42 protein-coding genes and 3 pseudogenes (1 of these 45 only partly in view) are annotated in these 57671 nt (G+C 72.8%); 20 read left to right on the top strand and 25 right to left on the bottom strand.

Annotated elements, in window-relative coordinates:
• Nucleotides 1–198 precede the first annotated feature (198 nt).
• The 6 genes from QSK45_RS13050 to QSK45_RS13025 form a co-directional block, all read right to left on the bottom strand.
• Nucleotides 199–699, bottom strand: a complete 501-nt coding sequence (locus QSK45_RS13050; RefSeq protein WP_285556302.1) for a hypothetical protein — start codon at nucleotides 697–699, stop codon at nucleotides 199–201.
• Between the two features lie 436 nt (nucleotides 700–1135).
• Nucleotides 1136–1390, bottom strand: coding sequence for a transposase family protein (locus tag QSK45_RS13045; protein ID WP_285556343.1), 255 nt, complete (start codon nucleotides 1388–1390; stop codon nucleotides 1136–1138).
• 384 nt (nucleotides 1391–1774) lie between these two features.
• Nucleotides 1775–6445 (bottom strand): aKG-HExxH-type peptide beta-hydroxylase, encoded by a 4671-nt coding sequence (locus QSK45_RS13040; RefSeq protein WP_285556300.1) that lies wholly within the window; start codon nucleotides 6443–6445, stop codon nucleotides 1775–1777.
• Between the two features lie 41 nt (nucleotides 6446–6486).
• On the bottom strand, nucleotides 6487–6957 hold the full coding sequence (locus tag QSK45_RS13035; protein ID WP_285556297.1) for a hypothetical protein: 471 nt from the start codon (nucleotides 6955–6957) through the stop codon (nucleotides 6487–6489).
• A gap of 11 nt (nucleotides 6958–6968) precedes the next feature.
• Nucleotides 6969–7838: a replication-relaxation family protein gene (locus QSK45_RS13030; protein ID WP_285556295.1), complete on the bottom strand. Its 870-nt coding sequence runs from the start codon at nucleotides 7836–7838 to the stop codon at nucleotides 6969–6971.
• Nucleotides 7839–8167: 329 nt separating this feature from the next.
• The gene (locus QSK45_RS13025; RefSeq protein WP_285556294.1) at nucleotides 8168–8530 is read right to left on the bottom strand and encodes a hypothetical protein; all 363 of its coding nucleotides are present in this window, start codon (nucleotides 8528–8530) and stop codon (nucleotides 8168–8170) included.
• A gap of 337 nt (nucleotides 8531–8867) precedes the next feature.
• Here QSK45_RS13025 and QSK45_RS13020 point away from each other — a divergent pair, with 337 nt between their 5' ends.
• Entirely contained in the window at nucleotides 8868–9005 is a 138-nt protein-coding gene (locus QSK45_RS13020; protein ID WP_285556293.1) for a hypothetical protein, read from the top strand.
• Between the two features lie 346 nt (nucleotides 9006–9351).
• Here the strand turns inward: QSK45_RS13020 and QSK45_RS13015 are convergent, their stop codons facing one another.
• From QSK45_RS13015 to QSK45_RS12990, 6 genes and pseudogenes are all read right to left on the bottom strand, one after another.
• Nucleotides 9352–9672, bottom strand: coding sequence for a hypothetical protein (locus QSK45_RS13015; protein WP_285556291.1), 321 nt, complete (start codon nucleotides 9670–9672; stop codon nucleotides 9352–9354).
• Between the two features lie 281 nt (nucleotides 9673–9953).
• Nucleotides 9954–10352: a hypothetical protein gene (locus QSK45_RS13010; protein WP_285556289.1), complete on the bottom strand. Its 399-nt coding sequence runs from the start codon at nucleotides 10350–10352 to the stop codon at nucleotides 9954–9956.
• A gap of 314 nt (nucleotides 10353–10666) precedes the next feature.
• Nucleotides 10667–10771: pseudogene (locus QSK45_RS13005) on the bottom strand (IS5/IS1182 family transposase); the annotation flags it as partial.
• Between the two features lie 903 nt (nucleotides 10772–11674).
• Nucleotides 11675–12694 carry a polyprenyl synthetase family protein gene (locus tag QSK45_RS13000; RefSeq protein ID WP_285556288.1) on the bottom strand — a complete coding sequence of 340 codons (1020 nt, stop codon included), beginning with the start codon at nucleotides 12692–12694 and terminating at the stop codon, nucleotides 11675–11677.
• Complete coding sequence (locus QSK45_RS12995) at nucleotides 12691–13731, bottom strand: tetratricopeptide repeat protein (RefSeq protein WP_285556285.1); 1041 nt, start codon at nucleotides 13729–13731, stop codon at nucleotides 12691–12693. The genes QSK45_RS13000 and QSK45_RS12995 overlap by 4 nt, the downstream gene beginning before the upstream one ends.
• 1001 nt (nucleotides 13732–14732) lie before the next feature.
• Entirely contained in the window at nucleotides 14733–15644 is a 912-nt protein-coding gene (locus QSK45_RS12990; RefSeq protein ID WP_285556341.1) for a DMT family transporter, read from the bottom strand.
• Nucleotides 15645–16424: 780 nt separating this feature from the next.
• Here QSK45_RS12990 and QSK45_RS12985 point away from each other — a divergent pair.
• The 4 genes from QSK45_RS12985 to QSK45_RS12970 all read left to right on the top strand — a co-directional run bounded on the left by QSK45_RS12985 (nucleotide 16425) and on the right by QSK45_RS12970 (nucleotide 24314).
• Entirely contained in the window at nucleotides 16425–18695 is a 2271-nt protein-coding gene (locus QSK45_RS12985) for a bifunctional serine/threonine protein kinase/MFS transporter (RefSeq protein WP_285556283.1), read from the top strand.
• Between the two features lie 726 nt (nucleotides 18696–19421).
• Entirely contained in the window at nucleotides 19422–22304 is a 2883-nt protein-coding gene (locus QSK45_RS12980; protein WP_285556282.1) for an AfsR/SARP family transcriptional regulator, read from the top strand.
• 444 nt (nucleotides 22305–22748) lie between these two features.
• Nucleotides 22749–23231, top strand: a complete 483-nt coding sequence (locus QSK45_RS12975; RefSeq protein WP_285556279.1) for a hypothetical protein — start codon at nucleotides 22749–22751, stop codon at nucleotides 23229–23231.
• 261 nt (nucleotides 23232–23492) lie between these two features.
• A complete protein-coding gene (locus tag QSK45_RS12970) occupies nucleotides 23493–24314 on the top strand; it encodes a hypothetical protein (protein WP_285556277.1) in 822 nt (273 codons plus the stop codon).
• Between the two features lie 110 nt (nucleotides 24315–24424).
• On the opposite strand, the gene QSK45_RS12965 is transcribed toward QSK45_RS12970, so the two are convergent.
• The 10 genes and pseudogenes from QSK45_RS12965 to QSK45_RS12920 all read right to left on the bottom strand — a co-directional run bounded on the left by QSK45_RS12965 (nucleotide 24425) and on the right by QSK45_RS12920 (nucleotide 37823).
• Entirely contained in the window at nucleotides 24425–24958 is a 534-nt protein-coding gene (locus QSK45_RS12965) for a DUF488 domain-containing protein (protein WP_285556275.1), read from the bottom strand.
• A gap of 161 nt (nucleotides 24959–25119) precedes the next feature.
• Nucleotides 25120–25531 (bottom strand): annotated as a pseudogene (locus QSK45_RS12960) (hypothetical protein); the annotation flags it as partial.
• Between the two features lie 421 nt (nucleotides 25532–25952).
• A complete protein-coding gene (locus QSK45_RS12955; RefSeq protein WP_490993555.1) occupies nucleotides 25953–27518 on the bottom strand; it encodes an alpha-L-arabinofuranosidase B in 1566 nt (521 codons plus the stop codon).
• A 204-nt stretch (nucleotides 27519–27722) separates the two neighbouring features.
• Complete coding sequence (locus QSK45_RS12950) at nucleotides 27723–28739, bottom strand: ABC transporter permease (RefSeq protein WP_285556273.1); 1017 nt, start codon at nucleotides 28737–28739, stop codon at nucleotides 27723–27725.
• Nucleotides 28736–30289, bottom strand: a complete 1554-nt coding sequence (locus QSK45_RS12945) for a sugar ABC transporter ATP-binding protein (RefSeq protein WP_285556271.1) — start codon at nucleotides 30287–30289, stop codon at nucleotides 28736–28738. Before QSK45_RS12945 ends, QSK45_RS12950 begins: the two co-directional genes overlap by 4 nt.
• Nucleotides 30289–31488, bottom strand: coding sequence for a substrate-binding domain-containing protein (locus QSK45_RS12940; RefSeq protein ID WP_285556267.1), 1200 nt, complete (start codon nucleotides 31486–31488; stop codon nucleotides 30289–30291). The genes QSK45_RS12945 and QSK45_RS12940 overlap by 1 nt, the downstream gene beginning before the upstream one ends.
• Before the next feature lie 1161 nt (nucleotides 31489–32649).
• The gene (gene araA, locus QSK45_RS12935; RefSeq protein WP_285556266.1) at nucleotides 32650–34155 is read right to left on the bottom strand and encodes an L-arabinose isomerase; all 1506 of its coding nucleotides are present in this window, start codon (nucleotides 34153–34155) and stop codon (nucleotides 32650–32652) included.
• Between the two features lie 14 nt (nucleotides 34156–34169).
• Complete coding sequence (locus QSK45_RS12930; protein WP_285556264.1) at nucleotides 34170–34874, bottom strand: L-ribulose-5-phosphate 4-epimerase; 705 nt, start codon at nucleotides 34872–34874, stop codon at nucleotides 34170–34172.
• Between the two features lie 87 nt (nucleotides 34875–34961).
• Nucleotides 34962–36635 (bottom strand): ribulokinase, encoded by a 1674-nt coding sequence (gene araB, locus QSK45_RS12925; RefSeq protein WP_285556262.1) that lies wholly within the window; start codon nucleotides 36633–36635, stop codon nucleotides 34962–34964.
• 126 nt (nucleotides 36636–36761) lie between these two features.
• Nucleotides 36762–37823 carry a LacI family DNA-binding transcriptional regulator gene (locus tag QSK45_RS12920; RefSeq protein WP_285556261.1) on the bottom strand — a complete coding sequence of 354 codons (1062 nt, stop codon included), beginning with the start codon at nucleotides 37821–37823 and terminating at the stop codon, nucleotides 36762–36764.
• A gap of 488 nt (nucleotides 37824–38311) precedes the next feature.
• Between QSK45_RS12920 and QSK45_RS38490 the strand changes: the two genes are divergently transcribed.
• Nucleotides 38312–40342 (top strand): eCIS core domain-containing protein, encoded by a 2031-nt coding sequence (locus tag QSK45_RS38490; RefSeq protein ID WP_490993554.1) that lies wholly within the window; start codon nucleotides 38312–38314, stop codon nucleotides 40340–40342.
• A 198-nt stretch (nucleotides 40343–40540) separates the two neighbouring features.
• Here QSK45_RS38490 and QSK45_RS38485 read toward each other — a convergent pair.
• Both QSK45_RS38485 and QSK45_RS12910 read right to left on the bottom strand, forming a co-directional pair.
• Nucleotides 40541–40663 (bottom strand): annotated as a pseudogene (locus tag QSK45_RS38485) (DUF4097 family beta strand repeat-containing protein); the annotation flags it as partial.
• Nucleotides 40664–41033: 370 nt separating this feature from the next.
• Nucleotides 41034–41996, bottom strand: coding sequence for a LysR family transcriptional regulator (locus QSK45_RS12910; RefSeq protein WP_285556260.1), 963 nt, complete (start codon nucleotides 41994–41996; stop codon nucleotides 41034–41036).
• 72 nt (nucleotides 41997–42068) lie between these two features.
• On the opposite strand from QSK45_RS12910, the gene QSK45_RS12905 reads away from it, so the two are divergent.
• The 14 genes from QSK45_RS12905 to QSK45_RS12840 all read left to right on the top strand — a co-directional run bounded on the left by QSK45_RS12905 (nucleotide 42069) and on the right by QSK45_RS12840 (nucleotide 56931).
• Nucleotides 42069–42458: a RidA family protein gene (locus QSK45_RS12905; RefSeq protein ID WP_285556259.1), complete on the top strand. Its 390-nt coding sequence runs from the start codon at nucleotides 42069–42071 to the stop codon at nucleotides 42456–42458.
• A 201-nt stretch (nucleotides 42459–42659) separates the two neighbouring features.
• The gene (locus QSK45_RS12900; protein ID WP_285556258.1) at nucleotides 42660–43076 is read left to right on the top strand and encodes a glycosyl hydrolase; all 417 of its coding nucleotides are present in this window, start codon (nucleotides 42660–42662) and stop codon (nucleotides 43074–43076) included.
• Between the two features lie 662 nt (nucleotides 43077–43738).
• Nucleotides 43739–44884: an MGDG synthase family glycosyltransferase gene (locus QSK45_RS12895; protein ID WP_285556257.1), complete on the top strand. Its 1146-nt coding sequence runs from the start codon at nucleotides 43739–43741 to the stop codon at nucleotides 44882–44884.
• Nucleotides 44885–45412: 528 nt separating this feature from the next.
• The gene (locus QSK45_RS12890; RefSeq protein WP_285556255.1) at nucleotides 45413–46852 is read left to right on the top strand and encodes a DHA2 family efflux MFS transporter permease subunit; all 1440 of its coding nucleotides are present in this window, start codon (nucleotides 45413–45415) and stop codon (nucleotides 46850–46852) included.
• Nucleotides 46853–47554: 702 nt separating this feature from the next.
• Complete coding sequence (locus QSK45_RS12885; protein ID WP_285556254.1) at nucleotides 47555–48787, top strand: cytochrome P450; 1233 nt, start codon at nucleotides 47555–47557, stop codon at nucleotides 48785–48787.
• 73 nt (nucleotides 48788–48860) lie between these two features.
• Complete coding sequence (locus QSK45_RS12880; protein ID WP_285556253.1) at nucleotides 48861–49751, top strand: alpha/beta fold hydrolase; 891 nt, start codon at nucleotides 48861–48863, stop codon at nucleotides 49749–49751.
• Between the two features lie 125 nt (nucleotides 49752–49876).
• Nucleotides 49877–50671: a thioesterase family protein gene (locus tag QSK45_RS12875; RefSeq protein WP_285556251.1), complete on the top strand. Its 795-nt coding sequence runs from the start codon at nucleotides 49877–49879 to the stop codon at nucleotides 50669–50671.
• Nucleotides 50672–50741: 70 nt separating this feature from the next.
• Nucleotides 50742–52505 carry a fatty acyl-AMP ligase gene (locus tag QSK45_RS12870; RefSeq protein ID WP_285556249.1) on the top strand — a complete coding sequence of 588 codons (1764 nt, stop codon included), beginning with the start codon at nucleotides 50742–50744 and terminating at the stop codon, nucleotides 52503–52505.
• Complete coding sequence (locus tag QSK45_RS12865) at nucleotides 52502–53473, top strand: acyl-CoA desaturase (protein ID WP_285556247.1); 972 nt, start codon at nucleotides 52502–52504, stop codon at nucleotides 53471–53473. The genes QSK45_RS12870 and QSK45_RS12865 overlap by 4 nt, the downstream gene beginning before the upstream one ends.
• 3 nt (nucleotides 53474–53476) lie before the next feature.
• Nucleotides 53477–54418 carry an acyl-CoA desaturase gene (locus QSK45_RS12860; RefSeq protein ID WP_285556245.1) on the top strand — a complete coding sequence of 314 codons (942 nt, stop codon included), beginning with the start codon at nucleotides 53477–53479 and terminating at the stop codon, nucleotides 54416–54418.
• Nucleotides 54419–54460: 42 nt separating this feature from the next.
• Complete coding sequence (locus QSK45_RS12855) at nucleotides 54461–54742, top strand: acyl carrier protein (protein ID WP_285556244.1); 282 nt, start codon at nucleotides 54461–54463, stop codon at nucleotides 54740–54742.
• Between the two features lie 22 nt (nucleotides 54743–54764).
• Nucleotides 54765–55868 (top strand): fatty acid desaturase, encoded by a 1104-nt coding sequence (locus tag QSK45_RS12850; RefSeq protein ID WP_285556242.1) that lies wholly within the window; start codon nucleotides 54765–54767, stop codon nucleotides 55866–55868.
• On the top strand, nucleotides 55865–56752 hold the full coding sequence (locus QSK45_RS12845; protein ID WP_285556241.1) for an alpha/beta fold hydrolase: 888 nt from the start codon (nucleotides 55865–55867) through the stop codon (nucleotides 56750–56752). Before QSK45_RS12850 ends, QSK45_RS12845 begins: the two co-directional genes overlap by 4 nt.
• Nucleotides 56749–56931, top strand: coding sequence for a rubredoxin (locus QSK45_RS12840; RefSeq protein ID WP_285556240.1), 183 nt, complete (start codon nucleotides 56749–56751; stop codon nucleotides 56929–56931). Before QSK45_RS12845 ends, QSK45_RS12840 begins: the two co-directional genes overlap by 4 nt.
• A 27-nt stretch (nucleotides 56932–56958) precedes the next feature.
• Here QSK45_RS12840 and dmpG read toward each other — a convergent pair whose 3' ends face one another.
• A protein-coding gene (gene dmpG / locus QSK45_RS12835) for a 4-hydroxy-2-oxovalerate aldolase (protein ID WP_285556239.1) crosses the window boundary here: on the bottom strand, nucleotides 56959–57671 show its 3' portion. Its footprint extends 301 nt past the window's final position; only the last 713 of its 1014 coding nucleotides appear in the window; its start codon lies off the right edge, out of view; its stop codon occupies nucleotides 56959–56961.

Genomic DNA, 57671 nt, shown 5'->3' with positions numbered 1-57671 from the left:
GGCCCAGCTGCCGGCGCCCCCCGCTCCCCCAGCCATCCACCCGACGCGGGCCCGGCCGGTGCGTTCCAGCCCGAACCCGTGGGCTTGATGCCGGGGCCATCCCCACGGGAGCCTTGAGCCGGAACCCGAAGTCCGCAACCGGAGCCCGGCAAGGCGGGGCCGCCCACCGGTGGCGGCCCCGTCCGTCCCGCCCGGTGGTCAGTACAGGCGGATGTAGCCGTGGCAGGAGTCGAAGACCGTGTGGATCGTGACCTTCACGTACGGGTGCCGGCGCTTGGCGATGGCCACGTCCTTGGTCTGCGAGTCGTAGACCCGCGGGAAGCTGCGCGCCTCCATGCTGAGCTTCTGGATCGTGGTCCTGCCGCCGTCCGCGCGCCAGATCGCCGAGGCCGTCATGAACTTCAGGCCCTCCTTGTCGCGCAGGTACGTCTCGCGCAGCATCGTGCGGTTGTTGTCGTAGTCGCGGTACCACACCTTGGCCTGGCCGCCGCCGCAGCTGAAGTACTTGTAGTGGTCGACGGCCCTGACGGCCGCGGTGGCGGGGGTGCGGGCCGCGTCGGGCCGCACGGACGAGTGGGACGCGGCGGCGCCGGAGTGGTGCGCGGGCGCTTCGACGGCCTGCGCGGCCGTTCCGGAGACGACCGCGGCACCGCACACGGCGGCGGTCAGGGCGAGCGCGGCGCGCTTGGTGGTCTTCATGGCGAGTGTTCCCCTTCTTCGTGTCCTCGTGTCCTCGTGTCCTCGTGCCGGACGTCGGGCGTGGCCCCCGAGGCGGGGGCCAGCGCCTCGCAACCGAGTCCACCGCGGCCGGAATTGAATGGCAGGCCCCTTTGACCAGGCGGATCAATGGGCGGGCGGCGGGAACCGGCGAGGCGGTCCATGTCGTCGCTGACCGGCGCGGGCCGTACGGGTGGGCGGCGGACCGTCCGGCCGCGCCGTGCGGCGGCGCGCGGCCCGACCGGCGGGGCGCCGCCGCACGGCGCGGTGCAGGAAGTGAAGGGGAGGTGGGGACGGTGGCGGGGACGGCCCGAGCGACCGCTGGACCCGGGTGAGGGGCCGTTACAGCGCCTGGCGTACGAACTGCGCAAGCTCCGCGGGGAGGCGGGCAATCCGACCTACCGGCGGATGGCCGCCCTCACCGGAGCCGGGGCCAGCACCCTGTCACAAGCGGCAGCCGGCTGTGCCGCCGGGTCAGTCCCGGCATCTGCTCAACGAACGTCCGCCGAGCACACGAAGACTCCGGACAGAAAAACCGCCGAACTCGCAGCTGTAGGACCACCAGACGTCCCCCACTCGGCACGTCCGCAGGAAACCACAGGTAAGAACTATGCACCCGGGTCGACTCGCTCCCACAGTCCGGGCATGCCGCCCCGGCCGCCGTACTGCACACGTCGATGCGTATCACCTCGTGGCTCACGTCCAGCGACAGCACCGACACGTCCGCGATGGACGGTAACAGCAGGCCCTCCAGACAGTGCGACGTCTCTTCCACGACGCCGCACTGTCGACCACACCAAGGTCGGCCCTGCCATTTTCAGGCAACTTCCCGAAGCCTGATCGGAGCACCAACCGTCACTCAGCGTGCGGGCATCACGGAAAGCCAGCCAGAACCCGTTCTCGTGGACAAAGCCACTGGTCTCCATGGAGGAGCGAGCTACCCAGTACGCCTGCCCCGCACCGGCGCGGCAAGACGCCCTCAGTGCGACGCGAAGATCACACGCAGTGGGGTCATCGCCTCCAGGAGCCCTGAACTAGGGGTCGCGCTGATCGGCGTTCAGGCAGAGATCCGCCGGCCCATCTGCGGCAAGGTCGGCAGCCGGGCCATTCCCTCCATGGTCCCGAGCCATGCGGCCAAGGCGACCGGGTCCGGGGGTATGGCGGTCACCGCGGCGAGCCGTGCGCGGACTGCCTCCACCGTCTCCGGCCGATGGGTGAGTGCCCGAGCCGCGGCGGGTGTGTCCGGCTGTTCTGCGGCCGCGGTGGCCGCCGCCCGGCGCAGGGCGAGAGCGAGCCCGACCCAGTGTTCCTTCCGCTCCGGACGGCGGACGACCTGGTCGGAGAGCTGAAGCACACTGGGGCGGTCCGGCTCGGACAAGGTGGCCGCCGCTCGGCAGAGCAGCGCGGTGTACGCGGTGGAGGAGTCGATGCCGGGGTCCGGGCACAACGCGGTGGTGACGCTCTGTCTGGGCGGGTGCGGTGCGCCGGAAAGCCACGCGTCGGCGAGTGCCGTGATCGCGGCCGGTTCCGGACGCAAATGATGCAGCCTCCAGCGAACGCGGTGGGCCACCACCGCCTCCATGGCAAGCATCGCAATGCTCTCGGGGACGGCCGCCGCGTTCTCGCTCCAGGTCGCGACCGTGTCCCCCATGAGGGCCGCGAAATTCCGTCCCGCCTCCGTCAGCCGCGGAGACGACCGAAGTTCGGTGAATGCGTCTGTGGTCTGCGCGCTCCAGTACAGCAGTTGGAACTGGGCGCGCCGCAGTTCCTCACCTTCGGCGACGAAGGTGAGTTTCCGCCAGAACTCCACGACGCCGACGAAGGCGAAGACCCCCTGGAAGAGGCCGGACAGCGGGCGAGGGTCGTCACGCCAGGGAGCGTAATAGGCGGCGTCGGCGGCTTCGTCGAGCTCCTCGTGCAGTTCGAGTCGGTCCAGTACGGCATTCAGTTTCATGTGCCGGAATTCGTGGACCAGGGTCACTGCGAGTTCGGTGCCATCGGGGGGGGTGCTGGCCATGAGGCCGCCGAACGAGTCCCCGGACGACGCCGAGTGCACCACACCGCCGGGCTCCGCGGGCCGTGGGGTCAGCGCCGTGAGTGCCTCGGCGAGTGCCTCGGCCTGCCGTAGGTCGGCGCGGGCCAGGAGGCTCGCCGCGTCACGGGTGAGCCGAGCCCAGTTTGCCACCTCTGCGGGAGTCAGTAGGGACGGCTCCAGAGGGCCACTCGGGTCCCGGTCGGGATCCATGTCGTCCAGGACGAAGTCGAATCGGCCGGTCCCCACTGGCGTCCGCAGACGATGGGCCGGGTGCCAGGCGGGATGGGCGGCCTCCTCCGACACCGGCACCGTGAGCGCTCCGCACGAGAGAGTGAACGAGTCGTCCCTCCCGTAGATGAAGGCGGTAGTGTCTCCGGCCGGGCGCAGGTCGGCGGCTCCGAGGGTCGGCAGGAAGACAAAGCCGTCGCGCGGTACGAGCAGGAGGTGGAAGGGGATTCCAGCCCTGATGGCCATCGCGGCCACGACAGAGTGCAGATGAAGGAGTTCGGCGGGCAACGGGCGGACAGATGGCGCATCGGGGCGACTGCGCAGGGCACGGAGCATCCGGCTCATCCACCGGCCCACCGGCGGGTGGAGGAGGACCGTGGTGACGGCCTCGAGATCGGCGCGGGCGGCCTGGGTCATTATTCCCCGTACCTGATGGTTCGACAGCGACTTGTCTGTACGCCCGGCCTGGCCGGCTGTCGTGCGGTCCAGGATTTCCCGCAGAGCCAGCAGACGGATGCCCCGCTGTTGGGCTCGCAGTCGTTTCACCACGTGGCGGTCGTCCTCGCCCCGCGCCAGGGCCTGTATGTCGGCGTCGGCGGAGGTGGGCGCGTTCGGTTCGGCTCCGCGAAAGGGATCTGCCTCAGCGTCGGGGGCGGTGGATGGCCGGTAGGTCGGTGCCGGACGGCGGGGGACGGCTGATGGGGGGGTGCGCGGGGTGGATGAGCCCGACGAGTAGGCCGGCCCTCCTCCCTCGCCAACGTAGCTGGCAGTGGTGCGGTCCGCTCGCGCGAAGCGGTCCAGGAGCCTTTCCAGGGCGGGGGAAGAGGCGGAGTCGTCCCGCTCAGGGGCGAGTGCGTCTTCGAGTGAGAGCTGCGTCAGGTCGGGAAGGTCCGACAGCGGCGGAAACTTGTTACGCCTCGATTCGCGCACCGGGGAAGCTCCTTGGGGTGAGGGGGCGTCGGTTGGTTGGTTGTGGCCGTCCCTTGGAGCGGGTGTAACGGCGGCTTCGTCGGGTCCCGAATCGGGTCCCGAATCGGGTGCGAGGTCGAGTTCGGTGTCGAGTTCGGTGCGAACGATGGCGAGGTTGCGGGCACAGACGGCGACATTGGGATGGTCTTCGCCGAGCCTGCGCCTGCCTGCTTCCAGCGCGGCCAGGAAGTGTTCGGCGGCACGATCGGGGTGCCCCAGGAGGTGCCAGACGGTGGCGAGTTCGTGCTGGGTGGCGATGGTGTCGGGATGATCCGGACCGAGCCGGTGGCTGGCCGCCTTCCAGATGTCCGCGAAGTCGTCCCTCGCCTGTTCGAGGAATCTGCGGTCCCACTCGTGATCCCGTAGGAGGCGGGCGCGTTCGTAGCGGGCGATCAGCACGGCACGGTGGTCGGGTGGCAGCACCGCCCGGTGTTCTTCCAGGACTTCCTCGGCCACCGCCTCGGCTTCCTCGGCATGACCCGCCTCGCGGAGGGCACGCACGAGACTCGGCCCGACTTCCAGGGAGTCCAGCTCTCCCTGTCTGGCCAGGGCCCGGGTGAGCCGGCGTACTTCGCGCAGCTCAGTGACTGCCTCTTCGAGGCGCCCTTGGTTGTATGCCATTCGGCCCAGGTCGGACCGGATGCGCAGGATGCTTCGCGATCCGGCCTTCGGATCGCGCTGCCGAAGGACGAGCGCGGCACGCAGTTCCGCCTCGGCGTCTTCGTACCTTCCCAGTTGCCCCAAAGTGCGCGCCCGGCCCGTGCGGACCGACTGGAGATACGGGTGATCGGCGGGCAGACTGCGCTCGCACACGGTGGCCAGTTGCCGGTACAGCTTGTCCGACTCCACGAGGTCGCCGGCAGAACGGAGAGCCCAGGCCAGGGCCAGTCCAGCACCGATGGTGGCAGGGTCCTCCGCACCGAGCAGCCGGGCCCTGGCATCGCGGGCGGCTCTGAGCTGGGAAACGGATTCTCCGAACATGCCTACGTGTAGGCGATAGAGGGCCGTGCGCACTGCGGTCTCGGTCGCCGTGACCACCAGATCCGCGGTGGCGGCCCCGTCGCCGCGTTCCAGGGCATGAAGCAGCAGGAGAGCGGCCGAACCGTGGGCCGCGATCGCCCGCCACTTCGGCCATTGCGCGGGGTCGGCCACGTCCCAGGGGCTGGTGAACTCGTGGAGGAGCCCCGAGACGAGACGCAGCATCGACGACGTCTGTTCCGTGAACGCGGGGTGGGCGCGGCTGGCCGCACGGACCATCGGATGGATGGTGATCCACCTCAGTGGATCGCCGCCGCCCCCGTCTCTCGTGTCGCTCGTGGTCTCGACGTTGACCAGTTTCAGCCCGGTCAGGCTGCGCAGTGCTTCCTGGAGCCGGGAGAACGTCAGGTCGGGAAAGAGGCTACTCCCGGCGAGCAAGTCCAGGTCGAGGAGTTCCTGGTAGGGGATGGGAGCGGGGCCGAAGGCCGAGAGCAGCCGCAGGAGCGGGCGCGCCAGATCGGCGCCCTGCCGGTCCAGCAGGTCAAGAGAGAGTTCCCAGGTGCTGACGATCGCTCGACGGCTCCGCTCGGCCGGCGCCAGGTCCGTATCCGGATCGGAGGCCATGTCCTCCAGGCGCCCGCCGAGGCTGTGCTGGTAGGCGACGAAGGTGCTGGGCGCCGACGGTGACGGCCAGGGGTCGTGCGCGATCCGCGCAAGGTAGGTACCGGCCAGGTCGAGGGCGAGCGGGAGACCACCGAGATACTCAGCGAGTTCCTGGGCGTCCCGCTCGCTGCCGGCATCGGGCGCCAGGTCCCGCAGTACCTGCGCACCGTCACCGCTGGAGAGAGGCTCGATGTCGAAACTGGTCACCCACGATCCCCACCGTTCGGTGCGCGCCTCACGGCTGGTGACGAGCACCGCCCCGTTCAGGTGTGGCGGTGGACGTAACCAGCCCCTTCCCTCGCGCGTGCGGGAAGGGGCTGCCGCGAGGACAGCAGGATCGTCGACATTGTCGAGAACCAGGAGCCAAGGAGTGGTGAGTGCTTCGAGACGCCGCCACAGCACATCCGCCGGATGCATGCCGACGAAGTCACTGGGTACGGCGCCCGCGGCGTACGCGACGGAACGCAGCGCCGCGGACAAGCCCTCGCTCTCCGCCCCCGGCACCCACCACACCTGTCTTCGGACGCCGATCAGACGATGGGCCACCTCCAGGGCAACGGTCGTCTTGCCGCATCCGCCCATCCCCGCGAGCAGCCAGACGCCGTCCGCCCCACTTGTTCGCTGTGACAGGACGCGCGTCAACTCGTCGACCAGAGCCTCCCGTCCCCTCAACCGATCCTGCGGGACTCTGCGCTGCGGTACGGCCAACGGCATGCTCACGGCGGACAGTGCCAGCCCCGGGTAACCGTGGTCGGGCGGCATGCCCTCGTAGGTGAAGTGCACGTCACCGGCGACGGACCCCACCGACACACCGCCCTGAACGGCCCGCGCGGCGATGCTCGTGCTGCCGACCACGGCCGGAGACACAGGTGAGGGGCTTGGAGTAGCCGGTCCGTTCAGCCCTGGGTCGGATCCGGCCTCGAAGGGCGGCCGACATGGACGCCCCCCTGGATGAGTCCGGCCGCGATCGCTCCTTCCCCCTCGGCACGCACGCCTATGTCCCGGCCCGCGGCCAGACCGCCCTGTCCGGCCGACACGTTTTTCTGCGGGGCGTACTGACTCAGCAGGGCGCGCAGTTCCTCGGCGGCGTGGGCTCGCGCGCGCTCGTCCAGATTCTCCAGAAGGGTCTCGAAACGAGTTCCCCAAGCGGCCTCGTGACGAGTTGTCCGCTGATCGGCCGCCGACGTCACCAGTTCCTCTGCAGTCCGATCCAACCGCTCCAGCTCCGCGCGCTCCCGCGAGCCGTCCCCCCGGCCGAACCAGCGTCCCAGCGCCTGCCGCAGCCCCGCCCATGCGTCCGTCCCGACGGCCTGCACCACCGCGGTCCCGCCGGCCTCGGCCAGTGCCGTCAACGCCTGTTCCAGCATCTCCGTCCCCCCTAAAGACCGAGCGTTCCACCACCACAGTAAGGCCGGAGCGAGGGCCCGCGCTGGTGCGCGGTGCAAAACGTGCCGTCTTCGTCTTCGGCACCGGGGCCTCGGGGCACGGCCCGCAGACATCGTGGTCCGCCGCGGTGTGCCAGGAAGCCATTCGAGTGCCCGCGGCACAGAGCGGGGCATGGAGTGGTGTCGTAGGCCATGAAGCGCAGTTCGGAGGTGTGGGCCGAGCCCTTGGCCAGCTCGGCCCCGGCGGGTCGGCGGTGATCCGCTCCAGCTCGGTGACGACCACAGGCACCGCCTGGTGGTAGTCGACGGCCGTGACCTGAGCCCACGGGTGCGGGGTGCTGGCGAAGTAGGCGCGGGCGGCCTGCTCCAGGCGCTCGATCCGGCTGGCGCGCTGGGCGGCCGTCCGGCCGGTGAACACGAACGCCACCGGCACGTACCCCTCGCGGCCCGTCACCGGATAGACCCGCGACCACAGGCGGAATTCGTGCACCGCCGCACCTTGCCGCCGAGGCCGCCTTCTCCTTGTTCGCGTAGGCATTGGGCGCCAGAAGCTTGAACCAGTCGTGGTAGCGGCGCAGCTTGGCCACCAGTTCGTCGACGGGCTCGGTGACGCGGTCGACCTCCAGGAGCATCGCGGGCACCCCGGTGTCCGGGGCGCGCATCGTCAGGTCGGCGTACTGGGTGTAGCCGTAGGGGAGCTTGTGGGCGATCTCGGTCTGCCAGGACAGCGGGATGCCGTACCCGGCCCCGGTGAGTACGGCGGCGGTCGAGGTAACGGCGGCGGCGTGTTCGTCGTAGCCGTCGTCCTTCACCGGCCGGCCCTTGGCGTCGAGGCGGAGTTTGCGCAGCGCGGAGATCCGCACCGTCTTCGGCAGCAGCAGCTTGGCTTACTTGTGGCCCTTCTCGGTGAGCACCCATAGCTGGTGTCCCGACTCCAGTCGCGTCTCCACCCGGACCAGGCCCGTCTCCTTCAACGCGTTCAGGGTGTCTCTGGTGATCCGGTCGTGCCGGTCGGTGGGGCGCAGCTCCCGCCAACCCGTACGCGGATGTGCGCACGGGCCGGGGCCACCGTGAGGAAGCGCCCCTTGGCCGTCGTCTAACGGTCAGCGACAGCCGGTGTCCGATTCCTCCTTGACCATCCGCATGTCGTGTGGGTTTGTCCGTGGCCGACACCACACCTTCCGGCTGGAGTTCAGCGGGCGGGCCGGGTGCTGGACGGCGAGGCTCCGCGCCGCCAGTCCGAGGGCTTCCGGCCGCGGAACGTCTCGCCGCTCTCGATCCGGGCCTTGTTCCGGGCGAACTCGCGCTCGGCTGCCGACATCTGCCGGGGCGCGCAGCCGGGATGTCCCCAGCCGTCGGCCACCTTCGTGATGGCCTCGCCCTTGGCGTAATCCTTGAAGCAGGCCGGGCAGGCGCCCGGGTACGCGGCCCGCACCGATCCGCGCGGCAGCGGCACCGCCTTCTTCGCCGCCGTCTTCTTCGCGGCCTGCGCCCGCTTGATCGCCTCGCGCTGCGCCTTGCCGGGCCGCTTCTTCGGCTGCTGCCCGCGTGCCACTTGGCGGCCTTCTGTGCCGGGGTCTGTCCCACGCGCGGATCGTAGAGCCGACTCCTGGCGGCCGTCGCGCCACGCGCACAGCACTGCGGGCCGGCCTCGTGAAGGAACCAGCCCGCAGATGCTCAGGTCACGGGGTGTTGGGAATGGTGCCCGCGAACGCCGCGGTGGATGCTGCGATGATGGCCAGCACCGTGGCTGCGGCGATAGTGGCATAGCGACGGATCATCAAAAGTCCCCCTCGGTGGTTGACGGCCAAGCAGGCCACGGCGTCCGGTCCTGCCGGGCACCGGCCTGCCGGCGCCCCCGATACTACAGCGCCAGTCGATGAGTCCGGGAAATGGAGCAGGAGAACCGGCGAGCGACCGACCGGCTCGCCGCGGCCCGTGACAACGTCCGCTTCGCCGACAAACGCACCGCCAACCTCGAAGCCCAGCTACTCGAAGACGGACAACCGTCTCCCAGGGAGACACTCTGATCGAGTGAGCCACAGCGAGTCCGCAACCACGTCCCGGACATGTTCGCTGTGTTCCTGCCCAGGTCACAGGAACGCGCCAGCCGGAAATCACCTGAGACACCGACCCGCCGCGCCGCGCGCCCAGCTCGCCGCAGAATGCCTTCCCGGCGCCGCCGCACCGCACCGTGCGCCGAGACCACCCCGGTCCCGGCGCACTGTGCTGTCCGGCCCGGGTGGGGGATCGCCGAGGTAAGCCCGGAAGCCGCCAGTAGTTGATCTTGGAACAAACCAAAGGCCCGGTACTCATACGCTCCCCCCAACAGACACAGCAGCAGCCACACGAACACCGGGCCCAGGAACAGCAGCCTCAGCCCTCTTCCCAGTCCACGCTGCCCACACCCGTGCCGATCGGACCGTTGCACCAGGCGCCGGACCAGCCCTCCTGACCGGGATTCAACGTCACCCAGTCACCGTTATGGTCGGCCTCCCAGCCGCAGACCACCTTGGCGCGGAAGGCGATAGCTCGGTTGGTGTGGTTCACGCAGTGAGCGAAGCCATACGTTCCCTCATTGGTGACCCCGGTGTTACAGGTGAGTTCCCTGCCCTGCGCGCCGGCGGTCGACGGCCCAGCAAAGGACAAGAGCAGTGCCATGCCGACGAGCGTGGCAGCAGCAGCCTTACGGATCACGCGTATTCCTCCTTGCAGTAGCGCTGAACCTGAACCTAGAAGCGGTTGGCGTAACCCGCGAGGGCATACAGGAGTACGACGGGGCGCGCGGGATCACGACGGTGGCGCGAGGAAGAACGGACGCCGCCCGTACACGCCGGACTGCTCATCGGCGCCGTCGGCCCGGCGCCGTTTCGGGCGGACCCGCCCGAAACGGCGGGCGGCTCCGGTCAGCGCGCCGACCCGGGCCCGAAGGCCGGGGATATCCGGGGGTGACGGCCGATGACACAACTCAAGATCAACTACTGGCGGCTTCCGGGCTTACCTCGGCGATCCCCCGGGTGGGAGAGGGCGCCCAGAGTCCGTAATCCTCCGTGGCCTGCAGCGCGGTACGTGAGACGTCCGTGATGGTCATCGCTCTCGGGGTGCTCGTTGACGACGGCGGCGCTCTGGGCCGCGTCGGCGGCCTTCGCCACGGCCGCAACAGCGTCCGCACCGTTCGGGTTGTGCCTGTACCAGCGGCGCCCCTGCCCGGTCTTGTACGCCCGCCGCTCCTCCGCCTCAGCTTCCTCGGTCCGCCCGAGCCGTCCGAGGGCGCTGCTGCGGTACTCCGGCAGGGCCTGCCCCACGGCCTGGAGCGCGGTGAAGGCGACCGCGGACGCCGCCAGGACCGGCTCCGCCTCCAGCGCGCCCGGCTCCATGAGCCCCAGGAACTCACGCCGCGCCCGCTCGATGTCGGCCTCCAGCGATGCCCCGAGCGGGCAGCGCCGGCAGCAACGTCGGTTGTGGCGGCCGGTGAAGTGCTACCAGCCCACCCGCTGGACGCACACGGCGAAAGCGACATCGGCGGAACACCTGCTCGCGGCGGGGAGACAGGCACCATACGGTGCGTCGGAGGTCGTGCGCTACGTGCGGGAGCTGATGCAGCGGATCCGCCTGGTTGTCGGAACACCATGCGGGATGCCGGGTTCCTGCCCCCCTTCTGGCAGGTTGCTGCCACACTGGCGTCGGTGCGCCGCTCGTGGTCACGGACCAGGCGCCGGCTGCGCAGGCACCAGGCGAAAGACCGTTCCACGACCCAGCGACGGGGCAGCACCTGGAAGCCTCGGTTCCCGGCCGGCCGGCCATCCGGGAACGGGCAGCAGGTCCCGCACCGGAGCCCACTCGGCATCGCTCATGTCCGAGCCGTACCGGGGCCGGCGCCGCGGCCTGTCGGCCGCGTTCCCGGGCCTGGGGGCGAGACAGCCACACCCCGGAGTGGACGGACTGGACCCGGCCAGCCGTGACCACGCGACACTTCGACGACAGGGCCTCTTGCTCCTCGCTGGACTCGACATCCGCGAGCTGCCAAGAGGCCCTTCTTCCATGCGTCGGCACCGGCCGACTCACCCGGACCAGGCCCCTGTTCGAAATCCACCGGTCACCCGAGGGGATAGAGAACAGCCAGTCAGCGGGCCGGATCGGCGGGGCCGGGTCGTGCGCGGGTCGGCCGCCAGCGGGGAACTGATCCGGCTCGGCGGGGCGCGGCGCCGGTGTCGAGTTCGTGCTGCGGCCGTCCGGCGGGCCGTCGGTCTGTTCGGCGTAGCGCCGGTCCGGTCGCGGGCCCGGTTGGTCGTGGTCGGTGCCGTGGGGCCGGTGGTGCAGCGGCTGTTCGTCGTCGTGGTCCATCCGTTCGGTCCGGCGGCCGGCGCCGGCGGGCGGATGCGGCCGGGTCGGCTGCGGAAGCGGGGTGCGGGCGGCCTGCTGCTCGGGCATGGCCTGGTCGTGTTTCTGGTGGTGCCTCGGGGCGGGTGGTGCTCGGCCTGCGGTGCAGAACCGTGGTGGCTTGCGACAGCTGTCATGGGCGTGTCCGTTCAGCGGGGCCGGTCAGGCCGCGCACGCCGGAAACGGTCATGTCCGGTTCGGCGGGAGGCCGTTGCGGAGCAGGAGTCGTCCTCGGGGCGGGCACCTCGCTGTGCGGCCGGTCCGACGGCCTGGCCGGCCTGCTGCCGCCGGCTCAGCCGCCGCAGGTATGCCGGTGGGTTTACAGCTCGCGGCCGACCAGGAAGTCCAGCACCGTGAGCAGATCTCCTGCGGCTTCGGCGGCCAGTGGTGCCTGTGTCAGGAGGGTGCGGGCGGCTGTCGTGTGGGTGCGGGCCTCGGTCAGCGCCGCCGTGCGGCCGCCGGCCGCCTCGATCAGTCCGGCGGTCTCCCGCGCCCGCGCCGGCGAGTCCAGCAGCTCGGGCAGGGCGTGGGCCGCCGGGGAGTCCAGGGCGGCCAGCACCGGGTAGGTCTTCTTGCGTTCCCGTAGATCGCCGCCCGCGGGTTTGCCGGTGACGGCGGGGTCGCCCCAGATACCGAGCACGTCGTCGACCAGTTGGAAGGCGATGCCGAGATGTCGTCCGGCCCGGTCCAGGGCGCTGGTGGTGTCCTCGTCCGCTCCGCCGAGCACGGCGCCCAGCGCGCAGGCGCAGCCCAGCAGGGCGCCGGTCTTGGCCTCCGCCATCGATCGGTACTCCTCGGCCGTCACCCTGTCCGGGCCGGTGTACGGCCGGCCGGTGAACAGCAGGTCGTCGGCCTGTCCGCGTACGAGGTCGGCGAGGGCTGCCGACAGCAGCCGTACGGCGCGGGCGCTCTGCGGCACGGCGGTGAGGGTTTCCACCGCCAGCGCGAACAGGGCGTCGCCGGCCAGCACGGCCGGGCCGGTGCCGTATGCCTTCCACACGGCCGGGCGGCGGCGACGGGTCGTGTCGCCGTCCATGATGTCGTCGTGCAGCAGTGAGAAGGTGTGCACCAGCTCCACCGCGACCGCCGCGGGGATCCCGGCCCGTCCGTCGGCGCCCGCCGCCCGTGCGCCGAGCACCGCCAGCGCCTGCCGTACGCCCTTGCCGCCCGGTGCGGTGGCGGGCGTGCCACCCACCTCGCACCAGCCGAAGGAGTACGCGGCCATCTCGGCCGTCCACGGGTGCAGCCGGTCCACCGCCTTGCGCAGGGCGGGCCGCACCAATGCGGCGCAGTGGGCGAGGACTTCGGGTGCGGCGGGGGGAGCGTGGAGCGCGGTCACCGTGCGGCCTGCGCGTCGAGTCCGAACTCCTCCTGGGCGCGGGTCACCAGTCGTTGCACGTGTTTGAGTCCGCTTCCTTCCAACGAGCTTGCCAGTGCGGCGAGTTCGGCTGCCGTCTCGTCGTGGTCCCGGCCGAGCCGTGCCAGCGACTTGGCGAGGCCGAGGCGGGCGAGCGCCTCGCCGCGCGGCTCGCTCATCGCGCGGAACTCCGCCAGCGCCAGCTCGTACATCTGCCGTGCCTCCTCGTGATGTGCGGCCCGGTACAGGACGTTGGCTCGCATCTTGTGGTTGTAGGCCAGCGCGCTGGAGAGGTTCATCGCGCGGCAGCCGGCCTCCGCCCGCGACAGCAGTTCGAGCGCGCTCTCGGTGTCCTTGTCGCGTACGGAGAGGATGTCCGCGAGGCCGCGCAGTGCCCAGGCGTGCCCGCGTCGGTCGTCGGCCCGCTCGGCTATCTCCGCCGCTTCCTCGAACAGTGCGTACGCCCGGTCGTAGTCCCCGGTGTTGCGGTGCATCTGGGCGATGCCCTCCAGTGCCCATACCGTGTGCCGGGCCTCGCCGCGCCTGCGGGCCTCGGCCAGCAGTTGCTCGTGCAGCCGGCCGACCGCCGCGTAGTCGCCCTGGATGCGGCCGGTCTCCGCGAGTCCGGCCAGCGAGTAGCCCCGGCAGACGATGTCGCCGGCCCGGTCGCCGAGTTCGGCCGCGAGTCCGAGCAGCCGCCAGGCCAGTGGGAACGCCCCGCGCTGCCGGGCGAGGGTGCCGCCGCTCCACAGCGCCCACGCCATGGCCGCGGTGTCGCCGGCCGCCCGAGCGGTGCGGTAGCTCGCTTTCCAGGCCCGGTCGGCCTCCCGTACCTTTCCGAGCCGCCGGTACGCCTCGGCTACGGCGAGGCCGCAGCGGGCGGCCTCGGCGGGGTGTCCGGACCGCTCGGCCTCGCGCAGTTTCTCGATGCCTTCCGTGAGTACGTCCGTCAAGGAGGAGTTCACGGACAGGGTGGTCAGGGCGCCCTGGTATTCGGGCGCGAAAGCCTTGCCGTACATACATCCCTTTCTATGCACGATGTGTATACACGCTGTGTATAGCGAGTCGGAGACCTGCCCCGTCCGAGAGGACCAGGGCGTGTCGGTCTGTTGTCGATCAAGACGCGGGTACGGCGACGGGGGTTGTCCGCGGTGCGGATCATGATGTGAAGGTTCCGTGCCGCCAGTCCGGCGCGGCTGTCCAGCGCCGCGGCCGGGCAACCGAGCGGGGTCCGCGATGATCACCGTCACCCGCGAGGGTGACCGCTGTGCGGCCGGGCGGGGAACCAGCGAAACACGAGAGCGGTGAGCGCACGCCGGTGCGGCGGGAGTTCGCAGCGTCAACCAGGACGTGCCGAAGCCGCGGGCCCGGTCCTCGCCGGCGTCGAGGCGGAGCGTCGGCTCGTGGGCCGGGTGGAGGAGTCTCCGCCAGGGCGGAGGACGACGAGGAGCGCGTCCTCCGGAGGAGGGCGGCCGGAGAGCCGGGGGCCGGACTCTCGCGGGACTTTTGCAGCCCGGTGGTCCGCGCACCCGTTATGGCGTGCGGCGGCCGCCGCGACTTCCACCCTGCGTGGCGGCTGGTCGGGGTCGAGGACGAGCACGAGCCACGGGAGGGCGCCCCGAGGACTCACGCCGGGTGACCCGCAGGAAACCGAGGGCCCTGGCGGTGAGGAACGCCAGGAGCCCAGGGGCGCCGGGAGGGGCTGGAGCGGCGCGGGTCGACGAGATCCCCGACGGTCTCGACGTGACGCTCAGAGGGCCTTTGGAAGGCAGGGCAGGCGCGTGGCGGGTGCGGCGGTGGCGGTGCCGGTTCCTAGCTGATCATCCGGTGCCGCTCCGGGAATTGCCGACGGCCGGGAACCGGACCGGTGGCCAAGTCCCCCATGAGAGGCTGCGGTATGCGGCGCCGTCCCGCGCCGGTGGCCGCGGACCCGGGCGGACGGCGGCGACGTCCGGGCGAAGCGCCGGGCACACCCCGGTCAGGGGCCGGCGGGGCGGACGGCGTCCTTTGCGGTCATGCTCTAGTCCGGTGTCCCCTCCGGCCCGGAGGCACTCCCGTCCGCGCCGCTCGGACGGTCCGGCCGACGGCGCGGGCGGATCTCGCGGGCGGCTGCGCAGTAGGCGCTGAGCAGGATCAGGACGCAGCCGGCCAGTTGCAGCACGGTGGGCCGTTCACCGAGTACGACCGCGCCCAGCGCGACCGCGCCCACCGGAGTCAGCAGCAGCAGGACGGCGCCGAGATGACTGCTCAGCCTCGGTGAGGCCGAGGCGACCAGCAGCCACCCCACCACCTGGCTGGAGACCGCCACCGCCAGCAGCCAGCCCATGACCTTCCAGCCCGGTGCGATATCCAGCCCGTAGGAGAACCGGCCGGCCAGCAGCGACACCACGGCGGCGCAGGCGATCACCAGGACGTAGCGCTGCCGGACGAACCCGCTGTGGCCACCGCGCCGCAGCAGGAACAGGAACACCGAATAGCACACGGCCGCCAGCACCGCGTGGAGCGTGCCCGCCCGCGGGTCGCTGCCGAAAGCGCCGCCCTCGACCACCCCCGCGGTCAGGACCACGCCCACGAGGATCACCGGCACCCGGAGCGGGAAGGAACGCGGCACCGGCTCCCGGTCGATCGCCCAGGCCAGCAGGGGAACCAGCACCACCTGCACGTTGACCAGCACGGTGGAAAGGCCCGCGCCGACCTCGGCGATCGCCCGGGTCCACAGCAGCATGTCCCAGGCGAACGCGGCGCCCGCGAGCAGCGCGAGGCCGTACTGCCCGCGGGGCGGCGGCCCCTGCCGGCGACGCTCCGGCACCGCAAGCGCCACCAGCGCGGGCAGAGCCAGGACACAACGGTAGAACGACGCCGTCCCGGGGTCGGTCCGGGCCAGTCCCAGCAGCACCGCGGAAGCGGACACGCACAGGGCGCCGACCGCCATCCCCCAGGCGGGCCGGCGCGGCAGACGGGACCCCGGCCGGACCGTCCGGCGCCGCCCAGGGCTCATACGCCGGCCGGCGGGGGTCACGGAGGCGGCGCCGCGTCCGGCCGGTCGGGGCATCACAGACCTCCTCGCTGCTCCCCCGCCCCACTCCCCGGGCAGGATCAGCGGCCCCCCGGCCGGGGCCGGACGCCGTCGCCGGCCCGTGCGGATTCGGCCGCTTCCTGTCGTCCGTGGGCGCCGCGGGGACCATGCCCGGCGTGAGGCTACCCGGCCGGCCCGCCGCGGCGGGTACGCCGACACGGTGTTCCCCCGATCCGCTCCGCCGGCCACGCGCGCCCTCACCCAACCGTGCGGTGTCGTGACAGGCGTCGTCCTGCGGCCGCCGCGCTCGTGGCCGGCCATCTGCGCGGGCGGCCGTGCCGGTGGCGTCGCCCGGGACGAAGGGCCGTGCGACGAGGCGCGTTTCACGGCCGTGGGTCCGGGGCGGCGCCGGGCGCCCAGGCCGTCGCCGTTCCGCTCCACGCCGTCACCCCCGCGCGATGCCGTCCGCTCCCGGCCGGTGGGCCCCACTCGGTGGAGCGGATGCCGGGCATCGCCGGCGTGCGCAGGACGCGCCTGGACCCGTCTTCGAATCCCTGCCGGTTCTCCGGCCGCGGCAGGCGTCGAAGCCGCCCGCGTCCTCGCCGTGGCCGGCGGGCCGCCGGTTCGCGACGCACGGGACCGGCTCCCTTCCTGGAACGAGGTCGCCGCGGTGGACGGTTCCGCTACTTTGCTGCTGTGGAGCAGCTGATCGCGGGGGACCCGACGCGCATAGGCCCGTACCGTCTGATTGCCCGCCTGGGCGCCGGTGGTATGGGCCTTGTGTACGTGGGCCGTTCCGAGACCGGGCGGACCGTGGCCGTGAAGGTCGTGCAGGAGGAGTACGCCGCGCATCCGGAGTTCCGGCGGCGGTTCGCGCGTGAGGTGGCCGCGGCGCGGCGGGTCGGCGGGGAGTGGACCGCCGCGGTGCTCGACGCCGACACGGAGGCGCCGACGCCGTGGGTGGCGACGCAGTACATTCCCGGTCCCGATCTGCACACCGTCGTCGCCGAGGACTTCGGGCCGCTGGCCGAGGACTCGCTGCGGGTCCTCGCGAACCGTCTCGCCCTCGCCCTGGACGCCATACACGCGGCGGGCCTGGTGCACCGGGACCTCAAGCCGTCCAACGTGCTCGTCACCGTGGACGGCCCCCGGGTCATCGACTTCGGCATCGTACGGGCCCTCGGCAGCCTCACCGGCGACAGCCTGCACACCCGCACCGGCATGCTCATCGGCTCCCCGGGCTTCATGTCGCCCGAGCAGGTGCGCGGGCAGGAACTCACCCCCGCCTCCGACGTGTTCTGCCTCGGTGCTGTCCTGGTGTACGCGGCCACAGGGCGGCTGCTGTTCGGCGCCGCCGACACCGCGCTGCACGCCCATCTGTTCCGGATCGCCGAGGAGGAGGCGGACCTGACCGGCGTGCCGGAGTCGCTGGCCGGGCTCGTCCGGGCCTGCCTGGACAAGGATCCGGCGCGGCGGCCGGCCCCCGCGCAGATCGCGGAGCGGACCGGCGGGGCCGATGACGGGGTGTGGCTGCCTGGGCAGGTTCTGGCCCAACTGGGGCGGCACGCCGCCCAGTTGCTCGACTACGCGCCCCCGCCGCGGCCGGAACCGCACGCTGGGCTGCCCGCGTACACGCCCACCGTGGCGGATGATCAGCAGTCCGAGCGAGCAGCAAGGCCCGCCCGCTGGCGGGGCCTTGTCCCGCTGGCGCTCGCGCAGCTGATGGTGCTGTTCAACACGACGAACCTGAACTGGCCCAGCGTCAGACAGGGGTACGCGCCCGTCCCCGGTCAGGACACCGCGGCCGTCTTCTTCTACCTCGCTCTCTTCTGCGGCCTGCTGCTGCCTGCCGGGCGGCTGGCCGATCTCGTGGGCCGCAGACGGGTCCTGGGCACCGGTCTTGCCGGGTTCGCGGTGGCCTCCGCGCTCGGCGGCGTGGCGCCCGGCGGTCTCCACAGCGGTCTGCTGACGGGGGCACGAGCGCTGCAGGGCGGCTTCGGCGCGCTGGTGACCGCCGCGGCGTTCGGCTCGGTGCTCGCCCTGTCCACCGGCCCGCAGCAGCGCCGTACCGCGTTCGCGGTCTGGGGCGCGGCCGCCGTCGGCGGACCGGTCCTCGGCCTCGCTCTGGACCTGCCGTGGCGGACCGCCCTGTACGTGTCCGTGCCCCTGGCGCTGATCGGCGCGGCCGGGATCGCCGCGCTGCCCGAGGACGAGCCGCGCCGGGCGGGGGCTCGTTTCGACGGGGTCGGGGCGCTGCTCTGCGTCTGCGGGTTGTCCCTGCTGGTCCTCGGGCTGGCGCCCAGCGCCTGGGAGCCTTCTTCCGTGGTCCTCGACGCGGCGGGTGTCGCCCTCCTCGCCGCCTTCGGGTGGCGGCAGGCCGCGGCGGCGGACCCGCTGCTGCCGCCGGCGCTGCTCAGGGACCGGCGCCGGCTCGGCGGTCTCGTCGCGTTGACGCTGGCCCAGGCGGGGCTGGTGGCCACGGTCATCGTCCTCGGCCAGGACGACCTCCTCTACGTGATCCCCGCGCTGGCGGTCGGTGCGGTCTGCGGGCGGCTGCCGGCCCGGACGGCGCCGGGTGCGGTGATCGTGACCGGTGCGGTGGTCGCCGCGCTCGGGGCGTCGGGACCGGTCCTGGGCGCAGCGCCGGTGTTCTGCGCTGCCCTCACCGGGGCCGGTGCGGGGCTGTGCGTGCCGGCGCTGTACGCCGTGGCGACCGGCCGGGTCGAACCGGGAGGGACCGGGGTGGCGGCGGCGACGGTCTTCGTGGCGCTGCAGGTGGGCGCGGCGCTCGGCGCGGGCCCTTTGGCGGACCGCGGCTTCATCGTCCACCGGCCCGCGCAAGGCCTGCACATCATGGCCTGCGCGGCCCTGCTCCTGGCCGCGGCCACCGCGGTGCGGACGGGGCGCGGGGAACCTGCGCGGGCGGCACACGGCGGTCCGCGGCCCGGCGGCCGGACAGAGCGGTAGCCCTCGCCGGTACGGCGGCGGGGCCGCGCGGTGACGCGCGACGTGCCGCGCAGGCGTGGAACACCGGTGGGGTGCCGGCCGTTTCGTGCTCGTCCGGCAGCCGCCCGGGGATCCGCTGACCGGGTGGCGCTGCTTCCGTGGTGCGGCCGGGTCCGCCTTCTCTCTCCCCCGCCCGGTGGGACCTCCGCAACCACGGCCGGCTTCACCGGCGTTGGGCGGGTTCCCCCGGCGGGGGCCGGGACGACACCGCCGGACCGTCTCGACGGGCTGTTCGGGCCCCCGGCGGGCGCGGGGCGACGGTCTCCGGCGCGGGCTTCCTGTGACCGCGTCGGCAGTGGCATGGCGTGCCGCCTGGTGCTTCCGGCAGGAAGGGTCTTCCCGGGCACTGAGAAGCCGTCCGGCGAAAGCGCGGTCTCGCGGTCTTGTGCAGTGCGCTGCGCGACCGGCCGAGGCTCGGCTCCCCGCAGAGTTCGCCCGCCTTCGAAGCGACCGTGGCGGGGCGCCGGTCACCAGCCGGTCAAAGAGCGTGAGCCCGAGGAGCCGTGTGCACGGAAGCGCCGGGCCGTGAGGCCCGGTTCGCGCTCGGGACGGCAAGGCTCTGCGCGCGCGTCGTCGGCGGCAGCGAGGCGGCATGGGGTGATGCTGGAGCGGCTGCGTTTGGTGGGTGGCGTTCCGGGAGGCCCGTGTCCGCACCAGGTCTAGAATGCCCGCGGGTAAGGGGGGCACATGCCGACGTTCGGGCTGCTGGGGCCGCTGTTGGTGCGGGACGGGGCGGAGGAGCGGGCGGTCGGGGGGCACAAGAGCCGGGTACTGCTTGCCGCGCTGCTGCTGGCGGCCAACCGGCCGGTGTCGAAGGACGCGCTCAAGGAAGCGCTGTGGAGCGGGCGCCCGCCGGCCAGTGCGGACGCCTCGCTGTTCAACCATCTGACGCGGCTGCGGCGGCAGTTGGCCTTTCTCGGCGACGAGCCGCAGCGCATCACCGCGGTGCCGAACGGCTACCGGCTGTACGTCGCGGAGGGCGAGTTCGACGTGGAGGTCTTCCGGCGCCACGTGGCCGCCGCGCGCGCCGCGCACGTGCGGCAGGAGTGGGACGCGGCGGCGGACCTGAGCGCCGCCGCCCTCGCCCTGTGGCGCGGCGAGCCGCTCGCCGGCCTTCCCGAATTCGACGACGCCGGGCCGGTGGTGCGGCAACTGCTCGAAATGCGGCTGCAGGCGCTGGAGTGGGGCTTCGACGCGGCTCTCGCGCTGGGCCGCCACCCCGAAGTCATCGGGCAGCTCACGGCACTTGTCGCCGAGCACCCGCTCCGGGAGGCCTTCCACCGGCAGTTGATGCTGGCCCTGCGCGGTGCGCACCGGCAGGCGGAGGCGCTGGAGGTGTACGCGCGGCTGCGGGCGACCCTCGCCGAGGAGCTGGGCGTCGACCCGTCGGCGGCCGTACGGGCGGCGTACCAGGAGGTGCTGGCCTCGGACGCACCCGCGCGCGTACCCGTACCCGCTCCTGCCGGGGCGCCCGCAGAACCCTCCGCCCCTGCCTTCCCGTCGCTGCACCAACTCCCCGCCGACACAGGGCTCTTCACTGGTCGGACCGCCGAAGTCGCTCGCCTCGCCGCGCTGCTGCGCCCCGGCACCGCCGCCGGCGGGGGCGCGCCCGGCCGCACCCCCCGGCCGGTGGTCGTCTCGGGCATGGGCGGCGTCGGCAAGACCGCGCTGACCGTCCATGTCGCGCACCTGCTGCACGCGGACTACCCCGACGGGCAGCTCTACGCCGACCTGCGCGGCTTCGGCCCCGGTGGCCGGCGCGGCCCGCGTGACCTGCTCGTCCGCTTCCTGTCCGACCTGGGCGTCCAGGAGGCGTCGCTGCCCGAGGACACGGACGACTGCGCCGCCGTCTTCCGCACCGTCCTCGCCCACCGCAGGATGCTGCTGGTCCTGGACAACGCGCGGGACGCCGCCCAGGTGCTGCCGCTGCTGCCGGGCAGCGGCGGCTGCGCGGTCGTGGTCACCAGCAGGCACACCCTCACCGACCTGCCCGCCGCCGTGCCGCTGCCGCTGCCGCCGCTCACACCCGCCGACCAGGAGATGCTGCTGGTGGCGCTGTGCGGGACCGAACGCGTACGGGGCGAGCCGGAAGCCGCGGCCGAGATCATGGCGCTGTGCGGCGGGCTGCCGCTCGCGCTGAGCGTCATCGGCGGCCGGCTGGCCTCCCGGCCCGCGTGGCCGCTGTCGCTGCTCGCCGACCGGCTGTCGTCCGGCACCGGCCGGCTGCCGGAACTGGCTGTCGGCAGCCTGGACGTCGAGGCCACGATCGGCATGAGCTACGTCGCCATGCGCGACAGCGACCTGCCGCAAGAACGGGCCGTCGCTCGGGCGTTCCGCCTGCTGGGAGTGTGGCCCGAACACGAGGTGACCCCGCACGCGGCCGCCGCCCTGCTCGCCCTGCCGGTACGGGACACCGCCCGGCTGCTGGACCTGCTCACCGACGTCCACCTCGTGCAGAGCCCGGCGCCCGAGCGGTATGGCATGCACGACCTGCTCGGCGAATACGCGGCAGAGCGCGTTCGCGTGGAGGAGCCCGAGCGGCAGCGCGAGCACGCCGAACTGCGGCTGCTGACCTGGTACGTCGCGGCGGTGGAGAACGCGTCGAGGATCACCGTCGGCGAGACGCAGCCGCCCCCGCCGCTCACCGAACAGCCCGCGCAGCCGCTGCCGCCCTTCGCCGACGCGCACAGCGCGCTCGCCTGGTACGTCCGCGAACTTCCCGCGATCCAGCACGCGATCACCCGGGCTGGTGCCCTCGGCCGCTCCGACATCGCGTGGCGGCTGGCCGTCGGCCTCTTCGGCTACGGGGACACGTACTGGTGGACCGGCATCTGGGACACGGCCCTGCGCAGCGCGCTGGAGATCGCCGTCGCGCACGGCGACACGACGGGACAGGCCTGGCTCTACCGGCGGATCGCCGTCGCGCACGGCATGGCCTACCGCAACGAGGAGTGCCTGGAGAACCTCGGCACCGCCCTCGAACTCTTCGAACAGGCCGGGGACATCACCGCGCAGGCGTCGATCCTCGGCAACATGTCCGCTCTGCACGTCCAGGCCAAACGCGCCGAGCCGGGACTCGTGTACGCGCTGCGCTCCCAGGAGCTCTACCGGCAATTGGACCTGCCCGACAGTGAGGTGCTGGTCCTGGGCCGGATCGCCGACGCGCTCCAGCTCGCCGGCGACTACGCCGGGGCCGTCGAACAGCACCGCCGCCGCCTGCCCTTGCAGCGCGCGCTGGGCCGGCCGACTGCCCTGGCGACCCTGCTGACGAACTACGGCGCCGCGCTCCAGCACCTCGGCGAGCGCGCGCAGGCCTTCGCGGCGCTGGACGAGGCGCTCGCCATCCGGCGCCAGTTGGGCGACTACGGCGGCGAGGCCGACTGCCTGGTCGTCACCGCCCGCGCCCACCACCACTTCGGCGAGTGGGAGGCCGCCCGCGCCTGCTGGCAGGCCAGCCTCGACCTCTCCCGTTTCCATCTGCTGCCGCAGCGCGTCCAGGAGTGTGTGGAGGGCCTCGCAACGCTGGAGAACGCCTGCGCAGGCGCGGACGGTCTCAGGCCTGCCCCGTGATCAAGCCCGTCCGCCGCCCGCGAGACAACAGGCCCCGCAAGCGTCGATGGGCCACCCACGGCGGATGCGGCTTCCGGCGCGGGTCGGTGCCCGGCAGTAAGGGCCTCAGGATCCAGTAGTCGAGTCCCCGCGGAACCCGCAAGCCGCCATCGGTTGCGGCACGCCCCCGTCAGGGTGGACGGCTCGTCGCGTCACCTCAGAGCGTGTCCGCCCTGGCGACCGGGCAGTTGGCCGACCGGGCCGGGGGCGAGCGGCATGCGGCCGACCGGCGAGGGGACGGACGTATGACGAGCCGGTCTTTCCGCTGCTCATCCCGGTGCCACGCCCCGGCAATGTTCCGAATGAGGGGTTGGCGGACTGTTGGTGAGCTGTTGGCTGGTCGCTCTAGCTTTTCCCGGAGATTCCCCTTCCTTTGATCACCACCGGCTTTGAACAGGAGGCCTCATGGGTCTGAAAAATCTGTGTGCGCGGGTTGCCGTGATCGGCTCGAGTGCCGTGCTGGCGAGCGGAATGGCCATCGGCGAAGCGAGCGCCACCTCCACGAACATCGATTACTGGAGCACCAGCACCGCCCCCGTGCGATGCGCGCGAGCGATGTGCCTGTACTACTCGCCGGGAGCGGAAGGCGCCATCTGGCAGAACGGCCTGTCCGGAGCCTACGACCTCGGCTACTGGTCGTTCTACGATGACCACGCGCCGAATTCCAACAGCTCGGCCGGCGCGGGCCAGGCGGTGCGCAACAACGCGGCCTCCGCCGAGAACGGCTCGGTCAACTGCACCATGAGCATCTACGTCTACCCCGGTGGCTACGGCGACGTGAACGTCCTCGACCCGGGCCGCGGCGGCAATCTCACCTCCGGCATGCGAAACAACGAGGCTTCGGTCAATCCCGAGGACTGGGCGTCGAATGCCGGGTGGTGCCAGTAGCCGCCATGACGGGCGAAGAACCGGGCCGGCCCCGCTCCGCCGAGCAGGGCCGGCCCCGCTCATGATCTCCTCCGTCAAGAACGGGTCCACATGGCTCTCAGAAGCAGTCGACTTCTCTGCACGGTGATCGCATCGGCCCTCGCGGCACTGTCCGGGTGCGGGTCCGGTGCGCCGCCGGCGGGCGATCCCGCCCCCTCCCCGGTTCCCACACCCCAGATCACGCAAGGACTCGGCGGTTACCACCTGCCCATCGAGCAGTACATGCTCACGCCCCTGCAGGCGGCCCAGCGCCAGTGGGTCAGTCAGGTCATCCTCGGTCGCTGTCTCGCCCGCTTCGGCTTCGACTACCCGGACGCCGGCCCTCAGCCCACCGCTACGAGCACGGCCCTGACCACCTACTCGCTGCTCTCACGGCGCTACGGAGTCTCCGACCCCGACAGCGTGCGGCGATGGGGGTACCACGAACCTCGCGGCGACTCCACAGGAGGGAAGCAGACCAAGACCCTGCTTCTTGCCGGGCTGTCGCCGGCCGAGCAGAAAGTCATGACCGGATTCGACCCGGCCACCAAGCGACCGGCCGTGTCGTACGAAGGGCGGAAGATTCCGCCGAACGGCTGCCGCGCCGAGCCCGACAGGGCACTTGGCGCGGAACCTTCCCCCGCCCCTGGTACGGCTGCGGGCAAAACACGGGCCGCGAACGTCGTCGACGGCCTCGTCACCCGCCTCAAGGCCGACAGCTACCAGCAGTCCCTGGACGACCCGCGTGTGGTGGCGGCCTTCAAGAAGTGGTCATCCTGTATGAAACGATCCGGCTACCACGAGACAGACCCCATGCTGGCGCCCGGGAAGTTCCTGTCCTCACCATCGCCCCGCCCTGCCGAGATCGGTACAGCGACGGCTGACGTGTCCTGCAAAGCCCGTACGAACCTCATCGGTATCTGGTTCGCGGTCGAGTCCGAGTACCAGGACGCAGCCATAAGACGGCACTCGGGAAAGCTCGCGGAGATCAAGGCGGATCTCCGGCGGGAGACGGCGAATCTCACGTCACTTCTCTCCCACGAGAAGAACAACACCCGAGACTGAACGCACTGCGTACGCACGACACCGGCGAACATCGGGCAGGCCTCGGGCGCATGCCGGGCAGGCAACGTCCGCTCGCTGAGGAGCGGCGTGCGGTGTGTGCTCTGGGCATGTCATCGGGCCGGCCCGTCGTAGACGAGGAGCCCGTCCTTGCGCAGTCTCGCACCGGCCGTCGGGACGTGGGGGGTGATCCGTCCGTCGTGCATCAGGTGGCAGGTGGGGACACCGCGGCTGAGGACGGCGAAGTCGGCGATGAGGCGCCGGTGGCAGCGCCACCAGACTGCTTCGCCGCACATGACCGCAGTGCGTGCGTCTGCCGCCTCCTCCAGCAGGCGGCCCATGGCGGTGATGAAGTCAGGGGTGCGGGTGTGGGCGGCGTAGCCGCGGAAGGAGTCGTTGCGCCAGTAGGTGTCCGGGCTGTCCGGGGGCGGTTTGCGGAAGCCGCCGAGGGCGGCTTCCCACCGGTAGGAGATGCCGTTGCCGGGCATCCACCGGGCGAGGCGGTCGCGGAGCAGGTCGGGCCGGCGCCGGCTGCCCGGCGCGGTGCGGACGTCCACGACCGCTTCGACGCCGGCGTGGTGCAGCAGGCTGAGGATGCGCTCGCGGTCGGCGGTGCTGTGTCCGAACGTGAGGAGAGGTGGTGCCATGGGCGGGCCTCTCGGGTCAGGACCCGCCGGATACGCACAAGGCGGCGATGCGGGTACTGGTCGTGCCGCTGCGGCGGTCTTCGGGACGCCCGCGGGGCAGTGCCCTTGCCGGAGAGCGGTGCGGGTGGGCAGGGGCGGGTCACGGGGTGGTGGTGAGGGCGTTGGGCGGACAGGACTTTGATCAGTGTGTCGGCCCGGCGCATCTGGCGCAGGGTCTGGGGGTGGCATGCGGCGGCGAGGTCGAGGAGGGGGCGGTCCCGGGCGGCTTGTGCGGCCTGGGCGAGCATTTCCCAGCAGAGGGAGTTCCCGGTGGCGGCCAGGTGGGTGTCCCGCAGGTCGTGGAGGAGCAGCAGTGCCGGTTCGGGGCGGTGTCCGACTGCTTCGGCGGTCTTTTCGCGCTGCACGGTGAGCAGGCCGCCGGGTGTCGTCCGGTCCGGTGGGCCGGCGAGGCGGAGGTTGTGGGGTTCGCCGATGCCGGCGAAGGCGCCGGCTGTGTTCGCGGGACCAGCGGGCGAGGTCGGTGGCTCCGTGGTAGATCTCGTGGTCGGTGCGGTGGCGTTCGGCGGCGGCCAGGGGGTTCCTCGGCGCGGCAAGCGGTGGGCGGGGGGTTCCTCGGCGCGGCAACGCAGGGGCCTGAGGGCTTGCCTCCGCTGCTCGTACGCTGTCCGTACGGTGAAAGAACGCGATTCGCACGGTGTGTGATGCGGGTCTGGTGGTGGGTGTGGCCCGGAGCAGCCCGGCAGGGACGGGCCTGCGGTGAACAGTGTCTCGATCCGGGACGATCCGGGACGGCACCGCGGCCGCGGGTAGCCGTTCGACGGGGTGGGCGCGGGGGGTGCGGGAGTCGGCGGTGGTGCCCGCCGGGGTGGCGAAGGCGGCCAGTCGTCTGCGGGCGCCGGGCCGGCAGAGCCGGGCGGCTGCCGTGATGACGTACGCACGCGGCACGGGTGCCGCCCGCGGCGGGCGGTGGCACCCGTGTGTCAGGCGGTGGTGGTCAGGCCCAGGGCGAGCCCACCGCCCAGCTGGTGTCGTCGTTCCAGGAGGTGGTGCTGTCCCAGGTGTTGGAGCCGCCGTTGGCGGCGAGGTAGACGGTGTAGTCGTAGTGGCGCAGGTACTTGTCGGTGTAGTTGACGGACTGGAACGAGTATCCCTGCCCGTTGTGCCCGGTCTGCGGGCAGAAGGTGGCGTCCTGTGCGAACTGCGAGGTGCCGTCGTCGGCGTTGAGCTGGAGTTTGAAGTTGGAGTGGCGCAGGTACCGGCCGGGGTCGTTGGCGGACTCGAAGGACAGGCAGGAGGTGTTGGCCAGGCCGGCGCGTACCACCCAGGTCGCGTCGCCCCGGTCGGTGGCGGAGCTGGAGGAGGTGACCGGGGCGATCACCACGTTGTTGTCCGCCGCGTCGTGCTGGACGTAGTCGGTGGTGCAGCACGGGGTGGTGGCCCGCAGCGAGATCCTGGAGCCGGGGGTCAGTGACCCCGGGCCGGTGGAGGAGCCGTTGCCGTAGCCGACCGAGGTGATGTTGGCCTGTACGGCGTTCTCCGTGGCGTCGGAGGGGTAGCCCGAGGTCATCACGCCCTCGTAGAACGTTCCCGCCGCGCCCTTGCTGTTGTCGCCGCCGATGCCCAGGATGATCGCCCCCTCCTTGTGCATGGGGTTGTAGCCCGAGACGTTGGGGCGTGCGCCGCTGTAGTAGGTGGACAGGCTTCCTGATGCCGCGTTGCCGCCTCGGATGGCCCACTGGTTGGGGCCGCCCTTGACGATGGCGGTCTGGTACCTGTTGCTGACGCTGGGGTCGTTGGCGTTGTAGCCGGCGTTGACGCCGGAGAACAGGCCGTTCTCCAGGTCCGCCATCACCCACGGCCCGTTGCCCGAGCCGTAGCCCCAGACTTTGATGTTGCCGAAGTAGATGGCCTCCATGTGGCCGTTGCCGGTGTCGTTGTTGCTGGTCTCGGCGTTGCCGTAGTCGAAGCAGCAGCCGCCGTTGTAGTGGGTGCCGTCCAGGACGGCGTACATCCCCTCGGCCTGGTCACCGGTGGCGATCCCGGAGGTGTGGTCGTTGCGGTAGCCCGTGCCGGGGGCGACGAAGACGCCGTACGCCTCGTGGCCGGCGACCGTGGTCGGGGCGGCGGTGGCGTTGGCGAGGTTGTCCGGACCGCCGGCCGCGCCGCCGCCGGGGGCCTGGGTGAGGCTGTTGCCCCTGCCGGACTGGTCGTAGATGACGGTGATGACGCAGGTGGTGCCGGAGCAGAAGGAGTCCTGCGCCGCGGCGTTGGCGTATCCGCCGGCGGTGAGCACTCCGATGTCCTTGGTGGCGTTGTCGGAGGCGCGCCGGACCTGGTAGAGCGCGCCGTTGTACGAGGAGTACAGCGCGCGGGTGGTGCTGTGGGCGGCCACGCAGGGGGTGCCGCCGGAGGCGTAGAGGTCGCAGGGCAGCGATCCGGCTGCTTGGGAGGTCTGGGCGCCGGCGACGAGGACGCCGGCGACGAGCGCGCCGGCGGCGGCGGTGGACAGCGCCCATTTTCTGAGCCTGCGCAGCAGGCGTGACGGTGCGGGTGCGGACACGGGTGTCCTCCTTCAGAGGGGGATGTGGGGGTCCCGGGCCGGTGCTCGGGCAGGGGGTGCCGGCCGGCGGCCGTCAGGGGCCGCCGGAGGGCACGTTCTGGAGGGAGGGGATCGGTCGCGGTGTGCCGGAGGTGCCGCCGGGTGCGGGGCGGGCGGGGGGTGCGGGCGGTGGTGCCGTCCCGGGGCAGGGTCCGGGGCGGCGGCTCAGCCGCGGCGGGCGATGCTGCGGGCGCGCAGGCGGTCGGCGGTGATGGCCAGGCCGAGCACGCAGCCGAGCACGATGTTGGTGTAGTTGGGGTTGATCTGGAGGGTGGTCAGGCCGTTGTTGATGAGTTCGAGCAGGATGGTGCCCGCGACGATGCCGATGATCCGGCCCTGTCCGCCGACCAGGCTGACGCCGCCGATCACCGCGGCGGCGATCGCCGACAGTTCCCAGCCGACGCCGACGCCGCTGGCGGAGCCGACGCCCATCCGGCCGAGCACGAGGATCCCGGCGAACGCCGACAGCAGGGAGCTGGTGACGTACATGGACACGATGCGCCGGTCGCCGCGGATGCCGGCCAGCCGGGCCGCCTCCGGGTTGCCGCCGACGGCGTAGACCTGCCGGCCGGCGTAGGTGCGTTCCAGGAAGAACCAGGCGATCAGCGCGACGACCACGAACAGGATGAGCGGGAGCGGCACCTGGGCGACGTACGTCTGGCCCAGGTCGCTGAACGTGCCGCCGATGCCGGTGATCGAGGTGCCCGAGGTGATGGCCAGGGTGACGCCCTGCGCGACGGTGTAGGTCACGAGGGTCACCACGAACGGGGCCATCTTCAGCCGGGTGACGGCGAGTCCGTGTACCAGGCCGAGGGCGCCGGCGATCAGCAGCGTCAGCAGGATCGCCGCCGCCGGGGGGAGTCCGGCCCGGACGTTGAACCAGGACATCAGGATGACGCTGGTGCCCAGCAGCGCGCCCACGGACAGGTCGATCCCGCCGGTGAGGATCACCAGCGACTCGCCGATCGCGATCAGCCCGTACTGCGCCAGGTCGAAGCCCATGCCCTGGAGGTTGACCGCGCCGGCGAAGGACGACTTGTCCAGCGCCAGTGCGACGAACACGACGACGCAGGCGGCCACCACCCCGACCTCGGGTGTCTCCAGCAGGAGCCGGACGAACGGCCTGCGCCCCTTGTCGTCGGTCACCGCCGCGGCCGGCGCCGCGGCCGTACTGGTGTTCATGTGCTTGCCTTCCCCTGGGGGGCCGCGGCGGGCTGCGTCCCGGCCGCCGCCGTCATGATCACTTCCTTGCCGAACCGGTCGCGCGGCAGGTCGGCGACGATCCTGCCGCGGGCCATCACCACGATGCGGTGGCAGATCCACAGCAGTTCCTCGAGTTCCGAGGAGGCGACGAGGACGGCGAGGCCGTCCTGTGCGGCCTCGTCGATCAGCGCGTAGATCTCCGCCTTGGCGCCCACGTCCACCCCGCGGGTGGGTTCGTCGAGCAGCAGCAGTTTCGGCCGGGCGGCCAGCCAGCGCCCGAAGACCGCTTTCTGCTGGTTGCCGCCGGACAGGTCGGAGATCGGCTGCTCCGGGCTGCGCAGGCGCACTCCGAGGTCCTCGATGACGCGCGCCGCGTGCTCCTTGTCCCTGCGCGGCCGCAGGACTCCGCACCGGCTGATCCGGCGCAGCGTGGCCAGGGTGACGTTCCACCGCACCGAGTGGGCCGGCAGCAGTGACTGCACCTTGCGGTCCTCGGGGACCAGCCCGATGCCGGCCGCGACGGCGTCGGCCGGGTGGCGGGGCCGAAAGTCCGCTCCGTCGAGGACGACCTCGCCTCCGGTCCGCGGCTGGGCGCCCATGACGGTGTGCAGCAGCCGGCTTCGGCCGGAGCCCATGAGTCCGGCCACGCCCACGATCTCGCCGGCCCGCACGTCGAGGTCGACCGGGCCCAGGCCGTCCGCGGTCAGGCCGCGCACGGACAGGGTTGCCGACCGCTCGACGGAGGAGGGCGGCGCGAGGTCGGCGCGGGCGAGGTCGCTGCCGACCATCTCCCGGATCATCCTCTCCTCGGTCGCGTCGCGCGGGCAGAGGTCGGCCACCAGCCGGCCGCCGCGCAGCACGACGATGCGGTCGGCGACGGCGCGTACCTCGTCCAGGCGGTGGCCGATGAACAGCACCGCTCCCCCGGCGGCGGCGTGCCGCCGGGCCAGGTCCAGTACTCGCCCGGCCTCGATGGGGCCGAGTGAGGAGGTGGGCTCGTCGAGGATGAGCACCACCGGGTGGTGGCCCCACGCCTTGGCGATCTCGATCATCTGCCGCACCGGCACCGGGTACCGCTCCACCGGCCGGTCGACGTCCACCTGCTCGATGCCGGCCTCGGCCAGCAGCGCGCGGGCCTCGGCCCGCATCGCCGGGCGGTCGACGACGATCCGGCCGAGCGGTCCGCCGGCCGCCCGTGCCGGGCGGCGGCCGAGGAGCAGGTTCTCCGCCACGCTGAGCCGGCCCACGAGCGGGAACTCCTGGGCGACCAGTGCCACGCCGAGTTCGCGGGCGTGGTCGGGCCGGCCCGGGGGCAGCGGCCGGCCGGCCACCTCGATGGTCCCGGTGCTGGGGGTGACGGTGCCGGACAGTACGCCCATCAGCGTGGACTTGCCGGCCCCGTTCTCCCCCACGACGGCGACGATCTGTCCGCGCGCCAGGTCCAGCCGGGGGATGTCCAGCACCTTCACCGGCCCGTACGCCTTGGTGACGTCGCGCAGGGAGGCGGCGGTCTCGCTGCCGGCGGCCATCAGCCGATGCCCAGCTGCTTCAGTTTGGCCTGGTAGTCCGCGAGGTTGGCCCGCGTCACCAGGCCCACCCCGGAGCTGAGTGTCGTCCCGTCCGGCTCCAGGTAGGGCTGGACGATCTTCATCGTGGCGTCCTTGCCCAGCACCTTCAGCGCGGCCAGCAGGTACGCGCCGGTGTATCCCTGCTGGTACGGCTGCTGCAGCACGGTCGCCTGGATGACGCCGGACTGGATGAACTTCAGCGTCTGGGGGTCGCTGTCGTCGGAGACGATCTTCACCTTGCCGGTCTTCCCGGCCGCTTTCACCGCCTGTCCGGCGGACGGGCCGTCGTAGGAGTACACGCCGTACAGCCCGTTGACGTCGGGGTTGGTCTGGATGACGGTCTGCGCGTTGGACAGGGCCTTGGAGGCGTCCATCCCGTCGCTGAGCTTCTGCACCACCTTCACGCCGGAGCCCTTGATGGCGTCCTCGAAGCCGGCGATCCGCTCCACGGCGTTGGACGTGGTCAACGAGCCGACCAGGACGACCACTTGCCCCTTGCCGCCGAGTGCCTCCTTCATCGCCTCGCCGGCCTTCTGCCCGGCCTGGTAGTTGGGCGTGCCCAGGTAGAGGGCGGCGCCGTCCTCCTTGGGCAGCGGCGAGTCGATCGCGAGCACGGGGATGCCGGCCTTGTTCGCCGAGCTGATCGGCGCCTTGATGGCGGTCGGGTCGATCGCGGAGACGCTGAGGCCTGTGATCCCCTGGCCCCGGAGCGTCTGGATGATCGACAGCTGCTGGTCCAGCCGCCCGTTGGCCGGCGCCTGGTACGTGCCCTTGACGCCGAGCGAGGACACACCCTTGTCGAACCCCACCTTGCCGGCGTTCCAGTAGTCCGTCGCGACGTTCACCACCATCGCCAGGTCCTGCTGCGACAGGTCCTTGCCGGCGAGGGCGGCCTTCAGGGCGGCGTCGAGCTTGGCGAGTTCCGCGTCGTTGAAGGTGATGTCGCCCTTGATCGTCGCCCCGGCCGAGGAGGCCGGCGCGCTCGACCCGGCGCCCTCCCCCGATCCCGCGGAGGAGCCGCCGGCGCCGGTCTTGCTGCATCCCCCGGTCGCCAGCAACGCCAGGGCGGCGACCCCGGCGACTCCCCAGCGCACCGGCCGCGTCGCCGGGCCCGCGCCCCGTCTCGTGCCCGACCGCCGGGCGGACCGCACACCACGCATGTTCGACATCCTCTGCAGAAGGGGCCTCGCGGCCTGTTAGCGCTCACATTCGGCCGACCGGGACATGCCCGCGCCGGCCCCCGCCCCGGCCGCCGGACCCTGCCGCCGACGTACGGGCACCACCGAGCACGCCCTTTCCGGCCGCAGGCCGGGCCGGACGGGTCTTTCCCCGCAGGCCGCGCCGTCACGGCCGGAGCGGGAGGCAGACCTCCCGCGCACCGTCCGCCGGACGCCGTCGCCGGCATCGCGGTCCTGTCCGTGCTCCCTTGCTTGCCAGAGATTGTTAGCGTTCACCGATGCGGCGTCAAGGTGTTACACGGAAGAAAAACGGCGCCGCTCCCGCCCTGCCCGGCGGGCCGCCGCGACCGCCGCCGCCATCGTCGACTCGCCCCGGACGAAGGCGTGTTGGGCCGCCCGGCGTTCGGGTTGACGCACCGTCGGCTGCGGCGTGCGGAGACTGCCTGACGGGCCGTCAGAGGTCCTGGAGTCCGCCGTCCCGTGTCCCCCGGCGCCCGGACGACGGCCGTCGCCCCCTTGGCCGGTCCGCGTCGGCGGCCCGGCCGCGACGCTCCCGGCAGCGGGCGGCAGGGCGCCCGGCCGGGTGCGCCGGGACAGCGGCCGCGCTCGCGCCGCGGGGCGGGGCTGCCGTCGCGGCCTCGCGGCGCCTCGGTGACGCGCACGGCGGCCGCGACGGCACGTGCACGGCTCCGCCCGGCTCGGATTCGGCCGGCTCGGATTCGGCCGGCTCGGATTCGGCCGCGACGGCACGGTGCACGGCTACGGCGCGGCTGCGCCTGCGGCTACGGCTCCGGCTCCGGCTCCGGCTCCGGGGAGGCACGTCTGCTGGGCGGGCGAGCGGTGTCATGGCCGGGCTGCCGCATGGGGGCAGTGCGTGGCCGCCCGGCAGCCGGGTGCCGGAGCGGGGCCGCGGCACGGCACGGCCCCCGGCCCGGCCCGGCGCGGCCCGGCCCGGCGCGGCCCGGCGCGGCGCGGGCGCGCGGACGGTGCGGCGGGCGTCCCGGTGCGACCGCGTACGGGCAACGTACGGGCGGCGCCGGGCGGCGCCGCCCGTACGTTGCCGGGCATGTCACCCGGGGCTCGTTCGCCGCCCTGGTGGCCGCGGTCCGCGAGCCGGGCTCGGGCAGGGGGGCCGGCGCCGGCTCACAGGCCGCCGGCGAGCCGGTAGTACGCCTGGTTCCAGCGGATCTCCTTGGCGAACTGCCGTATGTCGGTGCCGTCGTCGATGAGCAGCAGCTCCGTGCGGAGCATGTCCGCGAGGTCGGCCAGTTCCTCCGTGCCCACCGCCGATGTCAGCACGGTGTGGTGGGGGCCGCCCGCGGTCAGCCAGGCCTCGGTCGCGGTCCCGAAGTCGGGCACCGGGCGCCAGACGGCCCTCGCCACGGGAAGGCGGGGCAGCGGCTGCGGTGGCGGGACGATGTCGATCCGGTTGGCGACCAGCCGGAACCGGTCGCCGACGTCGACCAGGCCGACCACCGTGGCCGGGCCGGGCTCGGCGTCGAAGACCAGCCGGACGGGGTCCTCGCGCCCGCCGATGCCGAGGGGGTGGATCTCGCAAGCGGGCTGCCCCGCGGCGATGCTGGGGCACACCTCCAGCATGTGGGCGCCGAGGACGAGCTGTTCGCCGGGGACCAGGTGGTAGGTGTAGTCCTCCATGAACGAGGTGCCCCCGGGGCGGCCGGTGCCGGCGGTCTTGAGGGCCGCCAGCAGCGCGGAGGTCTTCCAGTCCCCCTCGGCACCGAACCCGTACCCGTCGGCCATCAGCCGCTGCACCGCGATGCCGGGCAGCTGCCGCAGGCCGCCCAGGTCCTCGAAGTTGGTGGTGAAGGCCCCGAACCCGCCGTCGGTGAGGAAGTCGCGCAGGCCCAGCTCGATGCGGGCGGCGTACCGCAGGGCGTCGTGCCGGCCGCCGCCGTCGGCCAGTGGCGGGGCCATCCGGTAGGTGGCGGCGTACTCCTCGACCAGGGAGCCGACGGCCGCGTCGGCCACCGAGTCGACGGCCTCGACCAGGTCGGCGACGCCGTAGGTGTTGACCGAGACGCCGAACCGCAGCTGTGCCTCGACCTTGTCGCCCTCGGTGACGGCGACGTCGCGCATGTTGTCGCCGAACCGGGCCAGCCGCAGCCTGCGCAGCGCGTCGTACCCGAGGGCGGCGCGCATCCAGGCGTGGACGCGGGGGGCGGTGGCCGGGTCGCAGACGTGGCCCGCGACGGTCTTGCGGGCCACTCCCAGCCGTGCCTGGACGTACCCGAACTCCCGGTCCCCGTGGGCGGCCTGGTTGAGGTTCATGAAGTCCATGTCGATGGTGGCCCACGGGAGTTCGGCGCCGGCCTGGGTGTGCAGGTGGAGCAGCGGCTTGCGGAGCATGTCGAGGCCGGAGATCCACATCTTGGCCGGGGAGAAGGTGTGCATCCAGGCGATGAGGCCGACGCAGGCCGGGTCGGCGTTGGCCTCGAGGACGAGGGAGAGGATGGCCGCGGAGTCGGTGAGCACGGGCTTCCAGACGACGCGCAGGGGGGTGCCGGGTGCGGCGGCGAGCCGGTCGCTGACGGACCGGGACTGCTCGGCGACCTGGCGGAGGGTGTCCTCCCCGTAGAGCCCCTGGCTGCCGGTGACGAACCAGACCTCAAAGGCGGCGGGCGGTGTCATGGCCTGATGGCTCCTCACTGGGCGGACGTGCCGGGCTGGCCGTAGGCGTGGTGGTAGCGGTCGTGGAGCCGGTCGACGGCCCGGGGGTCGATGGGCAGCGGCCGGCCGAGCTGGCGGGAGATGTGCACGCTGCGGGCGACGTCCTCGCACATCACGGCGGCCTTCACGGCGGCGCGCGGGTTCGGGCCGATGGTGAACGGCCCGTGGTTCTGCATCAGTACGGCGGGCGAGCGGTGTCCGGTCAGGGTCTCCACGATGCCGCGGCCGATCGAGTCGTCGCCGATCACCGCGAAGGGGCCGACCGGGATCTCGGCGCCGAACTCGTCGGCCATGGCGGTCAGCACGCAGGGCACCGGTTCGCCGCGGGCCGCCCACGCGCAGGCGTAGGTGGAGTGGGTGTGGACGACGCCGCCGACCTCGGGCATGTGCCGGTAGACGTAGGCGTGCGCGGCGGTGTCGGAGGACGGCCGCAGTCCCCCGCCGTCGACCACTTGTCCGTCGAGGTCGCAGACGACCATGGACTGCGGGGTCAGCCGCTCGTAGGGGACGCCGCTGGGCTTGATGAGGAACAGGTCCTGCCCCGGGACGCGCCCGGACACGTTCCCGCCGGTCCACACCACCAGGTTGTAGCGGACCAGTTCCTGATGGAGCTCGCCGAGCTCCTCGCGCAGCGCGGCGACCGCGTCGGCGGCGCCCGGGGAAAGGGACTCTGCGTTCATGACCATGGCGACCTCGGCGTTCTCGGGGAGACAGGAGCGGGAGGGGCGGTGGGTGGGGGTGAGCGCTCACACCCGTTTTGTGAGCGCTCACATTCTGGGAGAGGAGGACAGGGCGGCCGAGCGCAGCGCTCGCAGCCGGTGCATCACGTCGTCGCCGCCGCGCCCGAAGTGGTCGTGCAGGGTGCGGTACTCGGCGTGGAGGCGGTCGTAGGCGGCGGCCCGGACCGGGTCCGGGGTGTAGGCGTTCTCCTGGCGGCGGCCCATCGTGGCGGAGGCGGTGCGGATGTCGGGGTGGGCGCCGGCGGCCACGGCGGCGTGGATCGCGGCGCCCAGGGCCGGTCCCTGCTGCGAGGCGAGCACGTGGACGGGACGGTTGAGCACGTCGCTGTAGACCTGCATGAGGAAGCGGTTCTTCAGCAGCCCGCCGGCTGCCGTGAAGTCGGTGACCGGGACGCCCGCGGCCTCGAACGCGTCGACGATGGTGCGGGTGCCGAAGGCGGTGGCCTCGATCAGGGCCCGGTAGACGTCCTCGGGCCGGGTGTCGAGGGTGAGGCCCAGGACCAGCCCGGACAGGTGGTGGTCGACCAGCACCGAGCGGTTGCCGCTGTGCCAGTCCAGTGCCAGCAGCCCGTGGGCGCCCACCGGTTGGGCCGAAGCGCGTTCCGTCAGCAGCTCGTGCACGCCGATCCCCCGCCGGCGGGCCTCGGCCGCGTACTCCTCCGGGACGGTGCTGCGCACGGCCCAGGCCAGGATGTCGCCGACGCCGCTCTGCCCGGCCTCGTAGCCCCACAGCCCCGGCACCACGCCGTCCCGCACGACCCCGCACATGCCCGGGACCTCGGCGAGGACATCGGAGTTGAGGATGTGGCAGGTGGAGGTGCCCATGATGGCGAGCATCCGGCCCGGGTCGAGGGCCTGGGCGGCGGCGCTGGTGACGTGTGCGTCCACGTTCCCCGCGGCCACGACCGTGCCCTCGCGCAGCCCGGTGAGCGCGGCGGCCCGGCCGGTGAGTCTGCCGGCGGGGGCGCCGAGGGGGGTCAGGGGGTGTTCCAGCTTGGCGGTGAAGCCGCCGAAGCCGGGGTGCAGCCGGGCCAGGAACGCCTCGTTGGGATAGCGGCCGTCCTGGTGGACGCCCTTGTAGCCGGCGGTGCACGGGTTGCGGCTCTCGGCGCCGGTGAGCTGCCACACGATCCAGTCGGCCGCCTCGATCCAGCGGTCGGCGGCGGCGTAGGCGTCGGGGTCCTCGCGCAGCACCTGCAGTGCCTTGGCGTACTGCCACTCGCTGGAGATCCGGCCGCCGTAGCGGGCCAGCCACGGCTGCCCGGTCCGCCGCGCGTGCTCGACGACGAGGTCGGCCTCCGGCTGGGCGGCGTGGTGGCGCCACAGCTTGGGGTAGGCGTGGGGGCGGCCGGCGTACTCGGGCAGCTCGCACAGCGGGGTGCCGTCCCAGGTGGCGGGGAGCACCGTGCAGGCGGTGAAGTCGGTGGCGACGCCCACGACCTGCTCGGGGGCCACCCCGGCGTCCGCGAGGGCTCGCGGTACGGCGAGGCGCAGCACGTCACGCCAGTCCTGGGGTATCTGCAGCGCCCAGTCGGGCGGCAGCGGGACCCCGCAGGGCAGCTCCCGGTCGACCACGCCGTGGGTGTACTCGTGGACGGCGCTGCCCAGTTCCGTGCCGTCCTCGACGGCCACGACCAGGGCCCGTCCGGAGAGGGTGCCGAAGTCGATGCCGACGGTGACCGCGGGGGGATCGGTGGTCAAGGTCTCCTCCAGTCGTGGCCGGCGCGGGCGAATCCCGTGCCGCGCCGGACGCCGCCGCTTCGCGCCCCGCGGGTGCGGTGCGGTCACCGGGCGGGTCGCAGGGAATCGAGGGGTCGTGGAGCGCCGTCAGGACGGGGTGCTGCTGCCGCGGACGATCAGCCGCGGTTCGATCACCACGCGCTCGTCGTCGCCCTGGGTGGTGCCGGACTCCAGCCGGCTGACCAGCAGCCGGATGCTCGCCTTGCCGAGTGCGGCGAAGTCCTGCCGGACGGTGGTGAGCGGCGGGGTGAAGAACTCGGCCTCGGGGATGTCGTCGAACCCCGCGATGGCCACCTGGCCGGGGACCGACAGGCCGGCCTCGCGCAGGGCGCGCAGCACGCCCAGTGCCATCTGGTCGTTGGCGACGAAGACGGCGGTCACCTCCGCGGAGCCGCGGCCCGCGGCTCCCGCGGTCACCCGGCCGGCCAGTTCCTGCCCGGCCCGGTAGCCCGACAGCGGGGTCCAGTCGCCCTGGATCGGCGGCGGTACGACGGCGCCGGCCTCTTCCAGCACCGAGCGCCAGCCGTCGGCCCGCGCCTCCGCCTCCAGCCAGCTCGGCGGGCCCGCGACGTGCCAGACCGTGCGGTGGCCGGCGGCCAGCAGGTGGCTCGTCGCCATCCGGGCCCCGAGCCGCTGGTCCACCGAGACCACCGGGATCGGCAGGTCGTGCCCGCCCTCCACGGTCACCACGGGGAAGGGCAGCCGCAGTTCGGCCAGCGCGGTGACCGCCTCGCGGTGCGGGACGATCACCACGATGCCCTCCACCCCCCAGTCGCTGAGGTGGTCGATCGCCTCCCTGAGGGCGGCGGCCGAGTAGCGGCGCAGGGTGACCGCCGAGACCATGTAGCCCTCGTCCCGCGCGGCCTCCTCCAGGCCGAACAGCGTGCTGGACGGGCCGAAGAGCGTCGGATTGCAGGCCACCACGCCCAGGGTGAGCGTGCGCCGGGTGACCAGCGCCCGAGCCGAGGAGTTCCGCCGGTACCCCAGCTGCCCGATCGCCCTGAGCACCTCGGCCCGGGTCGACTCGCGCACATTGGGGTGGTCGCTCAGCACCCGCGACACCGTCTGGTGCGACACGCCTGCGAGTTGCGCGACGTCCTCCATGGTGGGCGCCTTGCGGGGGCCGGTGCGGCCAGCGGTCTGCGACATGAGGCTCCGATCCGTGATGGGCATCATTGTTAGCGCTCACAGGCAGGTGCGTCAAGGGACGTGCGCGGCAGGGTCGGGGCATGCCGAAGTCGCCTGGTCCGTCCCCGGGTTCGCCGCTGTGGGAGGTCTCCGGCGGGGCGGGGCGCCGGGGGTGGGCGCAGGGGTGGCGGCGGCGTACGGGCGGGGGGTGGCGGCGGCGTACGGGCGGGGTGGCGTACGGGCGGGGTGGCGGCGTCGTACGGGCGGGGTGGCGGGGGTTCCGCCGGGGTTGCCCTCGATGCTGCCCTTGCGGGCCTGTCGCCGCGGGGGCGGGTCGGGTATCCGTTGGGGGGTCGAGTTCCCTATGTGCCGTCAGGAGGCCGAGCGTGCCGACGTCCCTGTCCCGGGCCGAGCGCGGTGGTGGTCGTGAGAGTGCCCGTGCCGGGCGCGGACCGGCTGCGGGGAAGCGCTCGCCGGAGCGGCCGGGAGGGCCGGTCACGGCGCCTCCCGTGCTGGGCCCGGGGGCGCTGGAGTCGCTTCAGCGCAGTGCGGGCAACGCGGCGGTGGCCGCCATGGTGGCCCGCTCCGCCGCCTCGGGGGGCGCGGCGGAGCCGGAGCCGGGGCGGGGGGACGCGGTCCGGGATGTGCTCAGGGCGCCCGGACGTCCGCTCGACGGGCCGCTGCGCGAGGAGATGGAGGCGCGGCTGGGGGCGGACTTCTCGGATGTGCGGGTGCACACCGGGGCGGCCGCCGGCCGGTCGGCGCGGGCGGTCGGGGCGCGTGCGTACACGTCGGGCAGTCATGTCGTCCTCGGTGACGGTGGTGCGGACAAGCACACGCTGGCCCATGAGCTGACCCATGTCGTCCAGCAGCGTCGGGGGCCGGTCGCGGGTACGGACCGGGGTGACGGTCTGCGGGTGAGTGATCCTTCGGACCGGTTCGAGCGGGCGGCCGAGGCCAATGCGCGGCGGGTGATGTCCGGGCCGGTGCCGGTGGCGCGTGCGGCCGGGGAGGCGGGCGGGGGGGCTTCGGGGTGTTCCGGCCCTGCCGGGGCCGGCGCGCCGGCCGGGGCGAGCGTGCAGCGGCTCGTGGGGTTCGAGGCGGAGCTGAGTCTGCCCAGTTTCGGCCAGGGCAGCCTGCACGGCCTCAACCCGGTCGAGGGGCGTCAGCCGGATCCGGTGATCGGAGCGTTCTTCAACGGCGGTGTCCCCTACGGCCAGCGTCTGCTCAACGAGGCGAACCTGTCCCTGCTCACCGACCACAACGTGCTCAGCCGGAAGGCCGCGGCGATCCACCGGGTCCTGGCCGGGCTGGTCGGGCCGGACAGCGTCCCGGCCGTCGGCAAGCCGCAGCAGTCCTCCCTGAGCAACCTGGAGTACGTGACGGCGCCGTTCGACGAGATGGCCCCCGGCTCGGACCGCGCGGTGCAGGAGCTCGCCCAGCGGATCGAGGCCCACGCGCAGGCGATGATCGGGCAGGACCCGCAGCACAAGGCGCTTCAGATCCCGGGCACGACGCAGTACGGGACCGGGCTGCCGCTGGCCGAGCTGCAGGCCTGGCTCGGCCCCCGGCTGTTCGCGGACACGGCGTTGCAGGCGGCCATCGCGGACTTCCAGAGCTCGGTGCAGTGGGAGTTCTACGTCCAGGCCACCGTCGGCGTGGTGCCCTCGGGCCTGCCCTCGCTCTACTCCTTCCAGGGCGGCGTCGACCACGGCTCGCGGCGCCGGCCGGGCAACGAGCACATCGCGGACGCCTGGACCCACGCGGCCCGCACGGTCGCCACGTCGCTGGGGCGGCTGCGCGAGATCGCACCGCAGCTGGCGGGCCGGCCGCTGGAGGGCGGCGACCAGGAGGCCCTCACGGGCACCCTGGCCATGGGCCTGTCCTACGCCATCGGCACGGCCATGGTCGAGGGCGGCGCCCGCGGTGCGAACTCGACGACGAAGAACGCGGTGCCGCTGCTGCTGAAACTGGCGAACCTGGGGGCGCTGCGGCAGACCTCGACCACCGATACGCTGCGGTCCTTCACCATCCCCGACGCCCGGATCAAGGAACTCGCCCAGTGGTTCCACGCCACCTTCGCCGAGACGAACACGGCGTTCTGGCAGAAGATGGTGGGGAGTTATCCGGGCGACCGGGCGAAGCCGCGTGAACCGATCTACGGGCACGGGGAGTCCGGTGTGGCCAACACGGAGCAGATGCTGCGCAGTCTGCTCCACGGGGACACGGACTTCCCGGTCGTCGCCCCCGGCAAGGCACTGGAGCGGCCCGACGAGCCGTCACCGGTGGTCGCGCCGTACCTGGGCGGGCAGAAGGCGGCGCCGGTGGAGATGCGCTGGATCTCCGAGCGGGCCACCGGGCCGGGGCAGTTGTGGCCGATGTTCAAGACGGTGCTCGACGAGGCGCGCAAGGCCAACCTCGGCGGGAGCGGCATGCCCCCGAACGAGGCCCAGGCCGTCTGGCAGCAGGCCATGGACCAGGGGGCCGCCCCGGCCGGGGCGGCGGGGGCGCCCGTCGGGGACATGATGGATATGACGTAGCGGGCGGCAGGCGGCTCCGGCTCGCGCCCGGGGCGGAGCCGTCTACCGTCCGTCGACGCCGCGCTTGCCGGTCCTCGGGGAACGCGCCATGGGCGGTTGCCCGTCCGGGCCTGCGCGGTCCCGGGGCGGGTCGTTTCCCGTGCGACGGCGGTCTGCGGGGCGGCGCGGTCTGCGGGGCGGCGTGTCCCGGGGCTGCTCGAAGAGCTGGTTGCCGGGCGCGTTGGCGCTGATCCGCAGGACGCCGTCGGCGTACGCGGCCGTGGCTTGCTCCGCCGCTTTCGCGTCGCGGCTCCTGGAGGGGTTCGCGGGCAGGATCTCGACCGGGGCACGGCCTGCGGCCGTCGGTCGCTGTCACCGCCGGCGAGGCCGGTGGCGCGCCGGCCTGCGAAGCGGTCATGTCCCGCGTCCTCGGGCCGCGAAGCGGCCGGGGCGGGCCCCGGAGCCGTCCGACCGTGGCCGGTCACGCCCGCGGCGAGCCGCCGCGGGCGGCTCGCGCCCGCCCGGGTCCGACGCCGATGCCCCCAGCAGCGCGGCACCGTCGACCGCTGCACCAGCCGGCTCGGGCGGTGGCGCGGCCCGGCCCCGCGCCAGCGGCAGACGCGCCGTCTCCCGCCGGGCCGCGCCCCGCCTCGCCGCCGTCCTCGTCCGGGCACGGCGCCGGCCGGAGGGACGGGACCGGCCGCCACGCCGGTCAGGGCCGGTCGGCAGCGGATCGGCTCGCGCCGCCCGCGGTACCGCGCCGGGTCGGGGACCGGCCCGGCGGATCCTGGTCGAGGGCGGCCAGGATGCCCGGCAGGAGGGGGTTCGAGTCGTTCTTGCGCCAGGCGACGGCGACTCGTGTACGCGCGGTGCCGGGCTCGATCCTGCGGAAGGCGACGCCTTTGAGGCGGATGCGGCGGATGCTCTCCGGGGCCAGTGACACGCCGAGGCCGGTTTCCACCAGGGCGCAGACGGTCTGCCATTCCACGGCGTGCTGCGTCACGTGGGGGGTGAAGCCGGCAGCGGCGCAGAGACCGGCGATCTGGTCGTACAGCGGCGGGCCGACGGCGCGAGGCAGGAGCACGAAGGGGCTGTCCGCCAACTGCTCGACCCGGACGGCTCGTTGTGCGGCGAGGGGGTGCGAGGCGGGCAGGACGGCCACGAACGGTTCGGCCAGCACGGTCTCGAACCCGAGTTCCGCGTCATGGGCGGGCGGCTCCCGCAACAGGCCGATGTCGATCGTCCTTTCGCGCAGAGCGGCCAGTTGCGGCGTGGTGGTCATCTCCTGGATGTCGAGGTCCACCGCGGGAAACCGTTCCCGGAAGGTCCGCAGCAGGCTGGGGAGGACGGTGAGGGCGAGGGAGGCAGCGAAGCCGATCCGCAGGCGGCCGGCCCTGCCACTGCCGGCGTCCCGGGCCGCGGCCAGGCCCTCGGCGAGATCGGTGAGGGCACGCCGGGCGGCGGGGAGGAGTTCCCGGCCCGCCGGGGTGAGGGCGATGCGCCCGGGTTCGCGGCTGAACAGCGCGTATCCGACCTTGTCCTCCAGGCGGCGGATCTGCTGGCTCAGCGGCGGCTGGGCGATGCCCAGGCGGGTGGCGGCGTGGCCGAAGTGGAGTTCCTCGGCGAGCACGACGAAGGCGTGCAGCTGCGGCAGGGGAAGTTCGGGGCGCTCCATACGCGTAGAGATATCACCGCGCGCCTGAAGGTGTATTAGACGTATCAGTGCTGGTCACTTAGCGTTCGCCGCATGACAGAGCGACGTTCCATCCTCGGCGGCTCGACGTTTGAGGAACAGATCGGCTATGCCCGCGCCGTGGTCGACGGCGACCGGGTTCATGTGTCCGGGACGACCGGATTCGACTACACCACCATGACGATCTCCGACGACGTGGTGGAGCAGGCCGAGCAGTGCCTGCGCAACATCGAGGCGGCCCTGGACGAAGCGGAGTGCTCCTTCGCCGACGTGGTGCGGGTGCGTTACCTGCTGCCCGACCGGGCCGACTTCGAGCCCTGCTGGCCGGTGCTGCGTCGCGCCTTCGGCGGGGTCCGGCCGGCCGCCACGATGCTCATGTGCGGTCTCGCCGATCCCCGCATGAAGATCGAGATCGAGGTGGACGCCCGGCGGACCACCGTGTGACCGTCCGCGCGTCGTCCGTGCTGCCCGGAGGCGGACTGACGGGCGGACGGCGGGGCGAGCACCGCGACGTCCGCGGCGGGCGCGGAGAGTGCCCCGGGGAACGTCAACCTGTGTGGTGCGAGGTGGGCACCGGCGCCACGGGTGCGCAGACTTCGATCACCAGTTACGACGGCCTCGCGCCGTGAACGAGGGGAACGAACGATGCGTACGAAGAAGAAGGCGGCGGCGGCGCTCTCGGCCGCGGCACTGCTCTCCGGCCTGCTCACCCTGGCCGGTGCCACGGCGGCCCGCGCCGCCGACGGCTGCGACAACAACCACGCCACCACCGTGCGGACCGCGTTCGGCGGCAAGGGGCAGGGCATCGAACTGCGGGCCAACGGCTCGGGGAACAGCACCTGCGCCTGGGGCCGCATCGTCGGCGGCGAGCCGGGCATGCACGTCTGGGTGGACCGCAGCAGCGACGGCGGCCGGACCTGGGAGCCCCAGCTGGGCTGGACGGAGATCAGCAGCGGAGGCAGCGTCTGGACCGAGGCGTGGCGGGACAGCGACGGCAAGCTGATGCGTGCCTGCGGCGACTCCGGCTACGACACGGCGATCACCTGCACCAGCTGGTACTGACCGGCCGCCGGGCGGTCGCCGCCCGGCCGAAGCCGCCGCGGCGGCGCCCGGCTCGCACCCCGCCGGGCCGCCGCGCCGGCCGTCCTCGAACAAGGACGGCGGCACCCCGGGGCGGGGCCCCGGGCGGCCGGGTACGACACCGACGGCCGCCGGGGGACGCGGGGCGTCGGGAACGGGGGCGGGGGCGGGGACAGGCGCGCGGGGCAGTGGGGCAGGCGCGGGGGCCGGCCGCGGGCGGGGGCCGGGCAGGGGGGCAGGGCAGGGGGGGCAGGGGCGGGGTGCACATCCCGCATGCGCCGGGGCGGGGAACCGAGGGCCGGCCGCGGGGCGCCCCGGAGCAGCGCGGGGGCCGCCCCGCACGGCAAGCGGAAGGGGGCCGGGTCAGGGTGGCGTGCGCTGCGGGGGCCGGCTGCGGGCGGGGTGTGGGGTGGTCCGCGGACCGCGCGGGGCGGGGCGAGGAAGGCGGGCGGCGGTGGGCGGCCTGGTCGGCCTGCTCGGACGCACCGTGTCCCGGGGCGTACGGTCCGGCGCGGGCCGGGTCGTCCGCGGGCGGCGGTGTTCTCGCCGGCGACCAGCCGTCTGGCCGCGTTTGCCGGCCACCATCACGGACACATCACCCGATATGCGATCGTTCCTCTTCTCCGTCGCCGGCGGCGCGAGCCATGGCTGAGGTGCCCGGTGCCACCGCGAGCCCCGTCGTGCCGGGCGCGCGGCTGCTGGTCGTCAGCGCGAGCATGGGAGCCGGTCACGACACGGTGGCCGCCGAACTCGTCCGCCGGGCGGCCGCGCACGGTCACCGGGCGGACAGCGTGGACATCCTCGCGCTGCTGCCCCGCGGCCTCGGCGGATGGCTGCGGCGCGGCTACCAGGTCTCGGTGCGGCACGCGCCCTGGACCTACGGCGCGGTCTACCACGCGTTCCTGCGTCCCGGGCGGGGGCCGCGCCCCAGCGGTGTCCCGCTGGCCCGGCTCGCCGCGGACCGGCTGCGCGCGCTGGTCGAGCGGGACCGGGTGGACGTGGTGGTCCCCGTCTTCCACCTCGCCGCCCAGCTCACCGGGCACCTCAGGGCGAACCGGCTGCTGCCGGTGCCGAGCGTGGTCTACGTGATCGAGTTCGCCGCCCACCGGCACTGGCTGCACCCGGGCAACGACCGTTTCCTGTGCCTGACCGAGCAGGCCGCCCAGGAGGTGCGCCGGGCCACCGGCCGGCCCGCCGACGCCACCGGCCCGGTGGTCGCGCCCCCTTTCACCGTGCCCGCCCCCTCGGCCGCGCGGTGGCGCCGGGTCTTCACGCGGGAGCACCCCGGCAGGACGCCCGTCCTGATGTCCGCCGGCGCCTGGGGAGTCGCGTCCGGTCTCCAGGGCACCGCCCGCCTCCTGGCCCGCAGCGGATATCTGCCCGTGGTGCTGTGCGGCGGCAACGACCGGATGCGTGCCTCGCTGGCGGGGGTTCCCGGCGTCCTGGCGCTGGGCTGGCAGGAGGACATGCCCGGCCTGATGGGGGCCACGCGGGCGCTGGTGGACAACGCCGGGGGGCTGACCGCCGTCCAGGCGCTCGCCGCCGGGCTCCCCGTCGTCGGCCACCGGCCGCTGCCGGGGCACTTCGCGCAGGGCGCCCGGCGCATGGCCGCGCTCGGCGTCTCCGACCTGGCCGCGGACGATGCCGCACTGCTGGACGCGCTGGCCCGGCTCACCCGGCCGGGGACGGAACGGGACCTGAGGATCGCCCGCGGGAGGCATCTGTTCCGCGCCGAGGACGCGCCGCTGGAGCGGGTCCTCGCGGCCGCCGCGGCGGGCGCCCGCGGGTGAACGGAGCGTGCCGGGGCCGCGGGCCGTGCCCGCCCTGTCCCCGGCGCCGGCACCGAAGAGCGGGCAGGCGGGGGGGTTTGCCGGCGGGGGCGGCGGATCCGGGCCGGCCGGTTGCCGGGTCAGCGTGTCCTGGCCACGGCCGCGGTGCCGGTCCGCCCGCCCGGACGGACGGTCGCGGTGCCGGCGGCGGGGCTTGCGGGCGAGTGCGGCGGGCCGGTCGCCGGGCGGGCGGCAGGCGCGTGTGCGGGTACGGCTCCTCGCGAGGGGCCGTCAGGACGCCACGGCCGGGAGGGGCGAGGGTGCGGGAGGGGCCGGCGAGGGCCCGGGGCGGTGGCGGGCGGGGCGGTGTGTGTGGCCGCTATGGCGGCTTTTGGGGTCTGACGGGTGGTCAGCGGACCGGCGGAGGGTGTCTGACGTGCCGAGAGGTCCTCGTCACAGCAGGGTGGCCGGCGTTGCCGTGTGTGTTCGTTCGTTGCTAGCTTCACTGCCCGAAGTGAGTTGGAAAACCAAACTGAGATGGTGACGAACATGAGCCTCCCTGACGGCCGGACCGCCGATACCCTCAGTCCTCCACAGGCCCGACCGCGGCTCGGGGTGGTCTTCGCGGTGATCGCCGCCGGTGTGGCCATGGCCAATCTGGACGTGTTCATCGTCAATGTGGCGCTGCCGGACATCGGGCGCCAGTTCTCGGGGACGTCGCTGGCGTCCCTGTCGTGGGTGCTGAACGCGTACGCGGTGGTGTTCGCCGCGCTGCTGGTGCCGGCCGGTAATCTCGCGGACCGGGTCAATCCGCGGATCGCCTATCTGTCGGGCATCGTGCTGTTCACGCTCTCGTCGGTGCTGTGCGCGCTGGCGCCGGGGATCTGGTTCCTGGTCGGGGCGCGGGTGCTGCAGGCGGTCGGCGCGGCGATGCTGATCCCGTCGTCGCTGGGGCTGCTGCTGGCGACCGCGCCGCCGGAGAAGCGGCTCGCGTCGGTGCGCGGGTGGACGGCGATCAGCGGTGTGGCCAGCGCGCTCGGGCCGGTGCTGGGCGGGCTGCTGACGGACCTGAGCTGGCACTGGGTGTTCCTGGTGAACGTGCCGATCGGTGTGGCGGCGCTGCTGGGCGGTCTGCGGGTGCTGCCGCGGGTCGCCTCGCGGGACCTGCCGGGGGCGGACGTGCTCGGTGCGGGGCTGCTGACCGTGGCCATCGCGTCGGTCGCGCTGGGCCTGGTCAAGGGCGACGACTGGGGCTGGGCGTCGGCGAGGTTCATCGGCGCGCTCGTGCTCGGGGCGCTGCTGCTGGTCTGGTTCGTGGCGCGCTCGGCCCGCCACCGGTCGCCGGTGCTGCCGCTGCCGCTGTTCAAGTTCCGCGCGTTCAGCCCGGCTTCGTTCACCAACGTCCTGTTCGCCGTGGCGTTCGCGGCCATGCTGCTGTCGGCCGTGCTGTGGTGCCAGGACGTGTGGCACTGGTCGGCGGTGAGGACCGGTCTCGCGATCTTCCCCGGCACGCTGCTGCCGCCCGCGCTGGCCATGAGCATCGGGCCGGTCATCCACCGCTTCGGCTCCGGCGTCGTCGCCTTCGCCGGGTGCGTCGTCTTCGGCGCGGGCATCGCCTGGTGGCTCACCCGGCTCGAGCCCGGCACCGGGTACGCGGCCGGGATGCTGCCCGGCATGCTGCTCACCGGCATCGGCGTGGGCCTGACCCTGCCCACGCTGATCAGTGCCGGTGTCTCCGGGCTGCCGCCGCAGAGCTTCTCCACCGGTTCCGGTGTCATCACCATGGCCCGGCAGGCCGGCACCGTGCTCGGCATCTCCCTGCTCGTCGCGACCATGGGGGCCTCCGGTGCGACGGCCCACCAGGGCGCCGCCTTCGACCGGGGCTGGGAGATGACCCTGGGGGCCACCGCGGCCGCCGCGCTCGCCTGCTTCTTCCTGGGCAGCGTCGGGAGGACGCCGCGCCGCACCGAGGCCGGCGAAGGGGCGTGAGCGGGTGCCGGTGACCGTGGGTTAGGCCGGCCGCCCGGCCGGGGCCCCCTGGTGTCGCGGGCGCGCGTGAGGCGGATACCGCCCGACGGAGTCCGGCGGCCGGTCAGATCCGATGGATCTGACCGGCCGTCAGTTTTTTCCGGGGCCGCGGCCGGTGAATTCCGGTTTTGCGCGGCGCGTTCGGTGTGTGGACAAGAAGCGGATTCACAGCCGTCACCTTCGTTCGATACGTGGAGACATGACGTGCGCCACACCGGCTATTGCGGACCGGTCACTGACAACGGTGTCTTTGCTTCCACCGGGGCGGACTGCCGTATTCCGCGCGGCCGTTCACGTTTGGACGGACCGGGTTCCCGCCGCCGATACACATTCCCGGCGGACACGACCTTACCGGCGCGTAACTCTTGCGTATCCGCTGATCGCGGGGATTGCCCGGGGGCGATGAAGATTGTTATTGTCACCCGAACAATCGAGTTGGACATTCCAACTCGACCGCGTAGACCAGTACAGATGAGCCCCTTGAGTTCGGGCTCTGCACCATTGCACCGCGAACCGCGTGTCCGGCCGGGTTACGGCCCTGGACGGCGCGGATGTACCGCGCACGACCGGCAATTTCCGAACTCGCCCTGTACCGCCCGCAAGGACACACCCCCGTACCGCACGCACCGCATGCCCGGCTGCCGTCGAATACCCGGAGTGAGAGTGAGTCCCACCGAAACCCTGGCGGATCCCGTCGATGTGATGGGCCGTCTGCTGTCCTTCGAGGGCAAGCAGAACCCGTACCCCCTGTATGAGCAGATGCGGGCCCACGGGCCGGTCGTCGACGTCGGCGGCGCCCACCTCTTCGTCACCGGCCACGCCGAGTGCGCGCGGGCACTGCGCGAGCCGGACCTGCTGTCGACGGACGCCGCCGTCCAGGACGGCAAGCTGCCCGGCTGGCGCGAGCACGCCTCGTGGGTCTGGCTGACCCGGAACATGCTCTTCTCCAACGACCCGGACCACGAGCGCTACCGGCGCTTCTTCGCGAGCGCGTTCTCCGCGCGCAGCGTGGAGACCTGGCGGCCCATGGTCGAGCGCCGGGCCGCGGACACGGTCGAGCACGTCGCGCGGCTCGCCGCGGAGGGCGGACCGGTCGACCTGGTCGCGGAGTTCTCCTTCCGCATGGCCGTCGGCGTCATCGGGGAACTCCTCGGCATCCCCGACGAGGACCACGCCGCGTTCCGCTCCGGTGTCGGCGACATCACGATGACCCTGGAGCCGATCCGCGACATGGGCCAGCTGACCGCGGGCGACGCCGCGATGGAGCGCTTCGCGGTCTACTTCCACGACCTGGTCGCCCGCCGCCGCGCGCAGCCCGCGAACGATCTGACCAGCGCCTTCGTCAAGACCCGCGACGCCGCCGGCGAGCTCAGCGAGACCGAACTGGTCGCCAACCTCATGCTGCTGCTGGTGGCCGCCACCGAGGCGCCGCAGGACCTGCTGAGCAACATGGTCCGCCTCGCCCTCGAACACCCCGGCGCGGGCGAGCGGCTGCGCACCGACGAGAAGGCCGCGGCCGGCTTCGTCGACGAGACGCTGCGCTTCGAGCCGGCCGCGCAGATCCTGAACCGGGTCGCCGCCCGGGACCTGGAGTTCTTCGGCGTCAAGGTCGCCAAGGGCGTGCCGCTGACCCTGCTCATCGCCGCGGGCAACCGCGATCCGCGCCGGTTCGGCGACCCCGGCGTCTTCGATCCCGCCCGAGCCGACAACAGCCCGCTGACCTTCAGCGGCGGCGCCCACTTCTGCCTGGGCGCGGCGCTGGCGCGGATGTCCGCCGAGACGGTCGTACCGCTGCTGCTCAGGCGGCTGCCCGGACTGCGGCTCGCCGGTCCGGCGACGTTCCGCGACCAGATCGTCCAGCGCGGGCACGGCCGGCTGCTCGTCACGGCCGGCTGACCCGCCGCGCCGTCCCCGCAAGAGCCGTACGGCGGCCCCGCCGCCCGCACCACAGCAAGGGAGAGCACAGGAGATGGGCACGAACGTACCGTCCGACGAGGAACTCGCGGCATCGCTGGACGGTGATTTCACCAGCGAGTACGCCGACGTCAACGGGGTGAGGCTGCACTATGTGACCGGCGGGCAGGGCGATCCGCTGTTCCTGCTGCCGGGCTGGCCGGAGACGTGGTGGGAGTACCGCAAGGTGATGCCCCGGCTGGCGGAGCGTTTCCGGGTCGTCGCGGTCGACATCCGCGGCATGGGCGGCTCCAGCCGGCCGGATTCCGGTTACGAGAAGAAGAGCATGGCCGGCGACATCCGCGCCCTGGCCGGGCACCTCGGCTACGAGCGGATCAACATCGCCGGGCACGGCATCGGTGCCATGGTCGCCTTCGCCTACGCCGCGAACCACGAGGCGGCGACCAAGCGTCTGGCGATCATCAACACCACGCACATCGACGAGAGTTACCAGGAATTCCGGCTCATGCCGAAGCCCGAGGAGCCGGGCCCGCACCGCTGGTGGCTCGCCTTCAACATCGTGCCCGGCTTCCCCGAGAAGGCGCTCGCCGGCCGCTACCGCATCATGGTCGACTACATGCTCGGCCTGAGCCTGGTGAACCCCGACGCGGTCCTGCCCGAGGACCGGGAGGTGTACGCGCGGGCGTACGACTCGCCGGAGGCGATCCGCTCCAGCCAGGCCTGGTTCCAGGCCTACCAGCAGGACATCGACGACTTCCGCGGCTACGGCAAGCTGTCCGTGCCCGTGCTGGGCCTCGCCTACGGCGGGTTCTTCGACTACATGCGGCGGGTGCTGCCGGCCTGCGGCAGCGACGTCCGCGTGGTGGAGGTCAAGGACACCCGCAACTACATGGTGGAGGAGCAGCCCGAGACCGTCGCGGCCGAGCTGGCCCAGTTCTTCGGCTGACACCGCTCGCCCGGGGCGGGCCCGTGCGCGCGGGCCCGCTCCCGGCAGGCACCACGCGTGGCACCCGCAACGGTGCTCACGTGACGACCCTTTACCCCCACACCTGGACTGGACGCTGTCTTCGCATGCTGAACACTGACGGGGCGACACCGGGAGCCCTCCTGAGAAAACCGGTGAGCGGGTGGCTGGAGGCGGAGGACCACCTGCGCGGGTTCGGCGGGTTCCACGGCGGGCTCGCCCTCGCCCTGCTCACCTCCGCGATGCGGGCGCACGCCCCCGGGCTCGAACTGCAGAGCGTCACCGGCCGGTTCGACCGGCCCGTCGACCCGGGCTTCACCGTCGACAGCTCCCTCGTGCGTGCCGGGCGGACCCTCAGCGTGGTCCGCGCGCAGGCGCAGGGCGAGAAGGGGACCGCGATCGAGGCGTCCGCGGTGTTCGCCCGCCGCGGCGAGGGCTCCTGGCAGCCCGTCGCGCCCGAGGCGCCGCAGGCGCCGCGGCCGCAGGAGTGCGAGGTGTTCGCCATTCCGGCGGAGTTCGTGCCCATCGCCACCAGCATGGAGATCCGTCCCGTCGGCCCGGCGCGCCCGTACGCCGGCGGTCCGGTGCCCGAACTGATCGCCTGGGTACGGCTGGTGGAGGACGACGAGGCGCCGGACGTGCTGCGGTTCGTCCTGCTGATGGACGCGCTCGCCCCCTCCTACGCGGCGATCCTGTCCACGCTCGCCGTCGTGCCCACCGTCGAGCTGACCGTGCGCCCGGGGCCGGGGCTCGCCGGCGCCGCCTCCCCGTGGATCCTGCTGCGGGCCACCACGCGTGCCGCCGGGCCCGACGGCTGGGTGGACGAGCAGGTGGACGCCTGGTCCGTGGACGGGACGCACCTGGGCAGCGCCCACCAGCTGCGGGTGGTCCGCGCCGTCTGACGCACTCCGCGTTCCCACGGAGATCACGCACGTGTCCCGCACCGAGACCGACACGAAAGGCCGTATTCCTGTGAGACCGTTGCCACCGTCCGCCGGATCCTCGCTGGTGCACGTCCTCCAGCACCGCGCCGAAGAGACTCCCGACCGGCTCGCGTTCCGCTTCCTGCCGGACGGGACCAGCGACCACCTGATCGACTGGACCTACGGCGAACTCGCCGCCCGCGCCGGCGCCGTCGCCGCCCACCTGCACGAACGCGGCCTCGACGGCGGCCGGATCGTGCTGGCGCTGGACCCCGGGCTCGACTACGTCGCCGGGCTGTTCGGCATCATGCAGGCCGGCTGCACCGCCGTGCCGTGCTTCCCGCCGTTCGGGCGGCGCGCCACCGCGCGCTTCCTGTCCGTCCTCGACGACTGCGCGCCCCGCGCCGTGCTCACCGACCCCCGCTTCGCCGGCCAGGTCGAGCAGTTCCACGCGCAGCTCACGGCCGCCGGTGAGCGGCCGCGGTGGATCTTCCCCGAGCCGGACTTCTACCGGCTGGAGCCGGGCGGCGAGGTGCCGTCGCGCGCGGTCGAGCCGGCGCTGATCCAGTACAGCTCCGGTTCCACCGGAGATCCCAAGGGCATCGTGCTGACCCACGAGAACCTGCTGAGCAACTGCCGTGTCCTGGACGCCCACATGGGCTACGAGGAGGACCGCGTCGGCTGCTCGTGGCTGCCGCCGTACCACGACATGGGGCTGATGGGCACCATCATGCTGGCCGTGCACGGCGGCTGGCCGCTGGTGATGATGTCGCCGATCCACTTCGTGCAGGACCCCTACCGGTGGCTGAAGGCGATCACCGACCACAAGGTGACCATCTCGGTGGGCCCGAACTTCGCGTTCGACCTGTGCGCGCAGAGCATCGGCGACGAGGAGGTGGCCACGCTCGACCTGAGCCGGCTGCGGCAGGTGTTCTGCGGCAGCGAGCCCGTCTCCGGCAACACCATGGAACGCTTCCGGGAGCGGTTCGCGCCGGCCGGGTTCGACGCGGGCAGTCTCATCCCGTGCTTCGGGCTGGCGGAGGCCACCTTGTTCGTCTCCGGCAAGCCCGAGGCCAGTGACAGCATCCGCACCGAGTGGCTGGACAAGGACGCGCTGGAGCACGGTCACGCGCGGCGCGCCGCGGACCCGGACGGCGCGGACGCGGTGGGCGTGGTCAGCTGCGGGGTGGTCGCCGAGAACCACGAGGTCCTCGTCGTCGACCCGCACACCCTCGCGGTCCTGCCGCAGGGCGAGGTCGGGGAGATCTGGGTCGGCGGGGCGAACGTGGCCGCCGGCTACCTGGGGCGCCCCGAACTGTCCGCGAGCACCTTCGGCGCCCGCCCCGCCGGCTCCGGCTCCGGCTCGTCCTATCTGCGCACCGGCGACCTCGGGTTCTTCCTCGACGGGGAACTCTTCGTCACCGGACGTCTGAAGGACCTCATCGTCATCAGCGGCCGCAACCTGCACCCCCAGGACATCGAGCACTCGGTGCTGCGCGCCCACGAGGACCTGCGGCGCATCGCCGCGTTCGCCGTGCGCAGCGAGGCGCGTGACGAGGAGGAGGTCGTGCTGGTCGCCGAGTTCCGCGGCACCGCGAAGGAGTTCGCGCAAAGGGAGAAGGAGCTTTTGGAGCGGGTGACCGCGGCGGTGACCGAGGAGCACGGGGTGCGGCCGGGCCGGGTGTACATCGGGCCGCCCGGGACGGTGCTGATGACCACGAGCGGCAAGGTGCGGCGGCGCGACACCCGCAAGGCGTACCTGGAGGGGACCCTCAAGGCGTTCGCGGCCGCCGCGCCGGCGGGCGTGTCATGAGCGGCGCCCGGACGGGAGTGGGCGAGGCGCCGGCGCGTTCCGGGGCCGCGGCGGGGGTGGACCGCGGGGCGCGCAGGCTGGCCTGGGTGACCGTGGGGGTGCCCACGCTGGGTACGGCGGCGGCGGTCGTGTTCGCGGTGCGGTACGGGTTCACGTGGGTGGACGGGCTGCTGCTGGTGGTGATGTACGCGATCACGTCGCTGGGTGTGGAGGGCGGTTTCCACCGGTTCTTCTCGCACCGCTCGTTCGCGGCCGGTCCGGTCGTCACCGCGTTGTGGGGGATCGCGGGGAGCATGGCGGCGCAGGGGCCGGTGGTGTTCTGGGTGGCCATCCACCGCCAGCACCACGCCTTCACCGACCGTGACGGGGACCCGCACTCGCCGCGCGCGCTGGGGCCGGGCTGGCCGGGGCGGCTGCGCGGGTTCTGGCACGGGCACGTGGGCTGGCTGTTCACGGTGCAGCGCCAGGACTGGGCCAGGCGTGCGCCGGACATGGTCCGCGACCGGCTCGTCATGCGCCTGAACCAGTACTACTTCGTGTGGGTGCTGGCCGGTCTCGTGCTGCCGGCCCTGGCGGGGTGGCTGCTGTCGGGGGGCACGGTCCGCGGTGCGGTGGGGGGGCTGCTGTGGGGCGGGCTGGCCCGGATCTTCCTGCTGGACCACGTCACCTGGGCCGTGAACTCGATCGGCCACACGGTGGGCAGCCGGCCGTACCGCACGCGGGACACCAGCCGCAACGTCGCGCCGCTGGCGGCGATCTCGGTGGGCGGTTCCTGGCACAACAACCACCACGCGCGGCCGTCGCTGGCGCACAACCGGCACAACCTGCTGCAGGTCGATCCCACGGGTGCGGTCATCCGGGTCCTGGACGCCGTCGGGCTGGTCCGCGACGCGCGTTACCCCGACCGCATGCGCCCCGAGCACGCCTCCGGGACCCGGTCCGTGTCGAACGAAGAGGAAGGGAGTTGAACGATGTCCGCCACCGCGGCCGCGAACGCTGTCGTCCGGCTTGACCCCGTCAGTCTGCGGATCAAGCGGTTCTCCGCCCTGACCACCATGACCCTGCCGCTGATCGGTACCGCGGCCGCCGGGTACCTGCTGTGGACAGGGCGGTACACCGCGACGGATCTGTGGCTGTTCGCCGCCATGTATTTCGTGCACATGTTCGGTATCACGGTGGGGTTCCACCGTTATCTCGCGCACAAGGCGTTCAAGACGTCGCCCGTCTTCGAGGCGGTCATGATGATCGCCGGGTCGATGGGCGCGCAGGGCCCGCTGATGTTCTGGGTGATCACCCACCGCCGCCACCACCGTTTCAGCGACCGGGAGGGCGACCCGCACTCCCCCAACCTGCACGGGTGGGCGTTCAAGGCGCGGATGCGCGGCCTGTGGTACGCGCACATGCCGTGGATGCTGAGCCCGGAGGCCAGCAAGGTCACGGTGTTCGGGCCGGACGTGCTGCGCAGCAGGCGGCTGATGTTCTTCAACCGGACCTATCCGCAGTGGGTGCTGCTCGGTCTGGCGGTCCCGGCCGTGGTCGACTTCGCGATCGTGCGTACCCCGATGTCCCTGCTGGGCGGTCTGGTGTTCGGCGGGCTCGCCCGGATCTTCGTCGCCAACCAGGCGGCCTGGTGCGTGGGGTCGATCTGTCACGCCTTCGGCGGGCGGCCCTTCGACAACGAGGACCGCAGTGCCAACAACTGGCCGGTCGCGGTGTTCACCTTCGGCGAGGGACTGCAGAACAACCACCATGCCTTCCCCGGCTCGTTCAGGCACGGCGTCACCTGGTGGGAGCCGGATCTCAGCGGCTGGCTGCTGATGGGGCTCGGCCGGCTACGCGTCGTATGGGGCCTGCGCGAGCCCGACAAGGAGACCATCGCGCGGCGCAGGCAGGAAGCGAAGACCGCGGCCTGAACCGGGGCCGCACCCGCATGTGAGACGAGGAAGGGCACACCCATGTTCAACCGGAAGAAGATCCAGCGTCCTGAAGGGCCCCTGACCGAGCAGGCGCTGCGCCAGTGGCTCGTCGACTACCTGGTGGTCCACGTGGAGATACCGCGCGAGGACATCGACACCGCGAAGACCTTCGAGGCCTACGGCCTGGACTCGCGGGTGGCCGTGCAGGTCTCCGGCGCCCTGGAGAAGGTCATCGAGCGCCGTCTGTCGCCCGGCCTGCTGTACGAGTACCAGTCCATCGACGCGCTCACCGGGTATCTCGCCGCGGAGCTCAAGCTCTAGCCGCCTGGAAGGAGAAGAGGACATGGGTGCATTCGACTTCCCTTCGGCGCCGGAGGAGAGTTTCCGGGCCTTTCTGCGCCAGGCGGAGCAGCTGGAGGGGGAACGCCTGGCCGGGGCGATACCCAAGGAGTACTTCGAGCCGCGCGTGGGCCGGGGTCTGGCCGGTTTCGCGGTCAGCTGGCTGCTGTACGCGGGGGCGATCGTGGGCGTGGCGTACGCGCCGAGCCGGCTGCTGTGGATCCCGCTGTGGATCGTGGCGGGGCTGGGCGGGTGGGGGCTGCACTGCATCGCGCACGACTGCGGGCACGGTTCCTTCTCGCGGTCGCGCCGGTTCAACTACGCGATCGGGCATGTGTCGCTGCTGCCGCTGATCTACCCGTTCCACGCGTGGCGGCACGTGCACAACATGCATCACAGCAGTACCAATCACCTGGAGTTCGACACCGACTGGCGTCCGGTGCCGGCGGGCATGTTCGAGCGGATGTCGCTGTGGGACAAGACGGTGTACGTGTCCACCCGCACCTGGGCGTTCTGGGGCGGCACCATCAACTACTGGGCCGAGTCGGCGCTGCGTCCGGGGTTCTTCCCGAAGGCGAGCCAGCGGCGCGAGGTGCGGCGCTCGATGCTGTTCGTCGCCGCGGTGACCGTGCCGTACGCGGCCGTGCTGGTGTACTTCACCGGGTTCACCGGGCTGCTGGTCTATTTCGTGGCGCCGTGGCTGGCCACGCACGCCTGGTTCAGCGCCACCACGCTCATGCACCACAGTGCCAGTGACATCCCGTACCTGACGGCCGAGTACTGGACCCGCAACGCCAGCCGGCTGCTGGTGACCACCGACTACGTGTACCCGCGGTGGCTGCTGTTCCTGACGCACAACATCTCGATCCACACCGCGCACCATGTGGCGCCGGTGGTGCCGTACTACAACCTGCCCAAGGCGCAGGAGACGCTGAAGGCCCGCTATCCGGGCATGGTGCGTGAACGCCGGTTCTCGTTCGGGCAGATGTGGGAGATCATCCGTCATCTCCACTTCTACGACACCGAGTCGGGGTTCTACGCGGACCTGGCGCGCAACAAGGTGGAGCCGAAGGTCGCCGTGTCCCGTGCCGCCGAGGGTGCCCAGTGACCAGCCGGTGGCTGCGCAGGTGCGCGCACGCCGCGGTGGGCGCGGTGGCGCCCTCCGTGGCGGTGCGGTGGGCGACGGACGTGTTCAGCAGTACGCGGACCTACGGGTTGCGCCCGGACGACGTCCTGCCGCTGGGCGCGGCCCACTTCGCGGTCCGCGGTGACGAGGACGTCACCGACGGGTTCGCGTGGAACGAGGGCAGCGGCGAGGGCAGTGCGCTGCTGGTGCACGGGTGGGCGGCGAACAGCAGCAGCATGCACTCCCTCGTCCCGCCGCTGCGCGGCCTGGGGCTGCGGGTCGCGGCGTTCGACGGGCCGGCGCACGGGGTCCGCAAGGGTGATCAGGCCACGATGACCCAGTACACGCGGTCCGTCGGCGCGGTCCTGGACACGCTCGGGGACGTGCGGGTGGTGGTGGCGCACTCGCTGGGCGGGATCGCGGCGATCGGCGCGGTGGCCGCGTACACCGGCCGCAGGCCGCAGTGCGCGGTGCTGGTCGCGCCGCCGGCCTCGCTCGGGGACGTCCTGGAGCGCTGGGACGGCGGCGGGCTGCGGCTCACCCGGTCGCTGGTGGAGGGGATCTACGGGGAGCTGCACCGGCGCAACGGGGTGCCGGTCAGCCACTGGGACCTGGTCGCGCTGGGTGCCTCGCTGGATCTGCCGACGCTGGTCCTGCACGATCCGGACGACGCCATGGTCCCCTACGGCGACGCCCGGAAGGTGGCGGCCGGGCTGAAGGACGCCCGCCTGGTCGACCAGGCGGGCGGGCACATGGGCATCCTCATGTCCCGGGACGTCGCGTCCCTGGTGTCCCGGTTCGCCGCACAGCACCTGGCCGCCGGGGACGGCCCGCACACGCACCTGCACCGTGAAGGAATCGTATGAGCGACACCCCTGGCAAGCGGGCCTGGATGTGCCTGCTGTGCGGCTGGGTCTACTACGAGGCCCTCGGCCTGCCGGAGGAGGGCATCGCGCCGGGCACCCGGTGGGAGGACATTCCCGACGACTGGGAGTGCCCGGCGTGCGGGGCGAGCAAGGAGGACTTCGTCATGGAGGAACTCTGAGGCGCGCCCCGGCGGGCGGCGCCCGGGTCAGCGGGGGCCGGAGGCCAGGCCGAGGGCGATGTCGATGATCATGTCCTCCTGGCCGCCGACCAGGCGCCGCCGGCCGCATTCCATCAGGATGTCGCGGACGTCGACGTCGTGGCGGCGTGCGGCGATCTCCGCGTGGCGCAGGAAGCTGGAGTAGACGCCGGCGTAGCCCAGGGTGAGGGTCTCGCGGTCGACGCGCACGGGCCGGTCCTGCAGCGGGCGGACGAGGTCGTCCGCGGCGTCCTGGAGTTTGAACAGGTCGCAGTGGTGGGTGAGGCCGGACAGGTCGGCGACGGCGATGAACGCCTCGATGGGGCAGTTGCCGGCGCCGGCGCCGTGTCCGGCGAGCGAGGCGTCGACGCGGTAGGCGCCGTGCTCGACCGCGGTCAGCGAGTTGGCGACGGACAGCGAGAGGTTCTCGTGGGCGTGGATGCCGATCTCGGTGGCCGGGTCCAGGACGTCGCGGTAGGCGCGTACGCGGGCGGCGACGTCGTTCATCGTCAGCCGGCCGCCGGAGTCGGTGACGTAGACGCAGTGGGCGCCGTAGGACTCCATCAGCTTGGCCTGGCGGGCGAGTTCCGCGGCGTCGGCCATGTGGGAGAGCATCAGGAAGCCGGAGACGTCCATGCCCAGGTCGCGGGCCGCGGCGATGTGCTGGGCGGAGATGTCGGCCTCGGTGCAGTGGGTGGCCACGCGGACCGAGCGGACACCGA

The organism is Streptomyces hygroscopicus subsp. hygroscopicus, assembly GCF_030269125.1.
Lineage (GTDB): Bacteria > Actinomycetota > Actinomycetes > Streptomycetales > Streptomycetaceae > Streptomyces > Streptomyces hygroscopicus_C.
This window is presented reverse-complemented; position numbering and strand designations above follow the sequence as displayed.

Bases quoted from the DNA above. Each gene is read 5' to 3' on its own strand.
- QSK45_RS12930 (WP_285556264.1), bottom strand. From the start codon at position 34,874: ATGAACGCAGAGTCCCTTTCCCCGGGCGCCGCCGACGCGGTCGCCGCG.
- QSK45_RS13010 (WP_285556289.1), bottom strand. From the start codon at position 10,352: ATGGAGCCGGGCGCGCTGGAGGCGGAGCCGGTCCTGGCGGCGTCCGCG.
- QSK45_RS12860 (WP_285556245.1), top strand. From the start codon at position 53,477: ATGTCCGCCACCGCGGCCGCGAACGCTGTCGTCCGGCTTGACCCCGTC.
- QSK45_RS12995 (WP_285556285.1), bottom strand. From the start codon at position 13,731: ATGTACGGCAAGGCTTTCGCGCCCGAATACCAGGGCGCCCTGACCACC.
- QSK45_RS12865 (WP_285556247.1), top strand. From the start codon at position 52,502: ATGAGCGGCGCCCGGACGGGAGTGGGCGAGGCGCCGGCGCGTTCCGGG.
- QSK45_RS13035 (WP_285556297.1), bottom strand. From the start codon at position 6,957: ATGCTGGAACAGGCGTTGACGGCACTGGCCGAGGCCGGCGGGACCGCG.
- QSK45_RS12900 (WP_285556258.1), top strand. From the start codon at position 42,660: ATGCGTACGAAGAAGAAGGCGGCGGCGGCGCTCTCGGCCGCGGCACTG.
- QSK45_RS13050 (WP_285556302.1), bottom strand. From the start codon at position 699: ATGAAGACCACCAAGCGCGCCGCGCTCGCCCTGACCGCCGCCGTGTGC.
- QSK45_RS12965 (WP_285556275.1), bottom strand. From the start codon at position 24,958: ATGGCACCACCTCTCCTCACGTTCGGACACAGCACCGCCGACCGCGAG.
- QSK45_RS12980 (WP_285556282.1), top strand. From the start codon at position 19,422: ATGCCGACGTTCGGGCTGCTGGGGCCGCTGTTGGTGCGGGACGGGGCG.
- QSK45_RS12920 (WP_285556261.1), bottom strand. From the start codon at position 37,823: ATGTCGCAGACCGCTGGCCGCACCGGCCCCCGCAAGGCGCCCACCATG.
- QSK45_RS12850 (WP_285556242.1), top strand. From the start codon at position 54,765: ATGGGTGCATTCGACTTCCCTTCGGCGCCGGAGGAGAGTTTCCGGGCC.
- QSK45_RS12975 (WP_285556279.1), top strand. From the start codon at position 22,749: ATGGGTCTGAAAAATCTGTGTGCGCGGGTTGCCGTGATCGGCTCGAGT.
- QSK45_RS13020 (WP_285556293.1), top strand. From the start codon at position 8,868: ATGGAGCAGGAGAACCGGCGAGCGACCGACCGGCTCGCCGCGGCCCGT.
- QSK45_RS12910 (WP_285556260.1), bottom strand. From the start codon at position 41,996: ATGGAGCGCCCCGAACTTCCCCTGCCGCAGCTGCACGCCTTCGTCGTG.
- QSK45_RS12905 (WP_285556259.1), top strand. From the start codon at position 42,069: ATGACAGAGCGACGTTCCATCCTCGGCGGCTCGACGTTTGAGGAACAG.
- QSK45_RS12945 (WP_285556271.1), bottom strand. From the start codon at position 30,289: ATGGCCGCCGGCAGCGAGACCGCCGCCTCCCTGCGCGACGTCACCAAG.
- QSK45_RS12840 (WP_285556240.1), top strand. From the start codon at position 56,749: ATGAGCGACACCCCTGGCAAGCGGGCCTGGATGTGCCTGCTGTGCGGC.
- araA (WP_285556266.1), bottom strand. From the start codon at position 34,155: ATGACACCGCCCGCCGCCTTTGAGGTCTGGTTCGTCACCGGCAGCCAG.
- QSK45_RS12875 (WP_285556251.1), top strand. From the start codon at position 49,877: ATGCTGAACACTGACGGGGCGACACCGGGAGCCCTCCTGAGAAAACCG.
- QSK45_RS12940 (WP_285556267.1), bottom strand. From the start codon at position 31,488: ATGCGTGGTGTGCGGTCCGCCCGGCGGTCGGGCACGAGACGGGGCGCG.
- QSK45_RS12890 (WP_285556255.1), top strand. From the start codon at position 45,413: ATGAGCCTCCCTGACGGCCGGACCGCCGATACCCTCAGTCCTCCACAG.
- QSK45_RS12880 (WP_285556253.1), top strand. From the start codon at position 48,861: ATGGGCACGAACGTACCGTCCGACGAGGAACTCGCGGCATCGCTGGAC.
- QSK45_RS12970 (WP_285556277.1), top strand. From the start codon at position 23,493: ATGCTCACGCCCCTGCAGGCGGCCCAGCGCCAGTGGGTCAGTCAGGTC.
- QSK45_RS12895 (WP_285556257.1), top strand. From the start codon at position 43,739: ATGGCTGAGGTGCCCGGTGCCACCGCGAGCCCCGTCGTGCCGGGCGCG.
- QSK45_RS12855 (WP_285556244.1), top strand. From the start codon at position 54,461: ATGTTCAACCGGAAGAAGATCCAGCGTCCTGAAGGGCCCCTGACCGAG.
- QSK45_RS12990 (WP_285556341.1), bottom strand. From the start codon at position 15,644: ATGGCGGTCGGCGCCCTGTGCGTGTCCGCTTCCGCGGTGCTGCTGGGA.
- QSK45_RS12950 (WP_285556273.1), bottom strand. From the start codon at position 28,739: ATGAACACCAGTACGGCCGCGGCGCCGGCCGCGGCGGTGACCGACGAC.